Source organism: Enterobacter cloacae complex sp. P6RS (genome assembly GCF_014982245.1).
In the GTDB taxonomy this organism is placed as follows: domain Bacteria; phylum Pseudomonadota; class Gammaproteobacteria; order Enterobacterales; family Enterobacteriaceae; genus Enterobacter; species Enterobacter bugandensis.
Map to the genome: position 1 here is coordinate 1 of NZ_JADCLB010000025.1, position 56,438 is coordinate 56,438.

A 56,438-nucleotide genomic window follows, 5' to 3' on the forward strand; every position below is an offset into this window, starting at 1 on the left:
TACTGGGGATTCCTCAGCCCACCGGGAGAGGGAGAAAACCGGGCGTATCAGGCCGCGCTCTTTTTCTTTTTAAACGGTTTCTTCGCGCCACCACCGGGTGCAACCATGCCTCTGAACCGCTTCACCGGCGTGCTGCGCGCCTGATCGATCAGCTGGTAAAGCGTCCCCACCAGCGGCTGCATAAAGTCCTGATAGCGGCACTGCTTTTCGCTGATTTGCGTCAGCACGGATTCCCAGTGCGCGGTCATGTCCGGCCTTGCGGCCAGCTCCGGCAGGGAGTGTATGAGCGCCCGGCCCGGTTCCGTTGAGTGGATGTAGCGCCCCTTTTTCTCAAGAAAACCTCGCTTAAAGAGCAGCTCAATGATCCCCGCGCGGGTTGCTTCCGTTCCCAGTCCATCAGTGGCGCGCAGGATCTTCTTCAGATCTTTATCCTGCACAAAGCGGGCGATCCCGGTCATGGCCGACAACAGCGTTGCATCGGTGAAGTGGCGCGGCGGCTGGGTCTGACGTTCAACCACTTCGCCCTTCTCGCACAGCAGTTCGTCGTCTTTAGCGACCACCGGCAGCGGCGTGCCGTCGTTCTCCTCATCGCGCTCTTTGTTGCCGAGGAGCGTGCGCCAGCCTGCTTCTGCGAGGAAACGGGCTTTCGCAATGAATTTCCCTTTCGCGATTTCCAGTTCGATCACGCATTTACGGAAGACCGCGTCCGGGCAGAACTGCATCAGGTACTGACGGGCGATCAGGTTATAGACCTTCGCTTCGTTATCGGTCAGGTTGACGCTGCTGGCGCGCGCCGTCGGGATAATCGCGTGGTGGGCATCGACCTTTTTGTCGTCCCAGCAGCGGTTATGGGTGTCCGGATTGACGACGGACTGCGGGAGCAGATCCGGCGCGTGGACGCCGATGGCATTCATCACCGAGTGGCGTCCGGCAAAGTGCTCTTCCGGCAGATAGCGGCTGTCCGAACGTGGATAGGTGATCAGCTTGTGGGTTTCGTAGAGTTTCTGGCAGATATCCAGCACGTTCTGCGCGCTGAGGCCAAAGCGCTTCGCGGCCTCAATCTGCAGAGCAGAAAGGGAGAACGGCAGCGGCGCGGGTTCTGATTCCCGTTTATCGTTATAGCTGGTAACGATGGCCGGCTGGCCGGTAATACGGTTAACCACATGCTCCGCCAGCGGACGATGCAGCAAACGCCCCTCTTCATCCTGGTACGACTCGCAAGCGTCGCTCGGTTGCCAGACGGCGGTAAAGCGCTCGTCTTTAGGCGTGACGATATGCGCCTTCACTTCAAAGAAATCTTTGGCGACAAAGTTCTCGATCTCTTCGTCGCGACGCACCACCAGCCCCAGCACCGGCGTCTGCACGCGGCCCACGGAGAGTACGCCCTGATAGCCCGCGTTACGCCCGAGGATGGTGTAGGCGCGGGTCATGTTGATGCCGTACAGCCAGTCGGCGCGGGCGCGCGCTAAAGCAGAGACGCACAGCGGAATAAACTCGCTATTGGAACGCAGGCGCGAGATCGCCCGCTCAACGGCCTGCGGGTTGAGGTCGTTGATCAGGCAGCGCTGCACCTGCTGACGCTTTTCCGGCGCCAGCTCAAGATAGTCCAGCACTTCGTCCACCAGCAGCTGCCCTTCTCTGTCCGGGTCACCTGCGTGGACCACTTCCGTCGCCTCATGCAGGAAGCGCTTAATAACGTTGAGCTGTTTGGTGACGGACGGACGAGGCTGAAGACGCCACTTTTCCGGCACGATGGGCAGATCGTTGAGGTTCCAGCGGGCGTAGCGGCTGTCGTAGACGTCCGGCTGCGCCTGTTCAAGCAGGTGGCCGATACACCAGGTGACCACCTGCCCGTTACCGCATTCGATAAAGCCGTCGCCTTTGCGATGCGGTTTAGGCAGCACGTCGGCGATGGCACGGGCCAGGCTCGGCTTTTCGGCAATAAACAACCGCATCGAATTAACGGATCTCAATCATCGGTCGGCCGCCGCGGGCGGTCACCAGTTCGCCGATCGCCGTCAGGGTGATGCCAAACTCGGCGGCGGTTGCCTGAACTTCGGCTTCGGATTCCGGCGTCACCGCCAGCAGCAGGCCGCCGGAGGTTTGCGGATCGCACAGCAGGTTGCGCCACGCCTCAGGCATTTCGCCCATCAGGTGACCGTAGCTGGCGAAGTTGCGCTGGGTACCGCCCGGAACCGCGCCCTGGGCAATGTACTCTTCCACGCCAGGCAGCTTCGGCACGTCCTGATACCAGACCTGCGCCTGCACGCCCGCCCCCTGACAGACTTCAGAGAGGTGCCCCAGCAGGCCAAAACCGGTGACGTCGGTCATCGCGTTTACGCCGTCGATATTGGCGAACGCCGCGCCGGCGAGGTTCATCTGGCACATGACTTCCGTCGCCAGACCTTTGTGCTCCGGTTTGAGCAGGGATTTTTTCTCAGCGGTGGTGAGCACACCAATGCCCAGCGGCTTGGTGAGGAACAGCTTGCAGCCCGCCTGCGCGGTGCTGTTGCGCTTCACGCGCTCGGTCGGCACCACGCCGGTAACGGCCAGGCCGAAGATCGGCTCTGGCGCATCAATCGAGTGGCCGCCGGCCAGCGCAATCCCCGCCTGCTGGCAGGCGAAACGCCCGCCATCAATCACCTCGCGGGCGATTTCCGGTGGAATGGTGTTGATCGGCCAGCCCAGAATGGCGATGGCCATGATCGGCTTACCGCCCATGGCGAAGATATCGCTGATGGCGTTGGTGGCCGCGATGCGCCCGAAGTCGAACGGGTTATCAACAATCGGCATAAAGAAGTCAGTGGTGCTGATAATGCTGGTGCCGTTACCTAAGTCATAAACCGCCGCATCGTCACGCGTTTCGTTGCCGACAAGCAGGTTCGGGTCGACAAACTTCGCCTGTTCACTGTGCAGAATGGTCTCCAGCACTTTCGGGGAAATTTTACAACCGCAACCGGCTCCGTGGCTGTACTGCGTTAAACGAATGGTTTGCTCGCTCATGGACGTCTCCTGTCATCTCAATCGCGCTATGGTAGCGCTCATTCCATAAAGAGGTAAGTATGACTGTCTGAATTCTGCGGCGGATGCTCAGAATCCAGACAGTTTAGCGCGTGTAATTAAAAACGGCTGACGAAAGGCGTGGTGTCCGGCACGCTAATGGTGCTGGAGGCTTTAAGCTGCGGGGTGCCGAGGTAAAGGAAACCGACAATTTTGTCGTGCTCACCGCAGGAGAATCCTGCCCGCACTGCGGCGCTCTCGGTCAGCGGCCCGGTGCGCCAGATACCGTTAAAACCCTGCGCAACGGCGGCCATCTGCATCGCCATCACCGCACAGCCGGCAGACATTTCCTGCTCCCAGACCGGCACCTTATGGTCGGCCTGGCATTTCGCCACGACAGCGATAATCATCGGGGCGCGGAACGGCGCGTTACGCGCCTTGTCGATACCTTTCTCATCCTGCCCGGCGGCCACTGCCCCCTGCTCCAGCAGTTGACTGAAGCGATCGCGGCCTTCGCCTTCAATCACAAAGAAGTGCCACGGCTGCAGTGTGCCATGATCCGGCGCACGCATACCGGCACGCAGAATGTTTTCCAGCTGCTCGCCCGCTGGGGCAGGTTCGGCCAGACGTGACGCGCTACGACGGTTAACAAGCAGTTCGAGTGCATCCATTGGTTAACTCCTTTCTTGAAATTTACTCACAAAATTAACACGACGGCAGATTTTGTTACAGCCTGGCAGGCGATTCCTGCTGACAAGTGGCGGTTGGGTCATTACGATAACCCAACATTACCGTCCAGTGGCGACGGAAACAGTCATTTTCTGGTTAGGGAGAATACATGCGAACCCTTTGGCGAATCTTTGCCGGTTTCTTTAAATGGACGTGGCGACTGCTCAACTTCGTCCGCAACCTGGTGATGAACATCTTCTTCATCCTGCTGGTTCTGGTTTGCGCGGGCATCTGGATGCATATCAGCAACGCGAATCAGGCGCAGCATTCGACTCGTGGGGCCCTGTTACTCGATATCACCGGCGTGATCGTTGATAAACCGTCCACCAGCAATCGTCTGGGGGTGATCGGCCGCCAGCTGTTTGGCGCGACGTCAGACCGCCTGCAGGAGAACTCCCTGTTCGATATCGTCGATACTATCCGTCAGGCCAAAGACGACCGAAACATCACCGGGATCGTGCTGGATCTGAAAGATTTTGCCGGCGGCGACCAGCCTTCTATGCAGTACATCGGTAAAGCGCTGCGCGAGTTCCGCGACAGCGGCAAGCCGGTGATTGCCGTGGGCGACAGCTACAGCCAGGGGCAATATTATCTGGCAAGCTTCGCCAATAAGATCTGGCTTTCGCCGCAGGGAACGGTCGATCTGCACGGTTTTGCCACCAACGGCCTGTACTACAAATCACTGCTCGATAAGCTGAAGGTCACCACCCACGTCTTCCGCGTCGGCACCTATAAATCTGCCGTGGAGCCGTTTATCCGCGACGATATGTCCCCTGCCGCCCGTGAAGCGGACAGCCGCTGGATTGGCGAGCTGTGGCAGAACTATCTGGGTACCGTTGCCGCTAACCGTCAAATTACCGCTGAGCAGGTGTTCCCTGGCGCTCGCGGCGTGCTGGATGGACTGCGCAAGGTCGACGGTGATACCGCGAAATATGCGCTCGACAACAAGCTGGTTGACGCGCTGGGCACCAGTGCAGATATCGAAAAAGCCCTGACCAAACAGTTTGGCTGGAGCAAAGAGGACAAAAACTACAGCGCCATCAGCATGTATGACTATGCTGCGAAAAAGCCGGACGACAGCGGCGACAGCGTAGCCGTGGTGTTTGCTAACGGCGCTATCATGGACGGTCAGGAAACCCCGGGGAACGTCGGCGGTGATACTACCGCGTCGCAAATTCGCGATGCACGCCTTGACCCGAAAGTGAAAGCGATTGTCCTGCGGGTGAACAGCCCTGGCGGCAGCGTTAGCGCTTCCGAAGTGATCCGCGCCGAGCTGGCCGCAGCGCGTGCCGCCGGCAAGCCGATCGTCGTATCCATGGGCGGCATGGCCGCGTCTGGTGGGTACTGGATCTCCACGCCTGCCAACTATATTGTGGCGAACCCAAGCACGCTGACCGGCTCGATTGGCATCTTCGGGGTGATTAACACCGTGGAAAACAGCCTGGATTATCTGGGCGTGCATACCGATGGTGTTTCCACGTCGCCGCTGGCGGATGTGTCGATGACCAAATCTCTGCCGCCGGAAGTTTCAGAGATGATGCAGCTGAGCATTGAGAACGGCTATAAACGCTTTATCACGCTGGTTGCCGACTCGCGTAAGAAGACGCCGGAACAGATCGACCAGATTGCTCAGGGCCACGTCTGGACCGGACAGGATGCGAAGAGTAACGGTCTGGTCGACAGCCTGGGCGACTTCGACGACGCGGTGAAGAAAGCCGCCGAACTGGCGAAGCTCAAGCAGTGGCACGTTGAGTATTATCAGGACGAACCGTCGTTCTTCGATATGGTGATGGACAGCATGTCCGTCTCCGTACGGGCCATGCTGCCGGAGGCGCTGCAGGCGTACCTGCCGGCCCCGGTGACCACGGCTGCGAAAGCGATGAAGGCGGAAAGCGATAAGCTTGCGGCCTTTAACGATCCACAAAGTCGTTACGCGTTTTGCCTGACCTGCGCGAACGTCCGTTAAAAACCGTCCCCTCTTCCCGTGAAGAGGGGATTTTTTTCTTTTGAAGAACAAGAACTCACTACCATGCAGAAGAAATCGATTTATGTAGCCTACACTGGCGGTACCATCGGTATGCAGCGCTCTGAAAATGGCTATATCCCCGTCTCCGGCCATCTGCAGCGTCAGCTTGCGCTGATGCCTGAATTCCACCGCCCGGAAATGCCTGACTTCACCATCCACGAATACGAGCCGCTGATGGACTCCTCCGACATGACGCCGGAAGACTGGCAGCACATCGCGGATGACATTAAAGCCCATTACGACCAGTACGACGGCTTCGTGATCCTGCACGGCACCGACACCATGGCGTTCACCGCTTCGGCGCTCTCCTTCATGCTGGAGAACCTGAGCAAGCCGGTGATCGTCACCGGGTCGCAAATACCGCTGGCGGAGCTGCGCTCGGACGGGCAGATCAACCTGCTGAACTCCCTGTACGTGGCGGCGAATTACCCGATCAACGAAGTGTCGCTGTTCTTTAACAATCGCCTGTATCGCGGCAACCGCACCACCAAAGCCCATGCCGACGGTTTTGACGCCTTTGCCTCCCCTAACCTGCAGCCGCTGCTGGAAGCGGGTATTCATATCCGTCGGCTGGGAACGCCTCCGGCACCGAACACCGCCGGCGAGCTGATTGTGCATCCGATTACTCCACAACCGATTGGCGTGGTCACCATCTATCCGGGCATCTCCGCGGACGTGGTGCGCAACTTCCTGCGCCAGCCGGTGAAAGCGCTGATCCTCCGTTCCTATGGCGTCGGCAACGCTCCGCAGAACGGCGAATTTCTGAAGGAGCTTCAGGAAGCCAGCGAGCGCGGAATTGTGGTGGTAAACCTGACTCAGTGTATGTCCGGTAAAGTGAATATGGGCGGCTATGCCACCGGCAACGCGCTGGCGCACGCGGGGGTGATCAGCGGCTTCGATATGACCGTTGAGGCGACGCTGACTAAACTTCATTATTTACTGAGTCAGGATCTGGACATTCAGTCCATTCGCCGCGCAATGATGCAAAACCTTCGCGGCGAGCTGACCCCGGACGAATAAGGAGCTCTCATGAAGCAACGCGCCCTGCTACTGGTCGATTTGCAAAATGATTTCTGCGCGGGCGGCGCGCTGGCCGTCGCCGAAGGTGACAGTACCGTTGACGTGTCAAATACCCTGATTGACTGGTGCAAAGCCCGCGGTGAAGCGGTTGTCGCCAGCCAGGACTGGCACCCGGCGAACCACGGCAGCTTTGCCAGCCAGCACAACGTTGAGCCTTTCACCCAGGGTGAACTCGACGGTCTGGCGCAAACCTTCTGGCCGGATCACTGCGTGCAGCAGACCGAAGGAGCGGAGCTGCACCCGCTTCTGAATCAGAAGGCCATCGACGCGGTGTTCCATAAAGGTGAAAACCCGGCTATCGACAGCTACAGCGCGTTTTTCGATAACGGGCATCGCCAGAAGACGGCGCTGGACGCGTGGTTACGTCACCATGAAATCACGGAGCTGATCGTGCTGGGTCTGGCGACGGATTACTGCGTGAAGTTTACCGTGCTGGACGCGCTCCAGCTGGGTTATACCGTTAGCGTCATCACCGACGGCTGTCGCGGGGTGAACATCCAACCACAGGACAGCACCCAGGCGTTTATGGATATGGCCGCCGAAGGTGCAACGCTGTATACGCTGGCAGACTGGCAGGAAACGCAGGCGTAGCCTTTTAAGCCGGGTGGCGCTGACGCTTACCCGGCAAACCCCCTCCCCAATCCCCATAAAGTGAACTCCCTCGCATCCTCAGCGAAGCGGCAATGCTATTCTCTTCAGGCTGTTTTTTCGCCACGCCTTTTCTGTGGCGTGGTTATTTTTATTAAGTCAAAGAGGAACTTGTATGAAACGTTTGCCCCTGCTGGCAGCATTACCCTTGCTTTGCGCGTCGCTTGCTTCCGCCGCACCTCTGATGTCCGTGGGCTACTTTAACGGGGGTGGTGACGTCACCGCCGGACCGGGTGGCGATATCAATAAACTGGACGTTCGCCAGATCACCCACCTGAACTACTCGTTTGGTCTGGTCTATAACGACGAAAAAGACGAGACCAACCCCGCGCTGAAAGATCCGGCGAAGCTGCATCAAATCTGGCTGTCGCCAAAAGTGGCGTCCGATCTGGCCTTAATCCCCACTCTGCGTAAGCAAAACCCAAACCTGAAAGTCCTGCTCTCCGTTGGCGGCTGGGGGGCACGCGGTTTCTCTGGCGCAGCGGCAACCCAGGAGAGTCGCGCGGTGTTTATCCGCTCCGCGAAGGAAATTGTTGAGAAATACGGTCTGGACGGGATCGATCTCGACTGGGAATATCCGGTCAACGGCGCGTGGGGGCTGGTTGCAAGCCAGCCCGCCGACAGGGATAACTTCACCGCCCTGCTGAAAGAGATGCGCGACGCGTTCGGGCAGAAAAAGCTGGTGACCATTGCGGTGGGCGCGAATGCGGAAAGTCCGAAAAGCTGGGTGGATGTCAAAGCCATCGCCCCGCTCCTCGACTACATCAACCTGATGACCTACGACATGGCGTACGGGACACAGTACTTCAACGCGAACCTGTATGACTCCAGCGCCTGGCCAACGGTGGCTGCCGCCGACAAATACAGCGTCGATTTTGTGGTGAACAACTATCTGGCCGCCGGACTTAAGCCGAAGCAGATGAACCTCGGGATCGGTTTTTACGGCCGCGTACCGAAACGTGCGGTTGAACCGGGCATTGACTGGAGCAAGCCGGACGCGCAAAAAAATCCGGTCACACAGCCCTACTTTGGACCGCAAGAGGTCGCCCTGTTTAAGTCGCTCGGCTATGACCTGACTAAAGATACCTACGTGAAGTACAACGATATCGTGAAGAAGCTGCTGAACGATCCGCAGAAGCATTTTACCGAGCACTGGGACGACCAGGCGAAGGTACCGTGGCTCTCGATAAAGGGTGCCGATGGCAACGCGCTGTTTGCGATTTCGTATGAGAATCCGCGTTCTGTCGCGATCAAGGCGGACTACATCAAAGAGAAAGGCCTCGCCGGGGCGATGTTCTGGGAGTACGGAGCGGACGACAACAATCAGTTAGCGAAACAGCTGGCGGAGTCGCTCGGGATCCCGCATAAGTAGTAAGGCACCAGGCCCTCTCCCACAGAGAGAGGGCCTGGTGAGGGCATCAACCCGCACCGTTATTGCATTTTGATCGTCGCAATCGGCTTCGGCGTGATGCCAAAATCTTCCTTCAGCTCGCGCTTGCTCTTCATCACCATCTGACCGTTAGTGTCGATAGTCATGTGTTGCGCATCGGTGTTATTGCGCGCCTGCCACAGCATCACCAGCTGCAAACTGTTCTCTTTTTGCTCAGGCGTGAGCGCTACACCGTCCGGCCATTTTCCCAGCTCAACGGCGGTCACCAGACGCTGATAAACTTCCGGGGTCATCCCGTTAATCATGTCCTCAATATTCACGATCTCTCCCTTTCAAAGGAATAATTTGCTGAATCGTTTTTTCAACCCTTAATCTGGTCGCCGTTTTCATCATCGGTGAAGCTCATTGAGGCTGAATTCACGCAGAAACGCTCACCCGTTGGCTGAGGACCGTCCGGGAAGACGTGCCCCAGGTGCGCGTCGCAGTTACCGCAGCGAATTTCCGTGCGCACCATACCGTGCGACGAGTCGGTCAGATACCGGATTGCGTCATCGCTCACCGGCTCGTAAAAGCTCGGCCAGCCGCAGCCGGAGTCGTATTTCGTTTGTGAATTGAACAGCGGGGCATCGCAGACCAGACAGTGATAGACACCGTCTCGCTTGTTGTGCAGTAATCGCCCGGTAAATGGCGGCTCCGTGCCGTGATTCTGGGTCACGTAAAACTGCATTTCGGTAAGGTTTTTTTTCAGATCGTCAGGTTTATGTTGGTTCGACATATGCTTACATCTCGCTGTAGAAACAGACATCTTTTAACCCGGATTCTAACAAAACATTAACACCCTTGCGTGCACTTTTGTTCTAAACTTATGTGTCGCGAAAAGGCGGTCAGGCAATTGTGATCACGTTCACATTTTTATCCTGCGAGGACTTTAAAATTCCGGGCGCAGCCCCCATGTGGTTGCAAGCTCAAAGGGAAAGTGAGGCGAGTCAGTCGCACAAACGTTAGTCACAGGATTGATTTGTCGCAATGATTGACACGATTCCGCTTGACGCTGCGTAAGGTTTTTGTAATTTTACAGGCAACCTTTTATTCACTAACAAATAGCTGGTGGAATATATGACTATCAAAGTAGGTATCAACGGTTTTGGCCGTATCGGCCGTATTGTTTTCCGTGCTGCTCAGAAACGTTCTGACATCGAAATCGTTGGTATCAACGATCTCCTGGACGCTGAATACATGGCGTACATGCTGAAGTACGACTCAACTCACGGTCGTTTCGACGGCACCGTTGAAGTGAAAGACGGCCACCTGGTTGTTAACGGCAAAACCATCCGCGTTACTGCTGAGAAAGACCCAGCTAACCTGAAATGGAACGAAATCGGTGTTGACGTTGTTGCTGAAGCAACCGGTATCTTCCTGACCGACGAAACTGCACGTAAACACATCACTGCGGGTGCGAAGAAAGTTGTTCTGACTGGTCCTTCCAAAGACAACACCCCAATGTTCGTTCGCGGTGCAAACTTCGAAACTTACGCTGGCCAGGACATCGTTTCTAACGCATCTTGCACCACCAACTGCCTGGCACCGCTGGCTAAAGTAATCAACGACAACTTCGGCATCATCGAAGGTCTGATGACTACCGTTCACGCGACCACCGCTACTCAAAAAACCGTTGACGGCCCGTCTCACAAAGACTGGCGCGGCGGCCGTGGCGCGGCTCAGAACATCATCCCATCCTCTACCGGTGCTGCTAAAGCTGTAGGTAAAGTACTGCCAGAACTGAATGGCAAACTGACTGGTATGGCGTTCCGCGTTCCAACTCCTAACGTATCCGTTGTTGACCTGACCGTTCGTCTGGAAAAGGCTGCTTCTTATGAAGAAATTAAGAAAGCAATCAAAGCTGCTTCCGAAGGCCCAATGAAAGGCGTTCTGGGTTACACCGAAGACGACGTTGTATCTACCGATTTCAACGGCGAAGTGTGCACTTCCGTGTTCGATGCTAAAGCAGGTATCGCACTGAACGACAACTTCGTGAAACTGGTTTCCTGGTACGACAACGAAACCGGCTACTCTAACAAAGTACTGGACCTGATCGCTCACATCTCCAAATAAGTTGAGATGAGTGTTTGATCCAAAAAGGCGACTTCGGTCGCCTTTTTTATTGTTTTTTAGACAGAGGATTGCTTAATGATAAATAAAATTTTTGCACTTCCGGTAGTCGAACAACTTACCCCTGTGCTCTCCCGCCGTCAGATTGACGGTGCCGACGTTATCGTCGTTGACCACCCGCGCGTTAAAGCCTCCGTGGCGCTGAACGGCGCACACCTGCTCTCCTGGAAACCGGAAGGCGAAGCGGAAGCGCTGTGGCTGAGTGACGCCACCTCGTTCAAAAAAGGGGATGCGATTCGCGGCGGCGTACCGATCTGCTGGCCGTGGTTTGGCCCGTCCGCACAGCCGGGTTTGCCTTCTCACGGTTTCGCCCGTAACCAGCAGTGGACGCTGAAAGCGCATAACGAAGACGACAACGGCGCAGTGCTGACCTTTGAGCTGCAGGCTAATGATGAAACCCGCGCCCTGTGGCCGCATGATTTCACCCTGTATGCCCGATTCAAACTGGGTCAAAGCTGCGAGATTGAGCTGGAAGCCCACGGCGAGTTCGAGACCACCTCTGCCCTGCATACCTACTTCAACGTGGGTGACATCAATGCAGTGAAGGTGAGCGGCCTGGGCGATACCTTTATCGACAAAGTTGATAACGCGAAGGAAGGTAAGCTGAGCGACGGCGTTCAGGCGTTCCCTGACCGTACTGACCGCGTCTATCTGCATCCGGAAGCGTGCAGCTTGGTCCACGACGGTGCTCTGAACCGCGGCATTGAGGTGGTTCATCACCATCATAGCAACGTGGTGGGCTGGAACCCAGGGCCTGCACTCTCCATCAGCATGGCCGACATCCCTGATGACGGTTACAAAACGTTCGTCTGCGTGGAAACAGCCTGCGTGACGACCCCGCAAAAAGCGAGCGAGGAAAAGCCGTCTCGTTTAGGGCAGACAATTCGCATCGTTAAGCGATAAGGTCGCTGCACCACACCAAAGCAAACGGGGCGCAAGCGCCCCGTTTTGATGCAATGATTGCACCGCAATAATGCACAATCAGAACTTGTAGGTCACACCCACCGAGAAGATGCCAGCCCAGGACTTATCAACCATCGGGCTATCCTTCACTTCGTCGCTCAGACGCTCGTAACGGCCGGTACCGTAGACGCTCCAGTCGCCGAGGAAGTTATAGCTCGCGGTCAGCTCCAGGTAAGGATCCCAGCCATCATCGGCGCTGTAGCTTTTCAGCCCACTGCGGCGGGACTCGTTTTTAGAGACGCCGTAGTAATAGTCGTTGTAGTTTTCACTGTTGTACTGCACGCCGATACCCGGCGTCAGGGTGAGCCCACCGTTGGTATAGCGATACAACCACGCCAGATCCCAGATAAAGCCGTTGCTGTTATCCAGCGTATCACCCGCTAGTGCCGTACGCAGGAAGCCATACTGGGTGTTATGCACATAAGAGAGGCCGGCCATCATTGAGCTTTTACGCTTGTCGAGCTGGCGAAGCGCGTGGCTGTCGCTGTCGCCTGGCTTGAAGTGCGTTGGATCGTAGTAGGCCATGATAGAAAGCTTATCGGCCGTATCGTTCCACAGATAGTAGCCGCCGCCGAGACCGCGGAACCAGAAGTTATCGCCTTCATAGGTGATAACGGGTACAGGATAAACATCGCGGTCATACTGTTTGTATGGGCTGTTAATGACGCCAACGCCCGCACCCACCGTCCACTGACTTTCCGCCTGAGCGGTGCTAACTGCGGTCACGGCAAGGATGCCCAATGCCAGAAGTTTGAGTTTGGTCACAATCCATTCTTTCCTGTAGTCAAATAATCAGCGGGTGAAGTGTAACCGCCATTCCCGTACATCCCAAAATTTTTTGCCTGCTAATCAGTCTGATTAACCCATTATTTTTAACTTTTCAGATGACAACCCGCTTTCATTTATATGAACGATGCATGAAAAACGTGCTTAAGCCTTATAACCAGGGTGGAAATTTTTGGATGAGTTATTGATATGTCATTGAAATTAGTTTTTCTCAGCATGCAAGTTTGGCAAATGCCATCTACGCTTAAATTTAAGAAGAGTTTTCCTGAACACCTGCGGTTCTTAGCGTCTGACCTGGCACACAGGTTGCTGCTCTGGCAGTGGGGTGCGAGAGATTCTCTTCCGGGAGCCTCCACTACTCATACGAACGGCTCTTATCCTGTGCTAAAAAACGAAAGGACGGCATGCCATGAATATATTCGATCACTATCGCCAGCGCTACGAAGCTGCCAAGGACGAAGAGTTCACACTGCAGGAGTTTCTTACCATTTGTCGGCAAGATCGCAGTGCCTATGCCAATGCGGCAGAACGGCTATTGATGGCTATCGGTGAGCCAAACATGGTTGATACTGCCCTGGAGCCACGGCTTTCCCGTCTATTTTCGAATCGGGTGGTCGCCCGATATCCGGCGTTCGAAGAGTTCTATGGTATGGAAGATGCCATTGAACAGATTGTCTCCTATCTGAAGCATGCCGCCCAGGGTCTGGAAGAGAAGAAACAGATCCTCTATTTACTCGGCCCCGTCGGCGGCGGTAAATCCTCGCTGGCTGAACGCCTGAAGTCGCTGATGCAGCGCGTACCGATTTACGTGCTGAGCGCCAACGGCGAACGCAGCCCGGTGAACGACCATCCGCTGTGCCTGTTTAACCCGCAGGAAGATGCGCAAATTCTGGATAAAGAGTTTGGCATCCCGCGTCGCTACCTCGGCACCATTATGTCGCCGTGGGCGGCAAAACGCCTGCACGAATTTGGCGGTGATATCACCAAATTCCGCGTCGTGAAAGTGTGGCCATCCATCCTGGAGCAGATCGCTATCGCCAAAACGGAACCGGGTGATGAGAACAACCAGGATATCTCGGCGCTGGTGGGTAAAGTCGATATCCGTAAGCTGGAAAACTTCGCACAAAACGACCCGGATGCCTATGGCTATTCTGGTGCGCTGTGCCGCGCCAACCAGGGGATTATGGAATTCGTCGAGATGTTTAAAGCACCGATCAAAGTGCTGCATCCTCTGCTGACGGCGACCCAGGAAGGGAACTACAACGGGACGGAAGGTATCTCCGCCCTGCCGTTTAACGGGATTATTCTCGCCCACTCGAACGAATCGGAATGGGTAACCTTCCGTAATAACAAAAACAATGAGGCCTTCCTTGACCGCGTGTACATCGTCAAGGTGCCTTATTGCCTGCGGATCTCCGAAGAGATCAAAATTTACGAAAAACTGCTTAACCACAGTGAGCTGGTGCATGCGCCATGCGCTCCTGGCACGCTGGAAACGCTCTCGCGCTTCTCCATCCTGTCGCGCCTGAAAGAGCCGGAAAACTCCAGCATCTATTCGAAAATGCGCGTCTACGACGGTGAAAGCCTGAAAGATACCGACCCGAAAGCGAAATCGTACCAGGAATACCGCGATTACGCCGGGGTTGATGAAGGGATGAACGGCCTCTCCACGCGTTTCGCGTTTAAGATCCTCTCCCGGGTCTTTAACTTCGACCACGCGGAAGTGGCGGCCAACCCGGTTCATCTGTTCTACGTCCTGGAGCAGCAAATCGAGCGCGAGCAGTTCCCGCAGGAGCAGGCTGAACGCTACCTTGAGTTCCTGAAAGGCTATCTGATCCCGAAATACGCCGAGTTCATTGGCAAAGAGATCCAGACGGCCTATCTGGAATCCTATTCAGAATACGGGCAGAACATTTTCGACCGCTACGTCACCTATGCTGACTTCTGGATCCAGGATCAGGAGTACCGCGACCCGGATACCGGCCAGCTGTTTGATCGTGAATCCCTGAACGCGGAGCTGGAAAAAATCGAGAAGCCTGCCGGGATCAGCAACCCGAAAGACTTCCGTAATGAGATTGTGAACTTCGTCCTGCGCGCCAGAGCGCATAATAACGGGCGCAATCCGAACTGGACCAGCTACGAGAAGCTGCGCACGGTTATTGAGAAGAAAATGTTCTCCAATACCGAAGAGCTGCTGCCGGTGATCTCGTTTAACACCAAAACCTCAACCGACGAGCAGAAGAAACACGACGATTTTGTCGACCGTATGATGGAAAAAGGCTACACCCGCAAACAGGTTCGCCTGCTCTGCGAATGGTATCTGCGCGTGCGTAAATCGTCCTAAAACAAGTGCCCGGTAGCGCCTGCGCCTGCCGGGCCAACAAAAACGCAAGTTGGCAAATGCAGTACGGGGGGTATATGACCTGGTTTATTGACCGGCGTCTTAACGGCAAAAACAAGAGCACTGTGAACCGCCAGCGCTTCTTGCGCCGTTATAAAGCGCAAATTAAACAGTCGATCTCCGAGGCCATCAACAAACGCTCGGTGACCGACGTCGACAGCGGCGAGTCTGTCTCCATCCCTACCGATGACATCAGCGAACCGATGTTTCATCAGGGGCGCGGCGGCCTGCGCCATCGCGTTCATCCAGGTAACGACCACTTCGTTCAGAACGACAGAATTGAGCGCCCTCAGGGCGGCGGCGGTGGTTCAGGAAGCGGTCAGGGGCAGGCCAGCCAGGACGGTGAAGGCCAGGATGAGTTCGTTTTCCAGATTTCGAAAGATGAATATCTCGACCTGCTGTTTGAGGACCTTGCGCTGCCGAATCTGAAAAAGAATCAGCATCGTCAGCTTAACGAGTATAAAACCCATCGCGCGGGCTATACCGCTAACGGCGTGCCCGCCAATATCAGCGTTGTGCGTTCGTTGCAGAATTCTCTGGCGCGCCGCACGGCCATGACGGCAGGCAAACGTCGCGAACTGCGCGAGCTGGAGAGCAGCCTGAAGGTCGTGGAAAACACGGAGCCGGCGCAGCTGCTGGAAGAGGAGCGCCTGCGTAAAGAGATTGCCGAGCTAAGAGCGAAGATCGACCGCGTGCCGTTTATCGATACCTTCGACCTGCGCTACAAGAACTACGAAAAACGTCCTGAACCCTCCAGCCAGGCGGTCATGTTCTGTCTGATGGACGTCTCCGGCTCGATGGACCAGGCCACCAAGGATATGGCGAAGCGTTTCTACATCCTGCTCTACCTGTTCCTGAGCAGAACCTATAAGAACGTGGAAGTGGTCTATATCCGCCATCACACCCAGGCCAAAGAGGTGGATGAACATGAGTTCTTCTACTCCCAGGAGACCGGGGGGACCATCGTATCAAGCGCCCTGAAGCTGATGGATGAAGTAGTGAAAGAGCGTTACGACCCGGCGCAGTGGAACATTTATGCGGCGCAGGCGTCGGATGGCGACAACTGGGCCGACGACTCACCGCTATGTCACGAGATCCTGGCGAAGAAAATTCTGCCGGTGGTGCGTTACTACAGCTATATCGAAATCACCCGTCGTGCCCACCAAACCCTGTGGCGGGAATATGAACATCTGCAGTCCATGTTCGATAACTTTGCCATGCAGCATATCCGCGATCAGGATGATATTTATCCTGTGTTCAGGGAGCTGTTCCACAAGCAATCTGCTACCAGCAACGCATAACCCAACAGCCAGCGAATCCGCTGGCTGTTTTCTTTCGACCCCGTTTATCCCGTGCTAATGTAGCAAGCTGCATACTGGATTATCACCGGGAAAATTGTGATGACTGACGACGTTATGGGGACAAGTACCCACCATCAGCTGATTACCTTACTCACCGAGCAGGGCGCGCGTTTTCGCGTCATGGAGCACGAGGCGGTGGGGAAATGCGAAGCGGTGAGTGAAATTCGCGGGACCGATCTGCGCCAGGGGGCAAAAGCCCTGGTCTGCAAAGTGAAGGGCAACGGCGTAAAAAAACATGTACTGGCGATTCTGGCCGCCGACCTGCAGGCCGATCTGAGCCAGCTTGCCAGCCATTTTGGCGGGCTTAAAGCCTCCCTCGCCAGCCCGGCCGAGGTCGATACCCTTACCGCCTGCGTTTTTGGCGCGATCCCGCCCTTTAGCTTCCATCCTGATTTGGCGCTGGTGGCCGACCCGCTGCTGTTCGAGCGTTTCGACGAAATTGCCTTTAACGCCGGTTTACTGGAGAAATCCGTGATCATGGACACCCAGGATTACCTGCGCATCGCCCGTCCTGAGCTTGTAAACTTCCATAAGGCGTCGTCGTGACGGCGCTAGCCTCTTCTTTCCAGAAACAGCACGGAGGCGACGAGAATCACGGCAATAGCGAAAAACGATGAGGAGATAATGAGCGTTTCAACAAACATGTGATCGTTCATGATGGCGATCCCTTTGCGATACCTGCCTTCGTTTTAATCCGCGTAAATGACAGGGTAATGACAGCGATAAAATCTTTTAAACGCTGTCTTCCGCCGCGTTTGCGCGTACAGTAAGCAGGATAATTATTCTGGCAAGGATCCCCCATGTTTGACCCTACTCTGCTCATTCTTCTGGCGCTCGCCGCGCTCGGCTTTATCAGCCATAACACCACCGTCGCCATCTCGATTCTGGTGCTGATTATTGTGCGCGTGACCCCGTTAAATACCTTTTTCCCGTGGATAGAAAAACAAGGCCTCACCATCGGGATCATCATTTTAACCATCGGGGTGATGGCTCCCATCGCCAGCGGCACCCTTCCCGCCTCAACGCTGCTGCACTCGTTTGTGAACTGGAAATCGCTGGTGGCGATCGCGGTAGGGATTTTTGTGTCGTGGCTGGGCGGACGCGGCGTGACGCTGATGAGCAGCCAGCCCTCGCTGGTGGCGGGCCTGCTGGTGGGCACGGTACTCGGCGTGGCGCTCTTCCGCGGCGTACCGGTAGGCCCGCTGATTGCGGCAGGGCTGGTGTCCCTGTTTATCGGGAAGTCATAGTCAGGCTGGCCATGTAACGCGCCGGCGTCTGGCCCAGCCCCTTTTTGAACATGGTGATAAACGCGGTGGTAGAGTCATAGCCCAGAGACTGTGCCACCTGCTGCACCGATTTCCCGCTAATCAAATGCTGTAACGCCACGATCAGCTGAAGCTGGTGACGCCAGCGGCGAAAGCTTAAACCGGTCTCTTTGACCACCAGCCGCGCCAGGTTGCGTTCACTCATCGCGAAATGGCTCGCCCACTGCGACAGCGTCTGCCAGGCGGCGGGCTCTTCCGCCATCTTCTCGCTCATCAACCGGATTTTAGGATGGGGAGAGACGGGCAGCTGCAGATGCTCCTGGCGCTGGAGCGGCAGCTCGTCAAACAGGACGTCCACCAGACGCGATGTGGCCGCAAGATGCAGCTGTTCACGTGATTTCTCCGCCAGGGATAAAATCAGCTCCCGCACCAGAGGAGAGATTTTCAGGGTGCAGCAGCGGTCGGGCAGGCTGGCGGCACCAGGCTCAATAAACAAAAAGCAGAGCTGCGCCCCCGGCGTGGCCCTGTTGCTGTGCGGCATTTGGCCTGGGATCCAGACGGCATACTGGGGCGGTACCATCAGCATCGCATTTTCCACTTCGCAGGTGATCGCGCCGCCAAGGGCCAGAATCAGCTGCCCCTTACGGTGTTGATGCTGCGGAATATATTGTTCTTCCGTCACCACGCGGATGCGAAACGCGACGGCCGCATCGTGCTGGCTATCAGGATCGTAGCCGTCCAGTCCCAGACCAATCATCAGGTTGTCCGATATTAGCGATAAACTGTCATTTTAGCCTGATTTCAACCGCTGAGAAAATCGGTATTGTGTGCGCTCGCTTGAACGTATGAGAACACAATGACTACTGCTCTTCGCACCTCAGGAAAACAGGGCGCGCTGTTGATTGCAGGCATCCTGATGATTGCCACCACGCTTCGCGTCACCTTTACCGGCGCAGCGCCGCTGCTCGATACCATTCGCCTTGATTATGGCTTAAGCACGGCGCAAACCGGTCTGCTGACCACCCTGCCCCTGCTGGCCTTTGCTCTTGTCTCCCCGCTCGCGGCGGGCGTTGCCCGGCGTATCGGCATGGAGCGCAGCCTGTTTATCGCCCTGATGCTGATTTGCATCGGGATTGCGGTTCGCTCCCTGCCCTCCGCTACCCTGCTTTTCATCGGAACGGCGGTGATTGGTTGCGGGATCGCGCTGGGGAATGTGCTGTTGCCCGGCTTAATTAAGCGTGATTTCCCGGGCCAGGTTGCCCGACTCACGGGCGCCTATTTCCTGACGATGGGTGTCTCTGCCGCGTTAGGCTCGGCGCTGATCGTACCTCTGGCTCAGGGTGATGCGGGCTGGCATGGCGCGCTGCTGATGCTGATGGCGTTTCCGCTGATCGCGCTGTTGCTCTGGCTGCCGCAGTGGCGTCAAAAACATGTCGCAACGGTAACGGGCGCAGGCGCGCTGCATAACCGCGCGATCTGGCGCTCGGCACTCGCCTGGCAGGTGACGCTCTTTCTGGGGATTAACTCGTTGATTTATTACGTCATCATCGGCTGGCTGCCGGCCATATTACTCAGCCATGGCTTTAGCGAAGCGCAGGCCGGCTCGGTGCACGGTCTTTTACAGCTTGCCACGGCCGTGCCGGGGCTTGCCGTTCCGCTCGTCCTCCAGCGTCTGAAGGATCAGCGAACCATCGCCGGAGCGGTTGGGCTGATGTGCGCGGTTAGCGCGGCAGGTTTGTGGTTTATGCCTGAGATGGCGGTGATGTGGACGCTGGTGTTTGGCTTTGGTACCGGGGCAACGATGATCCTCGGCCTGACGTTCATCGGCCTGCGCGCCAGCTCCGCACACCAGGCGGCAGCGTTGTCCGGTATGGCACAGTCTATTGGTTATCTGCTCGCCGCCTGCGGTCCGCCGCTGATGGGTAAAATTCACGATTCGGCTGGAGACTGGCGGATCCCGCTTCTCGCCTGCGCGCTGGCCGCTGTCGTCATGGCCATCTGCGGCGTACTTGCCGGGCGCGACCGGGAAATCGCGCCCCGATAAACACGGTGGCAGACCATCGGGTCTGCCTTTTTTACCCGCGCGCGGCGCGCAGCATTGCCTGCACCAGCACCACCGGACGCCCTTCCAGCGCAGCACGCTCGTGCTGGAATAAGGTGATCACAAAGAACGGATGGGTCACCAGCTCCGCAGCGCGGATTTCCCCCTGCTCGTCCCAGCCCGTCACGCGCATATCACCGCTCTCTAGTTCCTGAGCAAACGCCGCCGATACGCCATAGTTACAGTGATAACCCTCTACGATTTCCGGCTTTCCGTAGGCCTTCGCGATCAGCGTATTATTGCGCAGCTCAATGGCATCGGTTTTCTCCACCAGCGAGCAGGTCAGCGGCGCAATCACCATCGTGCCTTCGGTATCCGTCTCAGCATGTGCCGCGTCGCTCCAGCCCAGCACGTTACGGGCATACTCAATTAACGCATGCTGGAACCCACCGCAGGTGCCCAGGAACGGAATGCTGTTTTCACGCGCGTAGCGTGCGGCAATAAAGGCCGCCTCGGTATTTTTATAGGGGCTTGCGGGAACCAGCCAGATGGCATCGTAGCCCACCAGATCCTCAGAACTGGTTAATTCCGTGGTGGCAAGCCAGTCGTAATCGGCGGTGAGGTCAAGGACCGCGGCGGCGTCGTCAATGGCCAGCGGGATCGCCTTGTGTGCAATAACATCAGGATTGTAATCGCCAACCAGCGCAATGCGCAGCGTCGTTTTAACCGGGAGGTGTTCCATGAAAGGTTCCTTATGCCAGAGTATTATCAGATAACATAAGGAACCTCAGACTACCGATCTTCTGCAATTATCACAATACCTTAAATTGGGAGGGTGGAATCATGATTCAGTGCAAACGCGTCTATGAACAGGCGAGCCCGGGCGATGGCTATCGGGTTCTGGTGGACAGGCTCTGGCCCCGCGGGGTGAAAAAAACGGACCTCGCGTATGACGAATGGTGTAAAACGCTCACACCGTCCAGCGCGTTACGCAAGGACTTTCATAGCGAAGCGATTGATTTCGCGGCCTTCACTAAAGCCTACAAGGAAGAGCTGGCGCAGCATAAGGACGAAGGAGAGCGTCTGGCGGCGCTGGCGAAAAAGCAGACCGTAACCCTGCTCTACGGCGCGAAGGACACGAAGCAGAATCACGCTCTGGTCTTAGCCGACTGGCTGCGCCATCTGTGATCAGCCGACCGTCAGCTCATCCTTAATTTGCGGAGCTTCGTCCGGGGTGAGCGGCATCAGGTGTTCGGCGCGAACAAACGCAAAGCCGTGCTGATTGTCAAAGGCGTAGACGTCTCCCGTCACCAGCCAGAGCGCGCGGTCCGCGCTTGCGGGTAACTGCGTCATCACGCCGTTGACCGGGTTAACGAAACGCTGGCCGGGCTGGCAGAGACCAAAAAGCTCCACGGATTTACCAATATTGCGACGGCCTGACGCCGTGCGGGCACCGACGATCATCGCCACGCTGCCCGGTTTAAGCTGAAACATACTTCTCTCGCGGTAACGGTAGCCAGAAATTGGCTAAGAATAATCCTAAAGAGAAGTGTATCGCAGCTACTGTCCCTCTGTCACCTGGCAGGTTGCGGATGATCGCGACGATAGAGCGTCCATTCGTCGATCACTTCGCCACCGGGCAGCTTGCACTCGGTGCGGACCCCCTGCGGGCTTTGAATTGGGACCTGTACCCCGCCCTTTTCCAGGCAGTAAACGGAAGCCGGGTTCGCCATGCCCACGGCGTGTGGCGGTTTCGGGGCGTCGGGTAGGGTTGTTTTTGCGGTGCAGGCAACCAGGGGAAGCGCCAGCGCCAGTAGCAGAAATCTCATCTTGTTGATCCTTTTGACATCATCATTGGCTAAGGGTAACGGCTTGTCGCCGCTTTCTCCATGATTTCTCCATTCTAACTGCACTTTTCAACGCTACAGTCAGGCATGTTCTCACTTTGACCAGAGAACATCATTCCGTAATCAAGATGTCTTTGCCCCGTTCTCAACAACGGGGCTTTTTTTCCCGCCTGCTGCCCGCCTCTGCATATATTAAATTTTCTATATTCATGTTTTACTATGCCGGAAGCCTAAAAATTCAGCATAACATGCAGATGCAGACGTCTTCTGCCTGGGAGTCATTCTACGTCATGTCGGATCTTATCCTCGCTCGCGTTTCAGAAACCCTTGCCACCGAGCAATCCCTTGAAAGCCTCGTTCGTCAGCTGCTGGAGATGCTGGAAATCGTCACCGACATGGAGTCGACTTACCTGACGAAGGTGGATATAACAGCCCGGCTGCAGCATATCCTCTATGCCCGAAACAGCAAGCAGATGACTATCCCGGAAGGGTTAAGCGTGCCATGGGATGAAACGCTGTGTAAGCGCGCGCTGGATAGCGACACATTATTCAGTAACGATGTTCCCGAGCGCTGGCCGGAGTGTGAAGCGGCGAAAGCACTCGGCATTACCACTTACATGAGCATCCCCGTTCATCTTGCCGATGGCTCGCTTTACGGTACGCTCTGCGCCACCAGCACGGCAAAAAAACCGCTCAGCGAACGCGGTGAACAGATATTAAAACTTTTCGCCGGGTTGATCGGTCAGTACATTCAAAAAGAGTCTCTGGTCACCCAGCTTCGTGAAGCCAACGCGGCACTTATCGCCCACTCCTACACAGATGCCCTTACAGGGTTACCCAACCGTCGCGCCATTTTTGAGGATCTGACCACCCTGTTTTCGCTGGCGCGGCATCTGAAACGTAACGCCATCATTGCCTTTATCGATCTGGATGATTTTAAACTGATTAACGATCGATACGGGCATGAAGCAGGCGACCAGTTCCTGATTGAAGTGGGCAAGCGTTTGACCGCAGAAAAACAGCAGGACGATATCATCGGCCGGCTGGGCGGCGATGAGTTTCTGGTGGCCACTCTGAGCAACGTCGAGAATGAGGAGCAAATCCACCTTCTCAGAACGCGCCTCAGCGCCCGAATTGCGGGGGAATACTGGCTGGGTAGCATCAGCATCATTTATCCTGGCGCCAGCCTCGGCGTTATCGAAGTGGATCCCGGCGTAACCGATCCGGACAGTGCGTTACGTGCCGCGGATATCGCGATGTATCAGGATAAGAAAGGAAAAAGCAAAACAGGCTTTCTCGCGATGGATTAACCCCGTACACTCTACGGCGTTATAAAAACCGAAACAGGTGATGATATGAGAATAGGGATCCTCTTCCCGGTCGTTATTTTTATAACGGCGGTGGTATTTCTGGCGTGGTTTTTTGTCGGTGGTTACGCTGCTCCGGGGGCATAAATGAGAAAAACCACCCTCATTATGTTGATCGTTGCCGTCGTGGCGTTTGCCGGCACGCAGTTTGGCTGGTGGTAAACCCGTTACGTAAAAAGGCCGCCATATGGCAGCCTTTTTAACGCTTCAGTATTAGCTTTTGATCTTTCTGTAGATAAACAGCACAACCAGCGCGCCGATCACCGCGACCGCGAAACTGCCGAAGTTAAAGCCATCGACTTTACCAAAACCGAACAGCGTACTGATCCAACCGCCGACTACCGCGCCGACAATACCCAGTATTATGGTGACGATAAACCCACCGCCATCTTTGCCCGGCATGATCCACTTCGCCAGAATACCCGCAATAAGCCCAAAGATAATCCAGGATAAAATTCCCATAACTTTCCTCTCTGTATGGTTTTTGTCATTAAATCAACGACACAAAAAGAATAGCACAGGATCTGAGAAAGGAAATTTGTGATAAGCCTCACAGAGAGAGTCTGCGCATTTCTTCATCAACATGCCCTTCCACAAGAACTGTGGGGTTGCATCTTTTGTTGAGAAAGATTATCTTTCTCAACACTGAATAGTTGAGATAAACACTCAGGTATTCAGTACGACATTGCTCACATTGCTTCCAGTATTTCTTGCCCACTCATGAGTGGGCTTTTTTTTGATCAAGCCCCAACGAAAGCGTGCCGGTTGCGCCCGCCGCGTTTTGCCTGATAGAGCGCCTGGTCGGCAGCATTAATAATATTCTGCTGGCTACCCGCGATGTTGACAGCACGCGCACTGGAGACCCCTACGCTTACCGTAACCCGCCCGAAGGGGCTAAACGCGTGTTCAATTTGCTGAGAGAAAACATAGCGAATAATCGTCTGCGCAAGGCGGAGCGCCTCCTGGATATCCGTTTCAGGCAAAATCAGCGCAAACTCCTCCCCGCCATAGCGCGCCACAATCTGGTTGTCGCGGGTGAGACTTTCCCTGAGGCAGTTTCCCAGCAACGCCAGGCATCTGTCCCCTTCCGGATGACCGTAGTTATCGTTGTACTTTTTGAAGTAGTCCACATCCACAAGGAGCAGCGAAACCGGCGCGTCCTTTGCCGCACACGCCGCAATTTCCGAGAGGATTTTTTCATCAAAGATGCGCCTGTTATAAAGCCCTGTCAGCGCATCCTCCGAGGCAATAATCTTTAGCGCTTTATTATCCCGTGCTTTTCTGGATAAGTCGGAATAGAGGAAACAGGACGCCACGATGAGCGTCGCGGTAAACACCAAAATAAGTGCGGCAAGCTGAATCGCCTGCTTGCGCCACGGTGAAAGGGCTTCATCAATGCTTACCGCTACCGTCGTAACCAGTCCGTAGCGCCTGTTTTTCTCATAGGCATAAATGCGTTCGATTTTATCAAACCTGGAGACAGAGCTGGCTATCCCTGTATTTTGTACCTTGAGGTATTTTCTGAAGAGAGGTGAGTCAGAAAAAATCGTACCGATATAGTTATTTTTAAAGGGATAACGAATCAGTAAAACGCCTGCTTGCGTCGTTAAACCAATAACGCCCGCGTGACCAATATTAATCTGTCCATAAAGTGTCAGAAAATTTTCGATACCCAGCGTCACCACCACAACACCGTTAAATGCACCGGTGTGGGTTTCAAGGCGTCGGCTAAGAGTAATAACCCATTTACCATTGGTTCTGCTTATCACCGGCTCACCAATATAAATCTGCTGACTTTTATTTTCCTTGTGATAGACAAAAAATGCCCTGTCCGCGCCATTATGGGGGCCCGCAAAATTTTTGTGCAATGCAGTGAAGATATCCCCATGCGCATCATAGACAACCACATTATTAATCTGAGTAAGAAGATTATCCTGATTGCTTATCATTCGCTGAATATTGATCGCCTGTTGCGGGGTCATACCATAAATTTCGATTGTGTCGGAAACGGTGGTAATCAACATTTCACTTTGGCGAATGATCCCTTCCGTGTAGACGTTAAGGGTATGGCTCAGGTTGGCAACGCTGGTATTGATTTGCTGGATTGACTGCTGTCGGGACGTGGCAATCTGGACGGCAAGCGACAATGAAACAATCAATGAGACAATGATGACGGTAATGGTTGTTGTGTAAAAAGTATTTTTCACATGCACGAGCTTTTCCACCTTATCACGCCTGGCATCCCTGGCTGACAACTCTTGTCACTGTAACAAAGCTCAGGTTAAGAGGAAAACAAATTGCACTTAAGCATAACGGCTGCCGTTATTATCAGGCTTGTAGCTTGCACTGCCTGTGATAAGATTTGAGAGATTAGGGAGCGGACAGGGTATCTGGAAAATGAAAAAGATCATTGCCGTTACTATCGTTTCAGCGTTTCTGGTCTTCCTGTCTCTTTTTGCGGTTAATGGAGTTATCGGGAGCCAGCAGAAAAGCAAACAGCTTGAGATTTCCCGAACCCTTTTACAGCATTCAGAAAGTCTGACCCAGAGCATGGCGCAGACGCTCAAAAACCTGACCACACAGGGATGCGACAGAGACAGCCTCGATCGCTACCGGCAGGTCAAGCTCGAAAGCCGCTATGTCGCTGACGTCGGTTTTATTGAAAAGGGAAAAATAGTCTGTACCGCTTTTTGGGGTAAACTCGTTAATCCTGTCCCGCTTCCTGAAGAGCTCCATGAAACGCCCAGAGGATTTCTCCTCGCGCAATTTTCGAGAAAAGATTTTTTTACCGGCAATGCGGCCATCTATAATAATCACATTATCTTCACCTCCCGCTATGCTTACGATAAATTCACCCCGGTTACGGAGAGCTATTCTCTGAGCACCACCACCAGGGACTTAAGCAGAACGTTTTTTTCGGCTACGCCTGAATTAAACCAACAGAGCGAACTGAATTCCTCCTTGTTTACCCTGACCCTCACCCGGTGCAGCACCACGTGGGATTTGTGCGTCATTGTGAAGCATCACAACGCGGGACTGGCCTCGTTATCTCCCGTTGTATTTATCGTTCTCGCGGTCATTTTATGTTTTATCTGGATTGCGATAACGCTCTTTTTCTTTCGACTCAACGAGGACCGGTTCTCCCTGGAGCGGACGCTGGTCAAAGCTGTTATCACTAATACTATCGGCGTTCATTACCAGCCCATTGTTCGGATTGAGGATAAAAAAATTGTAGGCGTGGAGGTCTTGTCGAGATGGCGTGACGCAAGATACGGTGACGTCTCCCCGGAACTGTTTATTCCATTAATCAAAAAAATTGGCCTGTATAAAAATTACTATATAAATATTCTCCAAAAATCCCTTTCGGATATCGCGCCACTTATTATTAAATATCATCTGGTTGTTTCGCTCAATGTTGGCCGAACGGAAATTGAAGACGGACAGTTTATCAGCATTTTGCGCCGTAGCTGTTTAGCTAATAATATTCCGCTCTCTCTGATCAAAATCGAGCTTTCTGAAAAAGCCATTTCAACGGGGAATATTCTGGAAGATTTCTGCAAGGATTTAAAAAACCTTGGCGTGAGAATATCCATTGATGACTTCGGGGTGCAAAACTCAAACCTGGCAAGGCTTTCGCTGCTTGAATATGATGAGATCAAAATCGACAAGTCGCTGGTCGATGGCATCAGTGAACATTACAAGCAGAACATTTTTGTCATCTTTAGCGACGCCCTCGCAAAACTGAATAAAACGCTTGTTTTCGAAGGCGTAGAGAGCGAAATACAGTATCGCTTTATTGCTGAAAGATACCCCGAGGCGCTGATTCAGGGATGGTATTTCTCAAAATCCGTCACCCGAAGCGAGCTTGCGAAGCGACTCGCTGGGATCGCGCGGTAGGTTACTCGTTTCCCCACTGATTGAGAAAGTTCGCAATATCATCAATACGTTCGGCACGAACCCCGGCTTCACGCGCCATCTCCTGCTGAGCTTCCTCATCGATCTCCTCATTATTCGACAAACGCGTGAGAAGCAGCTGGAAATAATGCGCCAGCGAGTCCTGCTCTGACTCACTCACGGGCTTTGTGGCTTCCGTCGCGTACTCTTCGACGATGTCATAATACTTCAGTGGGATTTCGTTATTCATAACAGCGTTAATCTCTGAGGGTGAAGCCACAAGTATATCCGACGACGTACGGTTAACCAACGCGTTGCGTCAGATAAGCAGGGCAAGCAGGGCTGCAAGAGCAGGTATGGCCTGAACGTACAGTATCTTTCGGCTGGCGGTCGCTGCGCCAAAGAGTCCGGCAATCAACACGCAGGTCAGGAAGAAGATGGCCACAGATATACCCTTCTCACCAAGCCAGAGGCTCCAGAGCAGACCCGCAGCCAGAAAACCATTATACAGCCCCTGATTCGCGGCCAGCACGCGGGTGTCGCGCGCAAAATCGGGACGCAGATTAAAGGCCTTGTGCCCTGTTCTGGTGTTCCACAGGAACATTTCCAGCACAAGAATGTAGATATGGATGAATGCAACGACAGCGATAAGAACAGTAGCGAGCATCGTGTTATTTCCCGCAGGCAGAAGCAAAAAAAACGGGAACCCTCAGGCCCCCGCTCTTGTTTAACCCAGAATCTGGATTACATGTTCGCGATAATCGCGTCGCCAAACTCTGAGCATTTCAGCAGCTTAGCGCCTTCCATCAGACGTTCGAAATCGTAAGTTACGGTTTTCGCGTTGATCGCGCCTTCCATACCTTTGACGATCAGGTCTGCGGCTTCGAACCATTCCATATGGCGCAGCATCATCTCTGCGGAGAGGATGATAGAGCCTGGGTTCACTTTGTCCTGGCCTGCGTATTTTGGTGCAGTACCGTGGGTTGCTTCGAACAGGGCGCACTCGTCGCCGATGTTCGCGCCAGGGGCGATACCGATACCGCCAACCTGTGCCGCCAGGGCGTCAGAAATGTAGTCACCGTTCAGGTTCATACAGGCGATCACGTCGTATTCAGCAGGACGCAGCAGGATCTGCTGCAGGAACGCATCGGCGATCACATCTTTAATGATGATCTCTTTGCCGGTGTTCGGGTTCTTGATCTTCTGCCACGGGCCGCCGTCGATCGGCTCACCGCCGAACTCTTCGGTCGCCAGCTGATAGCCCCAGTCTTTGAACGCGCCTTCGGTGAACTTCATGATGTTGCCCTTGTGAACCAGGGTCACAGAATCACGGTCGTTGGTGATCGCGTATTCAATGGCCGCACGCACCAGGCGCTTGGTCCCTTCTTCAGAGCACGGCTTAATGCCGATACCGCAGTGCTCAGGGAAGCGAATTTTCTTCACGCCCATCTCTTCGCGCAGGAATTTAATTACTTTTTCTGCATCAGCAGAGTCCGCTTTCCACTCGATACCCGCGTAGATGTCTTCTGAGTTTTCGCGGAAGATAACCATGTCGGTCAGTTCAGGGTGCTTAACCGGGCTTGGGGTGCCCTGATAGTAACGAACCGGACGCAGACACACGTACAGGTCCAGCTCCTGACGCAGCGCCACGTTCAGGGAACGGATGCCGCCGCCGACCGGAGTGGTCAGTGGGCCTTTAATAGCAACGCGGTAGTCGCGGATCAGGTCCAGCGTTTCCGCTGGCAGCCAGACGTCCTGGCCATAAACTTGCGTCGATTTCTCACCGGTGTAAATTTCCATCCAGGAAATTTTACGCTCGCCTTTGTAGGCTTTCTCAACAGCGGCATCAACCACTTTCAGCATTGCCGGGGTAACGTCTACACCGATACCGTCGCCTTCGATGAACGGAATAATCGGATTGTGAGGAACGTTAATCTTGCCGTTTTGCAGGGTGATCTTTTTACCTTCCGCCGGAACAACTACTTTGCTTTCCATTAACCTCTCCTTCGAGCGCTTCTGGTTGTTACTGATCTTATGTTAATAAATTGTAATGAGCCCTTCGATAGTACCTGATTGTCCTGCGCCATGAAAGGTCTTCGTTATTAGGCTATAATGCGGCAATTGATAACGCCTGAAAATACCATGAAGAAAACTTCTTTTACAAAACACCGGGTTGAGCGATTCAGCTCGCGACAAGCCGCCAGACGACCGCAAGAAACCCAGCCAAAGCGGGTTATTCTGTTCAATAAACCCTACGATGTTTTGCCGCAGTTTACCGATGAGGCCGGACGCAGCACGCTGAAGGATTACATCCCCGTTCAGGGCGTCTACGCCGCTGGTCGCCTGGACCGGGACAGCGAAGGACTTTTGGTCCTAACCAACGACGGCGCCCTACAGGCAAAGCTTACGCAGCCGGGCAAACGCACCGGCAAAATTTACTTTGTGCAGGTTGAAGGCGAGCCGGACGAAGAGACGCTGGCGAAACTGCGCAGCGGGGTGACGCTGAACGACGGTCCCACCCTGCCCGCCGGTATTGAACGCGTGAATGAGCCGGAGTGGCTGTGGCCGCGTAACCCGCCCATTCGCGAGCGCAAATCCATCCCGACAAGCTGGCTCAAAATCACCCTGTATGAAGGCCGCAACCGCCAGGTGAGGCGAATGACCGCGCACGTCGGCTTCCCTACCCTACGTCTGATTCGCTACGCCATGGGCAGCTACACGCTGGATACGCTGGCAAACGGCGAATGGCGCGACGCTGCCCCTTAAGGAGAAATGATGTTTAAACCTCATGTTACGGTCGCCTGCGTGGTGCACGCGCAGGGAAAATTCCTCGTTGTGGAAGAGAGCATCAACGGCAGGGCGCTGTGGAATCAGCCTGCCGGGCATCTTGAAGCCAATGAAACGTTGCTGCAGGCCGCGAAGCGCGAGCTCTGGGAAGAGACCGGCATTCGCGCTGAGCCCCAGCACTTCATTCGCATGCACCAGTGGATTGCGCCCGACAGCACCCCATTCCTGCGCTTTTTATTCGCCGTTGAGCTTAGCGAAACGTGCGCCACAGAACCGCATGATGACGATATCGATCGCTGCCTGTGGGTCACCGCCGAGGAGATCCTGAACGCGCCAAACCTGCGCTCGCCGCTGGTTGCGGAAAGCATCCGCTGCTGGCAGTCAGGCGCACGCCTGCCGCTGGGGGTCATCGGAGAATTTAACTGGCCGTTTACAGAGGGTGTCAACGGTGGGGGGGCGTGATAGAATACGCCGCCTTGAAGTTCAATGTCGTGAGTATTCCATGTCAGATAACAGCCAGAAAAAAGTGATCGTCGGCATGTCCGGCGGTGTCGATTCCTCCGTTTCCGCCTACCTGTTGCAGCAACAGGGCTATAAGGTGGAGGGCCTGTTCATGAAGAACTGGGAGGAAGACGATGGCGAGGAATACTGCACTGCCGCAGCGGATCTCGCCGACGCGCAGGCCGTATGCGACAAGCTCGGCATTGAACTGCACACCGTTAACTTTGCCGCAGAGTACTGGGACAACGTCTTTGAACTGTTCCTGGAAGAGTACAAAGCGGGCCGTACCCCGAACCCGGATATTCTGTGCAACAAAGAGATCAAATTTAAAGCCTTCCTGGAATTCGCCGCGGAAGATCTGGGCGCTGACTACATTGCGACCGGTCACTACGTGCGTCGTGCGGACGTGAATGGCAAAAGCCAGTTGCTGCGCGGCCTCGACGGCAATAAAGACCAGAGCTACTTCCTTTATACGCTGAGCCACGAACAGATTGCGCAAAGCCTGTTCCCGGTCGGCGAACTGGAAAAGCCGGAAGTGCGTAAAATTGCCGAAGAGCTGGACCTGATTACCGCGAAGAAAAAAGACTCCACCGGTATCTGCTTTATCGGCGAGCGCAAATTCCGTGATTTCCTGGGCCGCTACCTGCCTGCACAGCCAGGTAAAATTGTCACCGTTGATGGCGACGAGATTGGTCAGCATCAGGGGCTGATGTACCACACCTTAGGCCAGCGTAAAGGCCTGGGTATTGGTGGGACGAAAGAAGGCAGCGAAGATCCGTGGTACGTGGTCGACAAAGACGTCGAAAACAATATTCTGGTGGTGGCTCAGGGTCACGACCACCCGCGTCTGATGTCCGTTGGCCTTATCGCACAGCAGTTGCACTGGGTCGATCGCGAGCCCCTGAAAGGCACGCTGCGCTGCACGGTGAAAACGCGTTACCGCCAGACCGATATTCCTTGCACCATCACCGCGCTTGATGACGACCGTATTGACGTCCGTTTCGACGAGCCGGTCGCCGCCGTTACCCCGGGCCAGTCTGCTGTCTTCTACAGCGGCGAAATCTGCCTGGGCGGCGGGATCATTGAACAGCGCCTGCCGCTGCCCGCTGTTTAACCGATTGCACACATAAAGGAGACCGTGTGGCGAAGAATTATTATGACATCACCCTTGCGCTGGCAGGAATTTGCCAGTCTGCTCGTCTGGTGCAACAGCTGGCGCATCAGGGTCACTGTGACGCTGATGCCCTGCACGTTTCGCTCAACAGCGTTATCGACCTCAACCCCGGTTCAACCCTGGGCGTGTTCGGCGGCAGCGAAACCAATCTTCGTCTCGGTCTTGAAACCCTGCTTGGCGTGCTTAACGCCAGTAGCCGTCAGGGGTTAAACGCTGAACTGACCCGCTACACCTTAAGCCTGATGGTGCTTGAGCGTAAGCTGAGCGCGGCGAAAGGCGCGCTCAATACCCTGGGCGATCGCATCGCCGGGCTACAGCGTCAGCTCGACCATTTTGACCTGCAGTCTGAAACGCTGCTGAGCGCCATGGCGGGCATTTACGTTGACGTCATCAGCCCGCTGGGCCCGCGCATTCAGGTCACCGGCTCCCCTGCCGTACTGCAAAGCCCGCAGGTGCAGGCGAAGGTCCGCGCTTCCCTGCTGGCTGGGATCCGCGCTGCCGTGCTGTGGCATCAGGTTGGCGGTGGCCGCCTGCAGTTAATGCTTTCTCGTAATCGCCTGACTACTCAGGCAAAACAAATTCTTGCTCATTGTTAACCTCCCGGAGTTGCGAATTATGGAATTATCCTCACTGACCGCCGTATCCCCTGTCGATGGACGCTACGGCGATAAAGTCAGCGCGCTGCGCGGGATCTTCAGCGAATATGGTTTGCTGAAGTTCCGTGTTCAGGTTGAAGTACGCTGGCTGCAGAAGCTGGCCGCCCAGGCAGCAATCAAGGAAGTTCCTGCTTTTGACGAAAAGGCAAACGATTACCTTGATAAAATCGTTGCTGAGTTTAGCGAAGAAGATGCCGCGCGCATTAAGACCATTGAACGCACCACCAACCACGACGTGAAAGCGGTTGAGTACTTCCTGAAAGAGAAAGTGGAAAGCGTCCCGGCCCTGCATGCGGTATCCGAGTTCATTCACTTCGCCTGTACGTCCGAAGATATCAACAACCTGTCTCACGCGCTGATGCTCTCCACCGCGCGTAGAGAAGTGGTGCTGCCTTACTGGCGTAAAATCATCGACGCGGTGAAAGCGCTGTCCGTGGAATACCGCGACATTCCGCTGCTTTCCCGTACTCACGGCCAGCCAGCCACCCCATCCACGATGGGTAAAGAGATGGCGAACGTGGCGTACCGTATGGAGCGCCAGTATCGTCAGCTGGAGCAGGTTGAAATTCTGGGTAAAATCAACGGCGCGGTCGGTAACTACAATGCCCACATTGCCGCGTACCCGGAAGTGGACTGGCATCAGTTCAGCGAAGAGTTCGTGACCTCTCTGGGGATCCAGTGGAACCCGTACACCACCCAGATTGAGCCGCACGACTACATTGCAGAGCTGTTTGACTGCATCGCGCGCTTCAACACCATCCTGATCGACTTCGATCGCGACGTGTGGGGCTACATCGCGCTGAACCACTTCAAGCAGAAGACCATCGCCGGAGAAATTGGCTCCTCCACCATGCCGCACAAAGTGAACCCAATCGACTTCGAAAACTCCGAAGGCAACCTGGGCCTGGCGAATGCCGTGCTGCAGCATATGGCGAGCAAGCTGCCGGTTTCCCGCTGGCAGCGCGACCTGACCGACTCCACCGTGCTGCGTAACCTGGGCGTGGGAATTGGCTACGCGCTGATCGCGTATCAGTCCACCCTGAAGGGCGTGAGCAAGCTCGAAGTGAACCGTGACCGTCTTCTGGACGAGCTGGATCACAACTGGGAAGTATTGGCAGAGCCGATTCAGACCGTGATGCGCCGCTACGGTATCGAAAAACCGTACGAGAAGCTGAAAGAGCTGACACGCGGTAAACGCGTCGATGCCGAAGGCATGAAACAGTTTATCGACGGTCTGGCACTGCCGGAAGAAGAGAAAACCCGCCTGAAGGCCATGACTCCGGCCAATTACATTGGCCGCGCCATCACCATGGTTGATGAGCTGAAGTAACGTTCCTTCCCCCCCCTTTCCGCCCGGAAAGGGGGTTGCTTTTCCCCGGTTTACTGAATGTTTATCCCCACAGCAACATAATCAGCGTTAAACTATTCATACTATTTATTCTGGGAGAAAAGATGATGCGCGTACTGGTTGTTGAGGATAACGCATTGCTACGCCACCACCTGAAGGTTCAGCTTCAGGAGATGGGACATCAGGTGGATGATGCTGAAGATGCAAAAGAAGCCGATTATTATCTCAATGAACACCTGCCGGACATCGCCATTGTCGATTTAGGCCTGCCTGATGAAGACGGCCTGTCGTTAATTCGTCGCTGGCGCAGCCATGACGTTTCCCTGCCGGTTCTGGTTCTCACCGCCCGCGAAGGCTGGCAGGACAAAGTTGAAGTGCTCAGCGCCGGTGCGGATGATTACGTCACCAAACCGTTTCACATTGAAGAAGTGGCGGCGCGCATGCAGGCGCTGTTACGCCGCAACAGCGGGCTGGCTTCACAGGTTATCTCCATTCCGCCTTTCCAGGTGGATCTCTCCCGTCGCGAGCTGTCGATTAACGATGAAGTGATCAAGCTCACCGCGTTCGAATACACCATTATGGAAACGCTGATCCGTAACAGCGGAAAAGTAGTGAGCAAAGACTCCTTGATGCTCCAACTCTACCCTGACGCTGAGCTGCGCGAGAGTCACACCATAGACGTGCTGATGGGCCGTTTGCGTAAGAAAATTCAGGCGCAGTATCCGCAGGACGTGATTACGACCGTCCGCGGCCAGGGCTACCTGTTCGAATTACGCTAAATGAGACGGATTTTGCGCCACATTCTGCCCCTCTCGCTGCGGGTTCGTTTTTTACTGGCAACGGCCGCGGTGGTGCTAGTGCTATCGCTCTCCTACGGTCTGGTCGCCCTGGTGGGCTACAGCGTCAGCTTCGATAAAACGACCTTTCGACTGTTACGCGGCGAAAGTAATCTGTTTTATACCCTGGCCACATGGGAAGACAACCACATCACCGTTGAAATGCCAGAGAACCTGGATCAACAGAGTCCTACTTTAGCCCTGATTTACAATGAAAAGGGAAAGTTGCTTTGGGCGCAACGCGATATTCCGTGGCTGGCGAAAAGCATTCGTCCGGAGTGGCTCAAAACCAACGGGTTTCATGAGATAGAAGCCGATCTCAATACCACCAGCACGCTGATTCGCGAAGATCGCTCGATGCAGCAAAAGCTCAATGAAATCCGGGCTGACGATGCCGAGACGGAAATGACGCACTCGGTGGCGATCAATATCTACCCGGCGACCATGAACATGCCGCAGTTAACCATTGTGGTGATCGACACCATTCCGGTTGAGCTAAAACGTTCCTATAAGGTCTGGGGCTGGTTCGTTTATGTTCTGGCCGCAAACCTGCTGCTGGTGATCCCGCTGCTTTGGGTGGCGGCGTGGTGGAGCTTGCGCCCTATTGAGTCCCTGGCGCGAGAGGTGCGCGAGCTTGAGGAACATCATCGTGAAAAGCTCAATCCGGAAACCACCCGTGAGCTGACCAGTCTGGTGCGTAACCTCAATCGCCTGCTGAAAAGCGAGCGTGAACGCTATGATAAGTACCGTACGACCCTGACCGACCTCACCCACAGCCTGAAAACGCCGCTGGCCGTAATGCAAAGCACCCTGCGTTCCATGCGCAGCTCAAGGCTGAGCGTCGACGATGCCGAGCCGGTGATGCTGGAACAAATCAGCCGAATCTCGCAGCAAATTGGCTACTATCTGCACCGCGCCAGCATGCGTTCCGGCAGCGCGCTCCTGAGCCGCGAACTGCACCCGGTGGCCCCGCTGCTGGATAATCTCACGTCCGCACTTAACAAGGTGTATCAACGTAAAGGGGTCAACATCAGCCTCGATATTTCGCCTGAAATTAGCTTTGTTGGCGAAAAAAATGACTTTATGGAAGTGATGGGGAACCTGCTGGATAACGCCTGTAAATACTGCCTGGAGTTTGTTGAAGTATCGGCGCGCCAGACGGATAACGAGTTACACATTATCGTTGAGGATGATGGCCCCGGGATCCCGCTTAATAAACGTGATGTGGTGTTCGATCGCGGTCAGCGAGCGGATACGCTGCGCCCCGGTCAGGGCGTGGGTTTAGCCGTCGCCCGCGAGATTGTCGACCAGTATGACGGAAAAATCGAAACCAGCGAAAGCTTGCTCGGCGGGGCCAGAATGGAAGTGATTTTTGGTCGTCAGCAGCCCACATCGGATGATAGTTAACCCGTTATGTGAAAAATGCGAGGATCTCGCAGCCGGGGGGCTGAGCTTCCGTTATAATCCGAGTCAGTAAGAGCCTGCGGATAAAAAAATATGGATTATCACTTAACACTTAACTGGCCCGAGTTTATTGAACGTTACTGGCAAAAGCGCCCGGTGGTTCTGAAACGCGGGTTCAGCAACTTTGTCGACCCTATCTCACCTGACGAGCTGGCCGGTCTGGCCATGGAAAACGAAGTCGACAGCCGTCTGGTCAGCCACCAGGACGGGAAATGGCAGGTCAGCCACGGTCCTTTCGAAAGCTACGATCATCTCGGCGAAAGCAACTGGTCGCTGCTGGTGCAGGCGGTTAACCACTGGCACGAGCCGACTGCCGCGCTAATGCGCCCGTTCCGCGCCCTGCCAGACTGGCGAATGGACGATCTGATGATCTCCTTCTCCGTACCTGGCGGCGGCGTGGGTCCGCATCTGGACCAGTACGACGTGTTTATCATTCAGGGCACGGGCCGCCGCCGCTGGCGCGTGGGCGAAAAAGTGCCGATGAAGCAGCACTGCCCGCACCCGGATCTGCTTCAGGTGGATCCGTTCGAAGGCATTATCGACGAAGAGCTGGAGCCAGGCGATATTCTCTACATTCCGCCAGGATTCCCTCACGAAGGTTACTCCCTGGAGAACTCACTGAACTACTCTGTCGGGTTCCGCGCGCCGAGCGGCCGCGAAATGATCAGCGGCTTTGCCGACTATGTCCTGCAGCGCGAGCTGGGAAGCTATCGCTACAGCGATCCGGATGTGCCTGCGCGCGAGCATCCGGCAGACATCGTGCCAGAAGAGCTGGATAAGCTGCGCGGCATGATGCTGGATCTGATCAACGAGCCGGAACATTTCAGGCAGTGGTTTGGCGAATTTATTAGCCAGTCACGTCACGAGCTGGACGTTGCACCGCCGGAGCCGCCGTATCAGGCAGATGAGATCTATGATGCGCTGCAGCAGGGTGACAAGCTGGTTCGTCTGGGCGGATTACGCGTGCTGCGCATTGGTGAAGAGGTCTTCGTCAACGGTGAGAAGCTCGACTCCCCGCACCGTCCGGCGCTGGAAGCCATTGCCAGCCATATGGTACTGACTGCAGAAACCTTTGGCGACGCGCTGGAAGACCCATCCTTCCTCGCGATGCTGGCCGCGCTGGTCAACAGCGGGTACTGGTTCTTTGAGGACTGAGTTGTGACAATGCCCGGTGGCGCTGCGCCACCGGGCATTTTTTTAGCGTTTAGCGGTTAACTCGGCTATGCGCACAATCACCTTCACCGCCTTTTCCATCCCTTCCAGCGTCACAAACTCATGCTTACCGTGGTAGTTATAGCCCCCGGTAAACAGGTTCGGGCACGGTAGCCCCATAAACGATAGCTGCGAACCGTCAGTTCCGCCGCGAATCGGTTTTAAGACCGGTTCAATATCGCAGTCTCGCATCGCCTGCTGGGCGATATCCAGAATGTGCGGATGGGCCATCACCTTGTCGCGCATATTGTAATAGCTGTCTTCAATGATCAGCTCAATATAGCAGTCAGGATGCAATCCCTTCCCAACCTTCTTGGCGATCTCCATCATTTTGCGCTTGCGCGCCTCAAAAGCTTTACGGTCAAAATCGCGGATGATGTAGTGCATCTGCGCGCTGTCCACGGTGCCTTTGATGCTGGTGAGGTGATAAAAGCCCTCGTACCCCTCTGTCTGTTCAGGGCTCTCTTCCGCCGGGACTTCCGCATGAATACGCGACGCCAGCGACAGCGCGTTCACCATCACCCCTTTGGCAGACCCTGGGTGAACGTTGTTTCCGACAATTTTTATGGTCACCGACGCCGCGTTGAAGTTTTCATACTCCAGCTCGCCCACGCCACCGCCGTCGACGGTATACGCCCACTGCGCGTTAAAAGCGTCCACATCGAAGTGCTTCGCGCCCTTACCCACCTCTTCATCTGGGGTAAAAGCAACGCGGATGTCCCCGTGCGGGATGTTTTTACCTTTCAGCACCGCCAGCGCCGTCATGATTTCCGCGATGCCCGCCTTGTCATCCGCCCCCAGCAGCGTTTTACCGTCGGTGGTGATCAGCGTCTGGCCGAGCAGCTGGTGCAGCACCGGGAACATCACCGGAGAGAGCACTTCGTCGCCAATCCCCAGCGCGATATCACCGCCGCGGTAGTTTTCCACGATCTGCGGGTTCACGTGTTTGCCGCTAAAATCAGGTGAGGTATCGACATGAGAAATAAAGCCAATCGCCGGAATATCACCCGGCACATTCGCCGGCAGCGTTCCCATCACAGTGCCTTTTTCGCTTAACGTGACGTTGACCAGCCCCATGGCCTCAAGCTGCTCTTTAAGCAGGTTTAACAACTTCCACTGGCCTTCGGTGCTTGGCACCTGGCGGACACCCGGCTTAGATTGGGTATCCAGCGAAACATACTGTAAAAAACGCTCAAGTAATTTATCCATGCAGTCACCCTCACTTTTTGTGACAACATTATCAGTAAGCATCAAAACGCAAATATTGCGTCAGGTCACTTTTATCCCGCAAACGAGAACTTTTTACGTTTATATCTTTATGCGTTAATAAATGTAGCTTATGAATCAGTGACAAGGATTGGCGATTACGGGGGATTGCCGTAGAATGTCCGCCCTCATTACGAGTCACCAAGGTGGTTACACACAAACCCCGCTTCAGTCTGCTGCCTGAGGCGTCTATATGGGACAGCGCAAAAATTGAATACACAATCCCGTTCTCGTTCACCGCTGGTGCAACTGGAACGAATTCGTAAAAGCTTTGATGGCAAAGACGTCATTTCCGACCTCAACCTGACCATCAATGATGGTGAGTTTCTTACGCTGCTTGGCCCTTCCGGCTGCGGCAAAACCACCGTACTGCGCCTTATCGCCGGGCTGGAAAGCGTTGATAATGGCCGCATCCATCTTGAGAACCAGGACATAACCCAGGTTCCTGCCGAAGATCGCCACGTCAATACCGTTTTTCAGAGCTACGCCCTGTTCCCGCACATGACCGTGTTTGAGAACGTGGCGTTTGGCCTGCGGATGCAAAAAACCCCGGCTAATGAGATCGAACCGCGCGTCACCGAAGCCCTGCGCATGGTTCAGCTGGAGACGTTTGCCCAGCGAATGCCTCACCAGCTCTCCGGCGGTCAGCAGCAGCGCGTGGCCATTGCCCGCGCGGTCGTCAATAAACCGCGCCTGCTTCTGCTGGATGAATCCCTCTCCGCGCTGGATTACAAGCTGCGCAAGCAGATGCAGAACGAGTTGAAAGCGCTACAGCGCAAGCTCGGTATCACCTTTGTCTTCGTCACCCACGATCAGGAAGAGGCGCTGACCATGTCAGACCGTATCGTGGTAATGCGTGACGGTAAGATTGAACAGGACGGTACGCCGCGTGAAATATACGAAGAGCCGAAAAACCTGTTTGTCGCCAGCTTTATTGGCGAGATCAATATCTTCAACGCCACCGTACTTGAGCGCCTGGATGCACAGCGCGTTCGCGCGAACGTCGAGGGACGCGACTGCATTATCACCGTGAACTTTGCCGTCGAGAAAGGACAAAAACTCAACGTCCTGCTGCGCCCGGAAGATCTCCGCGTTGATGAGATCCACGACACGGCCGACGTCGAAGGTCTGATCGGTTACGTTCGCGAACGTAACTATAAAGGGATGACCCTCGAGTCCGTTGTGGAACTGGAGAACGGCAAAATGGTGATGGTCAGCGAATTCTTTAACGAAGACGATCCTGACTTTGACCACTCTCTTGACCAGAAAATGGTTATCAACTGGGTAGAAAGCTGGGAGGTTGTGCTGGCTGATGAAGAACACAAGTAAGTTCCAGAAGGTGGTCATTGCCACTATCGTCGGTTGGCTTGTGTTATTTGTCTTTTTACCCAACCTGATGATCATCGCCACCAGCTTCCTGACCCGCGACGATGCAAACTTCGTTTCGCTGGTCTTTACGCTGGACAACTACGCGCGCCTGCTCGATCCGCTCTATTTCGACGTGCTGTTGCACTCGCTCAATATGGCGCTGATTGCCACCGTGGCCTGCCTGCTGCTGGGGTACCCTTTCGCATGGTTCCTGGCGGGACTGCCGCAAAAGGTGCGCCCGCTGCTGCTGTTTCTACTGATTGTGCCGTTCTGGACCAACTCGCTGATTCGCATCTACGGGCTGAAAATCTTCCTCAGCACCAAAGGCTACCTCAACGCGTTTCTGCTGTGGCTGGGCGTGATTGATACGCCAGTGCGCATCATGTTTACCCCAGGTGCGGTAATCATTGGCCTGGTCTATATCCTGCTGCCGTTTATGGTGATGCCGCTCTACTCCAGCATTGAGAAGCTCGATAAACCGCTGCTGGAAGCGGCAAAAGATCTGGGGGCCAGCAAGCTGCAGACCTTTATCCGCATTATCATTCCGCTGACCATGCCCGGTATTATTGCGGGCTGTCTGCTGGTGATGCTCCCGGCGATGGGCCTGTTCTACGTGTCTGACCTGATGGGCGGGGCGAAAAACCTGCTGATTGGGAACGTGATCAAGAGTCAGTTCCTGAACATCCGCGATTGGCCGTTCGGCTCCGCGACCAGCATTACGCTCACGGTGGTGATGGGGCTGATGCTGCTGGTCTACTGGCGCGCTTCTCGCCTGCTCAACAAGAAGGTGGAACTCGAATGATCGGTCGACTGCTTCGCGGCGGTTTTATGACCGCCATTTACGCTTACCTTTATATCCCGATTATCATTTTGATCGTGAACTCGTTTAACAGCTCGCGGTTCGGGATCAACTGGCAGGGGTTTACCACCAACTGGTACAGCCTGCTGATGAACAATGACAGCCTGCTGCAGGCCGCACAGCACTCGCTGACGATGGCGATCGTTTCCGCCACCTTCGCCACGCTGATTGGCTCGCTGACCGCCGTGGCGCTGTATCGCTACCGTTTTCGCGGCAAGCCGTTCGTCAGCGGCATGCTGTTTGTAGTGATGATGTCGCCGGACATCGTGATGGCGATTTCGCTGCTGGTGCTGTTTATGCTGCTGGGCGTACAGCTTGGTTTCTGGTCACTGCTGTTTTCCCATATCACCTTCTGCCTGCCGTTTGTTGTGGTCACCGTCTACGCGCGTCTGAAAGGGTTCGACGTGCGCATGCTGGAAGCGGCGAAAGATCTGGGTGCCAGCGAGACGATCATCCTGCGCAAAATCATCCTGCCGCTGGCGATGCCTGCCGTCGCCGCCGGATGGCTGCTCAGCTTTACCCTGTCGATGGATGACGTCGTGGTTTCCTCCTTCGTGACCGGGCCGAGCTACGAAATTCTGCCGTTGAAGATCTATTCGATGGTAAAAGTTGGCGTCTCACCGGAGGTGAACGCGCTGGCGACCATACTGCTGCTGTTTTCGCTGGTTCTGGTGATCGCCAGCCAGGTTCTTGCTCGTGATAAAACAAAATCTCAGGGGACAATGAAATGAAAAAAATGCTCGCCGCTGCGGCGCTGGTGCTTGGCATGGGTGCCGCGCACGCTGATGACAGCAAAACGCTCTACTTCTACAACTGGACGGAATACGTGCCGCCGGGCCTGCTGGAGCAGTTCACAAAGGAGACGGGCATCAAGGTGATCTACTCGACCTACGAGTCAAATGAAACCATGTACGCCAAGCTCAAAACCTACAAGGACGGCGCCTACGATCTGGTCGTTCCTTCCACCTACTTTGTCGACAAAATGCGCAAAGAGGGCATGATCCAGAAGATCGACAAAACGAAGCTAACTAATTTTTCAAACCTCGATCCTGAGATGCTCAACAAGCCGTTCGACCCGAATAACGACTACTCCATTCCGTACATCTGGGGCGCGACGGCGATTGGCGTGAACAGCGAGGCCATCGATCCGAAAACGGTCACCGGCTGGGCGGATCTGTGGAAACCGGAATACAAAGGCAGCCTGCTGTTAACCGACGACGCGCGTGAAGTGTTCCAGATCGCGCTGCGTAAGCTTGGCTATTCCGGTAACACCACCGATCCGAAAGAGATCGACGCGGCTTACAACGAGCTGAAAAAGCTGATGCCTAACGTGGCGGCATTCAACTCTGATAACCCGGCAAACCCGTATATGGAAGGCGAAGTAAACCTGGGGATGGTGTGGAACGGCTCTGCGTATGTTGCCCGCCAGGCCGGGACGCCGCTGGAGGTGGTCTGGCCGAAGGAAGGCGGGATCTTCTGGATGGATAGCCTCGCGATCCCGGCCAACGCGAAGAACGTGGACGGTGCGCTGAAGCTGATTAATTTCCTGCTGCGTCCGGACGTGGCGAAACAGGTAGCCGAGACGATTGGCTACCCGACGCCAAACCTGGCCGCCCGCAAGCTGCTGAAGCCTGACGTGGCTAACGATAAGTCACTCTATCCGGATGCCGAAACCATCAGCAAAGGAGAATGGCAGAACGATGTAGGCGACGCGAGCCGCCTTTACGAAGAGTATTATCAGAAGTTAAAAGCAGGTCGTTAATCCAATACATAACGGGCGACGCAACGTCGCCCGTTACTCTTACAGCCCCTTCAGAAGCTTATCTACAAACGCTGGCACCACCTCGCTCGCCAGGCCATATTGCTTCTCTTCAAACTCGCTGCCCACCTGGCTCGGCTCCAGATTGAGCTCCACCGTATGCGCCCCGTGCAGTCGCGCTTCGTGAACAAACCCCGCCGCCGGGTAAACGTGCCCTGATGTGCCAATAGCGATAAACACGTCAGCCATCGCCAGCGCGCTGTAGATCTCATCCATCCCCAGCGGCATTTCGCCAAACCAGACCACGTGCGGACGCAGGCGCGACGGGAACTGGCAGCAGTGGCACTTGTCCTCTGGCAGCACGTCCTCTTTCCAGTCCAGCACCTGGCCGCTCCAGGCGCAGCGAATCTTGAGCAGCTCACCGTGCATGTGGATGATGTTCTTGTTACCGGCCCGCTCGTGCAGGTTGTCGATATTCTGCGTCACCAGCAGAAAGCGGTCCCCGAGCGCCTCTTCCAGCTTCGCCAGCGCCAGATGCGCCGCGTTCGGCGCAATCTCAGGCTGCTGAAGCTGCCGACGGCGAGCGTTGTAAAACGCCTGCACGAGATCCGGATCGCGGGCAAAGCCTTCCGGCGTCGCCACGTCCTCGACGCGGTGCTCTTCCCACAGCCCGTCTGCCGCACGGAAGGTTTGAATTCCTGACTCGGCGGAGATCCCCGCCCCGGTCAGTACCACCACTCTGGGTTTATCCATCGCTTCTGGCATGATTCTGTCTCTGAAAAAGATCCGCTGGCGCAAGCGCTCTCGTAAGCGGCGTTTGTTTTTGCGAAAACGGCTGAGTCGACCCTGGCGACGCGACAGCATAAAGACCTCGTAAACTAATCGGTGAGATGAAGGAATGCGGCTCCGCGCATGCCTCCCGCGTCCCCGTGTCGCGCGCGTTCAATGCGCGGCACGCGGGCGACCGGCAATAAATGTCGGGGCAGACGCCCGGACAACCGTTCCGTAATCGCAGTAAAGTTTGACAGCCCTCCCCCGATCACCAGCAGATCCGGGTCGACGATGGTGAGAATATTTCCCAGACACACCGCCAGCAGATCCAGATAGCGCTCGACGTGCTCATGCGCCTGCGCATCCCCCTGCTCCCACAGGGTAATGATTTGAGGGGCCTCAAGTTTCTGATGATAGAAGTGTTCGTAAAGCCATGCAAACCCGCGTCCTGAGAGATAGTTCTCGATACAGCCGTGCTGGCCGCAGCCGCAGCGGGTCAGCGGGAAGTCACGCCCCACCACCTCCAGCGCATCCACCGGGAGACGGATATGACCAAACTCCCCGGTGATGTAGCTGCGCCCGGTAATCGGCTTGCCGTTGATGACAATCCCCCCGCCTACGCCGGTACCGAGGATCAGCCCCATCACCAGCGGATAGCGACGGAATTCATCGTCCCAGGCTTCAGAGAGGGCAAAGCAGTTGGCATCGTTATCTAAACGCACGTCGCGTTCAAGGAGGGCCGAGAGGTCGGCGCGGAGCGGTTTACCGCTGGCGGCAGGCACGTTGGCGGCATACAGCGTGCCATCATCGGTTTCCGGCATCCCCGGAATACCGATGCCGACGCTGCCTTTCACGCCAAAGCGTTCATCCGCCTGCGCCACCAGCGCAGTAATGGCGGTTAAAAATTCATCGTAGCTTTCGCGCGGCGTGGGAACGCGGGTTTCCCACTGCAGTTTGAGGTCTTTATCAAACACGCCGAGCGCAATCTTGGTGCCGCCAATATCAAATCCATAATACATAACGCATTCCTCTTTCTGACATAGCGGCCTCAGGACCGCTACACCATGACGTAATTACTGGCCACTTAATACCCTCGCCGGATCAATTCGGCTTGCGCGACGCGCCGGATACCAGCTTGCCAGCAGACTCAGTAAAAGTGCTGTAACCAGCACATAAAAAACGTCCAGCCAGTGCAGTTCAGACGGCAGGAAGTCAATAAAATAGATGTCACCGGACAGGAACTGGTGACCAATAAGCTTTTCAATGCCGTTGATAATCGGCGTCAGCTGCAGAGAAACCACCACGCCAATTACCACGCCGCAAAGGCTGCCGAACAGCCCTGCCAGCAAACCGTACCAGACAAAGATGGCGCGAATAAGACCGTCTTTTGCCCCAAGGGTACGCAACACGGCGATGTCGCCGCTCTTGTCCTTAACCGCCATTACCAGCGTCGAGACGATATTAAAGCACGCCACGCCTATCACCAGCACCATAGCCAGATACATGATCGCACGGATCATCTGGATATCACGGTACATATACCCGTAAGTGCCGATCCAGCTTTTGATGTAGACATAGTTATTGGTGACGCTGCCGGCATCACGCACCAGTTTGTTGGCGTTAAAGACGTCGTTCACCTTAATGGCAATGCCCGTCACGCTGTCGCCCATGTCGAGATACTGGCGTGCATCCTCCATCGGCACCATCGCAAAGCTGTGGTCAAGCTGACCGCTCAGCTGAAGAATACCGGTAACGTGCAGGCGCACGCGTTTTGGCTGCTGCAGTTTGTGATCGGCACTGGCGTTCGGGATCATGATTGACACCCAGTCGCCCTGCTTCACCTTCAGGGCATCGGCAACGCCTTTACCCATAATGATCTGCTGCTCGCCGGCCTTAAAGTTCGGCCACGCGCCGTTCTGAACATATTTCGGCAGCGCGCTGAGCCGCTCCTCCTGGGCCGGGTTGACCCCTTTCACCTGGATGGCGCGCAGATTTACCCCGCTCTCCACCAGTCCGGTAAAATTAATGTATGGCGCGGCCGCGGCAATGCCCGGCACTTTTTCCACTTTGGCGAGCGCATCGCTCCAGTTGGCCCACGGCTGGTTAACCGGCTCAATCTCCCCGTGCGGCACCACCGCCAGAATGCGGTTATTCAGCTCGCGCTCGAAGCCGTTCATGGCGCTTAAGCCGACAATCAGGACCGCCACGCCCAGCGCAATTCCGATGGTGGATATCACGGAGATCAGCGACACCATACCGCCGCGACGGCGGCCGCGGCTAAAGCGTAACCCGATGAGTAACGATAACGGTGACGCCATTACTCTGCCCCCATCAGGGTCAGTTCCGCATTCAGATGGCCGTCGCGCATCTCAAGCTGGCGACCCATGCGTTTTGCCAGCTGCAGATCGTGGGTCACCACCAGAAACGCGGTTCCCTGCGAGGCGTTTAGCTCGCCGAGAAGCTGGAAGATACTGTCCGCATTGCGCGCGTCGAGGTTACCGGTAGGCTCATCCGCCAGCACCAGACGCGGGTTGTTGACCAGCGCACGGGCAATTGCCACGCGCTGGCGCTCGCCGCCGGACAGCTCCGACGGACGGTGGTTTCCGCGATGGCCCAGCCCTACCGCTTTCAGCATGTCGCTGGCGCGGGCGTTAATCTCTGCCGGTTTCTTTTTGCCAATCAGCAGCGGCATCGCCACGTTTTCCAGCGCCGTGAAATCCGGCAGCAGGTGGTGGAATTGGTAGATAAAGCCCAGCTCGCGGTTACGTAGCTCGGCCTTCGCCGCAGAGGACATTTTGCTCATCGGCTGACCGGAGAAGATCACGTCGCCGTTGGTTGGCGTGTCCAGCCCGCCCAGCAGGTGCAGCAGCGTACTTTTGCCCGAGCCGGAGCTGCCGACAATCGCCATCATCTCGCCCTCGCCCACGCTGAAGCTCACATTGTGCAGCACGTCAGTCTGCACAGTGCCTTCCTGATAGCGTTTGGACAGGTTGTCGCATTGCAACAGGATCTTATTCATAACGTAAAGCCTCAGCGGGTTGAGTGGCGGCAGCGCGCCAGGAAGGATAAAGCGTAGAAAGCAGCGCAATGGCCATCGCGGCCAGCGCAATTCCGACCACCTGCAGCGGCTCGATAGCCACCGGCAGCGCCGCGCCGTCAAGCAGCGCGCCGATGATCGGCATTAAGTTATTAAGCTGGCTGGCAAGCAGTGCGCCGAGCACGGCGCCCAGCAGCGCGCCGATAATGCCTGCACTGGCCCCCTGCACCATAAAGACCGCCATGATCTGGCGCGGCGTCAGACCCTGGGTTTGCAGGATGGCGACTTCGCCCTGCTTCTCCATCACCATCAGGCCCAGCGAGGTGATGATGTTAAATGCAGCCACGGCGACGATCAGGCTCAGCAGCAGCCCCATCATGTTTTTTTCCATACGCACGGCCTGGAACAGCTCGCCTTTACGCTCGCGCCAGTCCTGCCATTTGGTGCCGTCCGGCAGTTTTTGCTGGCTGAGGGTATCGACCTTCAGGGGCTGATCGAGCCACAGGCGCCAGCCGGTGATATTTCCCGCCGGGTAGCGCATCAGGCGTGACGCATCCTGAATATTCACCAGCATCTGATAGCCGTCAACTTCGCTGTTGGCGGCAAAAGTACCAATCACGTTAAACAGGCGCTGGCTCGGCAGGCGACCCATTGGCGTAAACTGGCTGGCGGACGGCACCATCACGCGCAGCTGATCGCCACGGTTGACGCCAAGCTGCCCGGCAAGCTGCTCACCCAGAATCACGTTGTATTTTCCGGCTTCCAGATCGGTTTGCTTCACGTTAACCAGGAACGGCGTCAGCGGGTCTTTTTGCGCTGGGTCAATCCCCAGCATCACGCCGACCGCCACGCTGCGGGCGCTTTGCAGCACCACATCGCCAGTGGTTAAGGGCGCAACGCGCGTGACGCCCTGTAACTTCGCCGCGCTTTCCGGCAGCTGTTGCGGGTTAACGGAACCGTTATTCGATGAGAGAACGGCCTGCGGCATCAGCCCCAGGATGTTGTTTTGCAGCTCGCGCTCGAAGCCATTCATGACGGAAAGCACCGTCACCAGAGCCATCACGCCGAGCGTAATGCCAATAGTCGAAAGCCAGGAGACAAAGCGACCGAAGCGGTCCGCGGCGCGCCCACGCATGTAACGTAAGCCTATGAAGAGTGCGACAGGTTGATACATGAAGTCCGTCTGTTTGCTGATAGCAGACCCACGAGTATATAAGCGAATCCGTTAAGGGTAAATGACTGAAACCGTAAGCTTTGGTAATCATTTTTCCGAAAAACTCAGATAAATCAGGGTGGTACTTTCCATTTCCCCTCTGCACAGTCTCCACCTTTTCCGAAAAACGTCCCGATACAGACAGTTACCCGTTACATCTCTCTGTCGTTTTAGAACAATTGCCCCTACGTTTATGGCAAAACTGGTATGGGTTACCAATGAAACAAAAAGCATTATGGATTAATCAGATAAAAGGGCTGTGCATCTGTCTGGTGGTGATTTACCACTCGGTCATCACCTTTTATCCTCATCTCAGCGGGCTACAGCATCCGCTCTCCGGTCTCCTCGCCAAATGCTGGGTCTATTTTAACCTCTATCTCGCCCCGTTCCGGATGCCGGTTTTCTTCTTTATCTCCGGCTATCTGATCCGTCGTTATATTGATGAGGTAGACTGGCGCACCAGCCTCGACAAGCGGATCTGGAGCATTGTCTGGGTTCTGGCGCTGTGGGGGATCCTGCAATGGCAGGCGCTGACCCACCTGAACGCCTGGCTGGCGCCCGATCGCGAGCTTGCCACCTCGTCGAACGCGGCCTACGCCGATTCCCTGGCAGGATTTGTGCGGGGCATGCTCACCGCCAGCACCAGCCTGTGGTATCTGTATGCTCTGGTGGTCTACTTCACGCTGTGTAAACTGCTGAGCCGCTGGAAGCTGCCGATACTCGGACTGCTGGCGCTGGCGAGCATCGCGATCAACTTCCTGCCGCTGCCGTGGTGGGGAATGAACAGCGTGGTACGCAACATGATCTACTACAGCCTGGGGGCGTGGTATGGCGCCGAGCTGATGGCGTGGATGAAAAGCTTCAACCTGCGCCGCACCTGGCTGGCTACTGGCGCTTTCGCGGCCGTCTCCGTGGTGCTGTGGTTTGCTAACGTTCCTCTCCTGCTTTCTCTGCTGTCGATCGTGTTGATCATGAAGCTGTTCTACAGCCTTGAGCAGCGTTATGCCGTACATCCCAACAACCTCCTGAACGTGATTGGCTCAAACACCATTGCGATCTATACCACCCACCGCATCTTAATTGAGGCCTTCAGCCTGATCCTGATCGGCGAGATGAATGCCGCTTACTGGCCGGTCTGGGCAGAGCTGTGCTTAATTCTGATCTACCCGTTTGCCAGCCTGCTGATCTGTACCCTTGCCGGGCTTGGGGTGCGTAAAATTTCCACCTCGCTGTTCGGGGACCTTTTCTTCTCTCCTCCGTCTACGCGGAGCCTGTCACCTGCCACCCGTTAATGCCCTCTCCGCCCCCGTTTTGGGGGCGTTTAGCCCTGCCGTGCGGTTACAATTTGCTTATGTAAAACGATCGAGGATAATAAAGACATTGCGTATCAGTGATATGCCCCAATACTGTTGGTATATCCATAAGAGACTCTGACATAGCCATGCCTGAACACTATCGTTATTCCTTGCCCGTCAAAGCGGGCGACCAGCGCCAGCTGGGTGAACTCACGGGCGCGGCGTGCGCCACGCTGGTGGCAGAAATCGCTGAGCGGCACCCTGGCCCGGTGGTGCTGGTTGCCCCGGATATGCAAAACGCCCTGCGCCTGCACGACGAAATTCGCCAGTTCACCGATAGCCTGGTGTTCAGCCTGGCCGACTGGGAAACGCTGCCGTATGACAGTTTCTCCCCGCATCAGGAGATCATCTCCTCGCGCCTGTCGACGCTCTATCAACTCCCGACCATGCAGCGCGGCGTGCTGATTGTGCCGGTGAATACCCTGATGCAGCGCGTCTGTCCGCACAGCTATCTGCACGGCCACGCGCTGGTGATGAAAAAAGGCCAGCGCCTGTCTCGCGACACCCTGCGAGACCAGCTTGACGGTGCCGGATATCGCCATGTCGATCAGGTCATGGAGCACGGGGAATATGCCACCCGCGGCGCGCTGCTCGACCTTTACCCGATGGGCAGCGACCAGCCGTATCGTCTGGATTTCTTTGATGATGAAATCGACAGCCTGCGCGTGTTCGATGCCGACACCCAGCGCACGCTGGAAGAGGTGGAATCCATCAATTTACTGCCTGCCCACGAGTTCCCGACGGACAAAACCGCCATCGAGCTGTTCCGCAGCCAGTGGCGCGACAGGTTTGACGTAAAGCGTGATGCAGAACATATCTATCAGCAGGTCAGCAAAGGTACGCTCCCGGCCGGAATCGAATACTGGCAGCCGCTGTTCTTCAGCGAGCCGCTGCCCGCCCTGTTCAGCTACTTCCCGGCGAATACGCTGATTGTGAACACCGGGGATATCGACGCCAGCGCCAGCCGCTTTGAAAGCGAAACCCGCGCGCGCTTCGAAAACCGGGGCGTTGACCCGATGCGTCCGCTCCTGCCGCCGGAAGCGCTGTGGCTGCGCACCGACGAACTCAACGCCGAGCTGAAGCGCTGGCCGCGCATGCAGCTGAAAACCGATTCGCTTGCTGATAAGGCCGCCAACACCAACCTCGCCTTTCGGACGCTGCCGGATCTGGCCGTACAGGCACAGCAGAAATCCCCGCTGGATAATCTGCGCAAGTTCCTGGAGTCCTTTACCGGCCCGGTGGTGTTCTCCGTTGAGAGCGAAGGCCGCCGCGAAGCTTTGGGTGAGCTGCTGGGACGCATTAAGGTGGCGCCGAAGCGCATTCTTCGCCTGAGCGAAGCAACCGGAAACGGTCGTTATCTGATGATCGGCGCCGCCGAGCACGGGTTCATCGACACGCTCAACAACCTGGCGCTGATTTGCGAAAGCGACCTGCTGGGCGAGCGCGTCGCGCGCCGCCGCCAGGACAGCCGTCGGACCATCAACCCGGACACGCTGATCCGCAACCTGGCCGAGCTGCATCCGGGCCAGCCGATTGTGCACCTGGAGCATGGCGTTGGCCGCTATCAGGGGATGACCACGCTGGAAGCGGGCGGTATCAAAGGTGAATACCTGATGCTGACCTACGCCAACGACGCCAAACTTTATGTACCGGTCTCGTCGCTGCACCTGATCAGCCGCTATGCGGGCGGCGCGGAGGAAAATGCGCCACTGCACAAGCTGGGCGGCGATGCCTGGGCGCGCGCGCGCCAGAAGGCCGCGGAAAAAGTGCGCGACGTGGCCGCCGAGCTGCTGGATATCTACGCCCAGCGCGCGGCCAAAGAGGGCTTCGCCTTTAAGCATGACAAGGAACAGTATCAGCTGTTCTGCGACAGCTTCCCGTTTGAAACCACGCCGGATCAGGCCCAGGCGATCAATGCCGTGCTGAGCGACATGTGCCAGCCGCTGGCAATGGACCGTTTAGTCTGCGGCGACGTCGGCTTCGGTAAAACCGAAGTGGCGATGCGCGCCGCCTTCCTTGCGGTTGAAAACAACAAGCAGGTAGCGGTGCTGGTGCCAACCACCCTGCTCGCTCAGCAGCACTTCGACAACTTCCGTGACCGCTTCGCCAACTGGCCGGTACGCATCGAGATGCTGTCGCGTTTTCGCAGCACCAAAGAGCAGACGCAGATCCTGGAGCAGGCAAGCGAAGGCAAGATCGATATTCTGATCGGCACCCATAAGCTGCTGCAAAGCGACGTGAAGTGGAAAGATTTGGGGCTGCTGATCGTCGACGAAGAGCACCGCTTCGGGGTGCGCCATAAAGAGCGCATCAAAGCGATGCGCGCGGACGTCGACATCCTGACCCTGACCGCGACACCGATCCCGCGAACCCTGAACATGGCGATGAGCGGCATGCGCGATCTGTCGATTATCGCCACGCCGCCGGCGCGTCGTCTGGCGGTAAAAACCTTTGTCCGCGAGTACGACAATCTGGTGGTGCGTGAGGCCATTCTGCGTGAGGTGCTGCGCGGGGGTCAGGTCTATTACCTGTATAACGATGTCGAAAATATCCAGAAAGCCGCCGACAGGCTGGCGGAACTGGTACCGGAAGCGCGTGTTGCCATCGGTCACGGACAGATGCGCGAACGCGAGCTGGAGCGGGTGATGAACGACTTCCACCACCAGCGCTTTAACGTGCTGGTGTGTACCACCATCATCGAAACCGGGATCGACATTCCAACGGCGAACACGATTATCATCGAACGCGCGGATCACTTCGGCCTGGCCCAGCTTCACCAGCTGCGCGGCCGCGTCGGGCGTTCGCACCATCAGGCCTACGCCTGGCTGCTGACGCCGCATCCGAAAGCGATGACCACCGACGCGCAAAAGCGCCTGGAAGCCATCGCCTCGCTGGAAGACCTCGGCGCAGGCTTCGCGCTGGCCACGCACGACCTGGAGATCCGCGGCGCGGGTGAACTGCTGGGTGAGGACCAGAGCGGCTCCATGGAGACCATCGGCTTCTCGCTCTATATGGAGCTGCTGGAAAACGCGGTGGACGCCCTGAAGGCCGGGCGCGAGCCGTCTCTGGAAGATTTGACCAGCCAGCAAACCGAGGTCGAGCTGCGAATGCCTTCCCTGCTGCCGGATGATTTCATTCCGGACGTGAATACCCGACTGTCGTTCTACAAGCGCATCGCCAGCGCGAAGACGGAAAACGAGCTGGAAGAAATTAAGGTTGAGCTGATCGACCGCTTCGGCCTGCTGCCAGATGCTGCGCGTAACCTGCTGGATATCGCGCGCCTGCGCCAGCAGGCGCAGAAGCTGGGCATTCGCAAGCTTGAGGGCAACGAAAAAGGCGGCGTTATTGAATTTGCCGAGAAGAACCACGTCAACCCGATGTGGCTGATCGGCCTGCTGCAAAAACAGCCGCAGCACTTCCGTCTTGATGGCCCGACGCGACTGAAATTTACCCAGGAGCTGACGGAGCGCAAAACGCGCATGGACTGGGTGCGTAACTTTATGCGTCAGCTGGAAGAGAACGCTGTCGCGTAACTCGCCCTTCCCCCCGTTAGCGCAGTGCTGGCGGGGGGACAATTTACAAACTCTTTGCACTTCACCCGATCTTCCCGACACACCCATTCGCCATAATTATCTTTAACCCCTTATAAAACAATAACCTTATCATTTATACGGATTATGGTGATGATGACCTCTTCGCGTTTTACCCGCTGGATAACCCTGTTTGCGCTGGCAGCCACCGTCGCGGTTGCGCTTCCTGCGCGGGCAAACACCTGGCCCCTTCCCCCGCCCGGCAGCAAGGTGGTGGGCGAAAACCGTTTTCATGTGGTTGAAAACAATGGTGGCTCACTGGAAGCGATAGCCAAAAAATATAACGTCGGTTTTCTGGCCCTGCTGCAGGCGAACCCCGGCGTCGATCCGTACGTCCCGCGCGCGGGCAGCGTACTGACCATTCCGTTACAGACTATCCTGCCGGACGCTCCGCGGGAGGGGATCGTGATCAACCTGGCGGAGTTGCGTTTGTACTATTACCCGCCGGGTAAAAATGAGGTTACCGTCTACCCTATCGGTATTGGTCAACTGGGCGGCGATACGCTGACGCCGACGATGGTCACCACCGTCTCGGATAAACGCGCCAACCCAACCTGGACGCCGACGGCCAACATTCGCGCCCGCTATAAGGCCCAGGGCATCGATCTTCCTGCCGTGGTTCCGGCAGGCCCGGATAACCCGATGGGTCATCACGCGATCCGCCTTGCCGCATATGGCGGTGTGTACCTGCTGCACGGTACGAACGCGGATTTTGGCATCGGCATGCGCGTCAGCTCCGGCTGCATTCGTCTGCGCGATGACGATATCAAAACGCTGTTTAACGTCGTTACGCCGGGAACGAAGGTGAATATTATCAATACGCCGATTAAGGTCTCTGAAGAGCCAGGCGGCGTGCGGCTGGTTGAGATTCACCAGCCGCTATCAAAAAATATCGGCGACGATCCCCAGACATTACCCATTAACCTGAATGCCGTGATGGTGAGCTTCAAAACGAATGCGAATACCGATAGCCTGGTGATGGAGCGCGCGATGGAAGCGCGGTCAGGCATGCCGACCGATGTCACCCGGCATCACGATGTCGTCCAGCAGTCCATGTAAGACGGAAAGTAAAACGCCCTGCACGTCTGCTTTACTTAAGGCTCGCGTGACTTAAACCTGAACGGATATTTAGATGACACATAAAGCACTGAACGATCGTATCGTCGGTGCTTTTTTTCTGGCAGGAAATCCCGGATACATAATCAACATCATTAAAAACACCTTATAGTCTGTGAAAATTCTCAGCGGCACACAAATATAGCATTCCTGTCGGGAAGGGATACGTATCGGCATATATAAGTGGTAGATTCCTGGAGAGTCCTTCAATGATTTTAATTTATTATATGCACCCCAGTGCTTTTTGTTCCTGTAATCAAAAGACAAATCAATATCCACCACCATTAACGCAAGCATTACACCGAGGGCCAAATCATCATAATAAAATACAGATTTATGAGGTAAAATAAGATCGATTAGTTCATTCATCATTACAGCCCCATGTGCTGGTAAGCTTTATCACTCTGTAGCCAGGTAATAAATACGCCTGCAGCCGTAAACAATCCAGTACATATTACAAACAGAATAACCAGGAACCCGCCAGAAATATCTTCACCCTCGTTAACGCTGAAACCAAACATAGTTAATATAACAGCGAAAAATAACATCATTCCGGATAGTCCGGCGGAAGACCACGGTGGAGTGTACATTTTTTCCGCCGGATAATCGGGCTGATGGGTTAATCTGGATGATACCGCCGTAATAGAAAACTTTTTCTGTTCGGATGCCGCCACAAACTGGTCACCCTGTGCATACGTTACTGCATCTGATGCCAGCGCCAGTGCCAGCCACGGATACCCTGCAGAATGCTCACCGAGCGACATTTCAAGCTCCAGCCGATCCGGTACGACTTTTTTTTCGTCCAGCACTTCCAGCAGCGGATACTTTTCTGTGCGCGTTAAACCGGTATACCAGATCTGTTTGGGTTTACTGACAGCCTCCGCACGCAGATAAACAGGTACTGCATTTTCTACGTCAATAACCCCCGTCATCGGTTGATAAAGATAAACAGGTTTTTCTCCTTCCGTTTTAACGTAGTAATTCGTCAGGAGAAGCGCGGTAGCATTCTCCATCCACTTGCATTCCCCTTCTTCAGTATGCAAATCTACACAGATAAGCAGGCGTTCAACGACGTAGCCGTTCGTCTGTTTTATCCACTCTGTGACTAACGTATAGTCCGGGCATTCATGCAAAAATGTGATTTTTTTGGTTGAAATCCCGGAACGTTCAAGCACACGCCGGAGTTCATCGCTACAGGATTCATCCCCACCTCGCACCCATACAAGCGCTTCAATCTGCCTGTACCGGGAGAGTTTTTCCATCATCGGCTCCAGGAGGTGGATAATTGCCTGCCCGGCTCGCGTGAAATCGAATGATTTATCCAGGTCAATTTTCAACGGCATTTTGGCGGCCAGCGGAAACTCCCCCTCCAGTTTCAACATGTTCAGTGCCAGTTCCTTTGTTGCCTTTGGCGGGGTCAGTATCGACCAGCCAGCCAGGATGATGTTACGCCTGGCATAGCTGACAACCTTGTATTCCTGCCGTGCCGCAATCAATAACCGCGTTTCTATGTAGTGTCTGTGCGCGTTATACGCAATACAGAACGCCTGTACTAAAAAGGTTACTACAGCGACAGGTATTACCACGGCATCAACAAGAAAACCTGAATCAACATGTTTATTACCCGGCCAGGTGACAGCCCGGATACCAGTACAAACAATCACCACGAGCACATAGACGACACACACACCAATAGTGGGAAAGTCATGTTTAAATTCGTTCTGCTTAGGGTAAAGCCACCAGTTCATCACACGGCCCCCGCAGTGGGCAGTGTGGTGCGAATAACACAGCCGCACGCCGCTTTACAGCCATCCACGACCACGCCCCGGCCGTTCATCGTCCATGTCGGATGGCTCTCTTTAATGGGGAACGTCCCCTTGTGTTCGGGACACATCACCTCATCCCCTTTCAGCGCGACAGGCATGCCCATAAACTGCGCGCCTGACGCCTTAATTACCTTCCCGCCGCTCACCAGCGGGTCATTCAGTCGAATTACGCCGTTCATCAGTATCCTTTCCTTCCTGCGTCCATATCGCAGCGCATATGGTCCCAGCCGGTATAATCTTTCACTTCCGGTACTTTATCGGGTAAGCCCTGATAGTTAGTCTTAAACTGGGCTGTATCCTCTTTCAGACCTTGTTTAGTTATGTAGTCCAGCCCCCATGCAGGGCCAGCATTGCTTGGCTCCAGCTTACCGTTTACCTTACCTCCCATACCGTCATCCACGGTATATTCAATCCCAGGACCACCGGGCTGAATGCGCGGGTCATCAAACGGTTTGGACGACATATACAGTCGATGTTTGGTCTGCAAAAAACCCTGATCGTTGACCACTGTGAAGGAAAGAGCATCTTCCTGCTGTGGGGCATTCATTCCATTAAGATCATTTTCACCAGGGGAAAACTGTGCAATTTGCCAGGTCTGCCCATAATCTTTCGAAACCCTAAATCCACCAACACCCCAACCAGTTATTGCAATATATTTCTCAGATGGATGGACATATTTTTGGGTAAATATCCGGTAAAACTGGCTGACAGGCTCCGTGTGGATACCCCGCAGTGTATCCGTATACCAGAGCTCGCCCTCACAGTCCCAGCCCTTCAGCTCCAGATAACGGTGATCGTCAAACCGATAAACCACCTGCGTCGGCGGCTCTGAAGCCTTGCAACCGGCCACCAGCAGCAGCGCGGTCAGCACTGAAAAAAGTCCTTTCATGGCTATCTCCCTGCATCCATATTGCATTGCATATGGTCCCAGCCGGTATAATCTTTCACTTCCGGTACTTTATCGGGTAAGCCCTGATAGTTAGCCTTAAACTGGGCTATATCCTCTTTCAGACCTTGTTTAGTTATGTAGTCCAGCCCCCAGGCTGGACCAGGTGAACGGGGTTCCAGAACTTGCACAGTCCCGTCCTGTAGCTTGTAAGTAATGCCGGGTCCACCCGTAGCGAGACGAGGATCATCAAACGGCTTGGACGACATATATAGTCGGTGTTTGGTCTGCAAAAAACCCTGATCGTTGACGACAGTGAAGGAAATAATGTCGTCGTAAGGAGGCGAAGAATCACCGTTAGGCTCGTTTTCTCTGGGAGCAAACGCCGAAGGATACCAGGTTTGCCCATAATCTTTCGAAACCATAGCCCCTGGAGAATCCCATGTA

At 55.3% G+C, this 56,438-nt stretch carries 57 protein-coding genes (1 of these 57 running past the window's edge); 30 read left to right on the forward strand and 27 right to left on the reverse strand.

Translation table 11 applies throughout. The features are described 5' to 3' along the window. Positions 1-47 precede the first annotated feature (47 nt). The 3 genes from INF73_RS18250 to INF73_RS18260 form a co-directional block, all read right to left on the reverse strand. Positions 48-1,955, reverse strand: coding sequence for a DNA topoisomerase III (locus tag INF73_RS18250; protein ID WP_045261603.1), 1,908 nt, complete (start codon positions 1,953-1,955; stop codon positions 48-50). Positions 1,956-1,959: 4 nt separating this feature from the next. Next, positions 1,960-3,003 (reverse strand): selenide, water dikinase SelD, encoded by a 1,044-nt coding sequence (gene selD / locus INF73_RS18255; RefSeq protein ID WP_193540694.1) that lies wholly within the window; start codon positions 3,001-3,003, stop codon positions 1,960-1,962. A 116-nt stretch (positions 3,004-3,119) separates the two neighbouring features. Further along, entirely contained in the window at positions 3,120-3,671 is a 552-nt protein-coding gene (locus INF73_RS18260; protein WP_045261605.1) for an NAD(P)H nitroreductase, read from the reverse strand. 167 nt (positions 3,672-3,838) lie between these two features. On the opposite strand from INF73_RS18260, the gene sppA reads away from it, so the two are divergent. The 4 genes from sppA to INF73_RS18280 all read left to right on the forward strand — a co-directional run bounded on the left by sppA (position 3,839) and on the right by INF73_RS18280 (position 8,855). Continuing rightward, positions 3,839-5,695, forward strand: a complete 1,857-nt coding sequence (gene sppA, locus INF73_RS18265) for a signal peptide peptidase SppA (protein WP_028012775.1) — start codon at positions 3,839-3,841, stop codon at positions 5,693-5,695. Positions 5,696-5,758: 63 nt separating this feature from the next. Beyond that, on the forward strand, positions 5,759-6,775 hold the full coding sequence (ansA, locus tag INF73_RS18270) for an asparaginase (protein ID WP_028012774.1): 1,017 nt from the start codon (positions 5,759-5,761) through the stop codon (positions 6,773-6,775). Positions 6,776-6,784: 9 nt separating this feature from the next. After that, complete coding sequence (gene pncA / locus INF73_RS18275; RefSeq protein ID WP_193540687.1) at positions 6,785-7,426, forward strand: bifunctional nicotinamidase/pyrazinamidase; 642 nt, start codon at positions 6,785-6,787, stop codon at positions 7,424-7,426. A gap of 172 nt (positions 7,427-7,598) precedes the next feature. Further along, positions 7,599-8,855, forward strand: a complete 1,257-nt coding sequence (locus INF73_RS18280; RefSeq protein WP_193540685.1) for a glycoside hydrolase family 18 protein — start codon at positions 7,599-7,601, stop codon at positions 8,853-8,855. A 59-nt stretch (positions 8,856-8,914) separates the two neighbouring features. Here the strand turns inward: INF73_RS18280 and INF73_RS18285 are convergent, their stop codons facing one another. After that, positions 8,915-9,193, reverse strand: a complete 279-nt coding sequence (locus INF73_RS18285; protein ID WP_028012771.1) for a YeaC family protein — start codon at positions 9,191-9,193, stop codon at positions 8,915-8,917. A gap of 41 nt (positions 9,194-9,234) precedes the next feature. Further along, on the reverse strand, positions 9,235-9,648 hold the full coding sequence (gene msrB / locus INF73_RS18290) for a peptide-methionine (R)-S-oxide reductase MsrB (protein WP_193540683.1): 414 nt from the start codon (positions 9,646-9,648) through the stop codon (positions 9,235-9,237). Between the two features lie 341 nt (positions 9,649-9,989). Between msrB and gapA the strand changes: the two genes are divergently transcribed. Together gapA and INF73_RS18300 are read left to right on the forward strand one after the other, a co-directional pair. After that, on the forward strand, positions 9,990-10,985 hold the full coding sequence (gapA, locus tag INF73_RS18295; RefSeq protein WP_006809136.1) for a glyceraldehyde-3-phosphate dehydrogenase: 996 nt from the start codon (positions 9,990-9,992) through the stop codon (positions 10,983-10,985). Positions 10,986-11,060: 75 nt separating this feature from the next. Then, entirely contained in the window at positions 11,061-11,945 is an 885-nt protein-coding gene (locus INF73_RS18300; RefSeq protein WP_193540681.1) for a D-hexose-6-phosphate mutarotase, read from the forward strand. A 78-nt stretch (positions 11,946-12,023) separates the two neighbouring features. On the opposite strand, the gene INF73_RS18305 is transcribed toward INF73_RS18300, so the two are convergent. Then, a complete protein-coding gene (locus INF73_RS18305) occupies positions 12,024-12,770 on the reverse strand; it encodes a MipA/OmpV family protein (protein WP_059356897.1) in 747 nt (248 codons plus the stop codon). Between the two features lie 430 nt (positions 12,771-13,200). On the opposite strand from INF73_RS18305, the gene yeaG reads away from it, so the two are divergent. From yeaG to INF73_RS18320, 3 genes are all read left to right on the forward strand, one after another. Then, positions 13,201-15,135: a protein kinase YeaG gene (yeaG, locus tag INF73_RS18310; protein WP_014883443.1), complete on the forward strand. Its 1,935-nt coding sequence runs from the start codon at positions 13,201-13,203 to the stop codon at positions 15,133-15,135. A 74-nt stretch (positions 15,136-15,209) separates the two neighbouring features. Then, positions 15,210-16,493 (forward strand): YeaH/YhbH family protein, encoded by a 1,284-nt coding sequence (locus INF73_RS18315; protein ID WP_028012767.1) that lies wholly within the window; start codon positions 15,210-15,212, stop codon positions 16,491-16,493. 99 nt (positions 16,494-16,592) lie between these two features. Continuing rightward, positions 16,593-17,099, forward strand: coding sequence for a YbaK/prolyl-tRNA synthetase associated domain-containing protein (locus tag INF73_RS18320; protein WP_028012766.1), 507 nt, complete (start codon positions 16,593-16,595; stop codon positions 17,097-17,099). Positions 17,100-17,104: 5 nt separating this feature from the next. Here INF73_RS18320 and yoaI read toward each other — a convergent pair whose 3' ends face one another. Then, entirely contained in the window at positions 17,105-17,209 is a 105-nt protein-coding gene (yoaI, locus tag INF73_RS18325; protein WP_088205013.1) for a small membrane protein YoaI, read from the reverse strand. 144 nt (positions 17,210-17,353) lie between these two features. Between yoaI and INF73_RS18330 the strand changes: the two genes are divergently transcribed. Continuing rightward, positions 17,354-17,800 (forward strand): DUF441 domain-containing protein, encoded by a 447-nt coding sequence (locus INF73_RS18330; protein WP_008500737.1) that lies wholly within the window; start codon positions 17,354-17,356, stop codon positions 17,798-17,800. Here the strand turns inward: INF73_RS18330 and INF73_RS18335 are convergent. Then, positions 17,784-18,575 carry a helix-turn-helix domain-containing protein gene (locus INF73_RS18335; RefSeq protein ID WP_028012765.1) on the reverse strand — a complete coding sequence of 264 codons (792 nt, stop codon included), beginning with the start codon at positions 18,573-18,575 and terminating at the stop codon, positions 17,784-17,786. The two genes, INF73_RS18330 and INF73_RS18335, sit on opposite strands and share 17 nt — an antisense overlap. A gap of 99 nt (positions 18,576-18,674) precedes the next feature. Between INF73_RS18335 and INF73_RS18340 the strand changes: the two genes are divergently transcribed. After that, positions 18,675-19,862, forward strand: coding sequence for a CynX/NimT family MFS transporter (locus INF73_RS18340; protein WP_193540679.1), 1,188 nt, complete (start codon positions 18,675-18,677; stop codon positions 19,860-19,862). 31 nt (positions 19,863-19,893) lie between these two features. Here INF73_RS18340 and INF73_RS18345 read toward each other — a convergent pair whose 3' ends face one another. Next, the gene (locus tag INF73_RS18345; protein ID WP_028012763.1) at positions 19,894-20,601 is read right to left on the reverse strand and encodes a CTP synthase; all 708 of its coding nucleotides are present in this window, start codon (positions 20,599-20,601) and stop codon (positions 19,894-19,896) included. Positions 20,602-20,702: 101 nt separating this feature from the next. Here INF73_RS18345 and INF73_RS18350 point away from each other — a divergent pair, with 101 nt between their 5' ends. Continuing rightward, positions 20,703-21,047, forward strand: a complete 345-nt coding sequence (locus INF73_RS18350; RefSeq protein ID WP_041910484.1) for a DUF488 domain-containing protein — start codon at positions 20,703-20,705, stop codon at positions 21,045-21,047. Here the strand turns inward: INF73_RS18350 and INF73_RS18355 are convergent, their stop codons facing one another. Both INF73_RS18355 and INF73_RS18360 read right to left on the reverse strand, forming a co-directional pair. Then, positions 21,048-21,353 carry a hypothetical protein gene (locus INF73_RS18355; protein WP_126326168.1) on the reverse strand — a complete coding sequence of 102 codons (306 nt, stop codon included), beginning with the start codon at positions 21,351-21,353 and terminating at the stop codon, positions 21,048-21,050. It abuts the gene before it with no gap. Positions 21,354-21,433: 80 nt separating this feature from the next. After that, positions 21,434-21,688 (reverse strand): DUF333 domain-containing protein, encoded by a 255-nt coding sequence (locus INF73_RS18360; RefSeq protein WP_028012760.1) that lies wholly within the window; start codon positions 21,686-21,688, stop codon positions 21,434-21,436. Between the two features lie 308 nt (positions 21,689-21,996). Between INF73_RS18360 and INF73_RS18365 the strand changes: the two genes are divergently transcribed. Both INF73_RS18365 and INF73_RS18370 read left to right on the forward strand, forming a co-directional pair. Continuing rightward, positions 21,997-23,016, forward strand: a complete 1,020-nt coding sequence (locus INF73_RS18365) for a sensor domain-containing diguanylate cyclase (protein WP_063437681.1) — start codon at positions 21,997-21,999, stop codon at positions 23,014-23,016. 45 nt (positions 23,017-23,061) lie between these two features. After that, positions 23,062-23,160: a YoaK family small membrane protein gene (locus tag INF73_RS18370; protein ID WP_014883431.1), complete on the forward strand. Its 99-nt coding sequence runs from the start codon at positions 23,062-23,064 to the stop codon at positions 23,158-23,160. A 126-nt stretch (positions 23,161-23,286) separates the two neighbouring features. On the opposite strand, the gene INF73_RS18375 is transcribed toward INF73_RS18370, so the two are convergent. Both INF73_RS18375 and INF73_RS18380 read right to left on the reverse strand, forming a co-directional pair. Beyond that, a complete protein-coding gene (locus tag INF73_RS18375; RefSeq protein WP_028012758.1) occupies positions 23,287-23,535 on the reverse strand; it encodes a GlsB/YeaQ/YmgE family stress response membrane protein in 249 nt (82 codons plus the stop codon). A 278-nt stretch (positions 23,536-23,813) separates the two neighbouring features. Beyond that, complete coding sequence (locus INF73_RS18380; RefSeq protein WP_333034292.1) at positions 23,814-25,298, reverse strand: sensor domain-containing diguanylate cyclase; 1,485 nt, start codon at positions 25,296-25,298, stop codon at positions 23,814-23,816. 172 nt (positions 25,299-25,470) lie between these two features. On the opposite strand from INF73_RS18380, the gene INF73_RS18385 reads away from it, so the two are divergent. Then, entirely contained in the window at positions 25,471-26,970 is a 1,500-nt protein-coding gene (locus INF73_RS18385) for an EAL domain-containing protein (protein ID WP_193540677.1), read from the forward strand. Position 26,971: 1 nt separating this feature from the next. On the opposite strand, the gene INF73_RS18390 is transcribed toward INF73_RS18385, so the two are convergent. From INF73_RS18390 to icd, 3 genes are all read right to left on the reverse strand, one after another. After that, positions 26,972-27,217 (reverse strand): DUF2543 family protein, encoded by a 246-nt coding sequence (locus INF73_RS18390; RefSeq protein WP_028012755.1) that lies wholly within the window; start codon positions 27,215-27,217, stop codon positions 26,972-26,974. A 69-nt stretch (positions 27,218-27,286) separates the two neighbouring features. Beyond that, positions 27,287-27,634, reverse strand: a complete 348-nt coding sequence (locus tag INF73_RS18395) for a DUF1304 domain-containing protein (RefSeq protein ID WP_028012754.1) — start codon at positions 27,632-27,634, stop codon at positions 27,287-27,289. 77 nt (positions 27,635-27,711) lie between these two features. Continuing rightward, positions 27,712-28,962, reverse strand: a complete 1,251-nt coding sequence (gene icd, locus INF73_RS18400) for an NADP-dependent isocitrate dehydrogenase (RefSeq protein ID WP_193359526.1) — start codon at positions 28,960-28,962, stop codon at positions 27,712-27,714. A 117-nt stretch (positions 28,963-29,079) separates the two neighbouring features. On the opposite strand from icd, the gene rluE reads away from it, so the two are divergent. The 8 genes from rluE (at position 29,080) to INF73_RS18440 (ending at position 36,888) form a co-directional block, all read left to right on the forward strand. Continuing rightward, entirely contained in the window at positions 29,080-29,733 is a 654-nt protein-coding gene (rluE, locus tag INF73_RS18405) for a 23S rRNA pseudouridine(2457) synthase RluE (RefSeq protein WP_045261618.1), read from the forward strand. Positions 29,734-29,742: 9 nt separating this feature from the next. After that, entirely contained in the window at positions 29,743-30,216 is a 474-nt protein-coding gene (locus INF73_RS18410; RefSeq protein ID WP_028012752.1) for an NUDIX hydrolase, read from the forward strand. Positions 30,217-30,256: 40 nt separating this feature from the next. Next, positions 30,257-31,369 (forward strand): tRNA 2-thiouridine(34) synthase MnmA, encoded by a 1,113-nt coding sequence (mnmA, locus tag INF73_RS18415; protein ID WP_028012751.1) that lies wholly within the window; start codon positions 30,257-30,259, stop codon positions 31,367-31,369. Positions 31,370-31,395: 26 nt separating this feature from the next. Then, entirely contained in the window at positions 31,396-32,025 is a 630-nt protein-coding gene (gene hflD / locus INF73_RS18420) for a high frequency lysogenization protein HflD (protein ID WP_063437664.1), read from the forward strand. Positions 32,026-32,044: 19 nt separating this feature from the next. Further along, on the forward strand, positions 32,045-33,415 hold the full coding sequence (gene purB / locus INF73_RS18425) for an adenylosuccinate lyase (protein WP_193031009.1): 1,371 nt from the start codon (positions 32,045-32,047) through the stop codon (positions 33,413-33,415). Between the two features lie 125 nt (positions 33,416-33,540). Then, on the forward strand, positions 33,541-34,212 hold the full coding sequence (gene phoP / locus INF73_RS18430; RefSeq protein ID WP_025911763.1) for a two-component system response regulator PhoP: 672 nt from the start codon (positions 33,541-33,543) through the stop codon (positions 34,210-34,212). Continuing rightward, the gene (gene phoQ / locus INF73_RS18435) at positions 34,213-35,676 is read left to right on the forward strand and encodes a two-component system sensor histidine kinase PhoQ (RefSeq protein WP_045630113.1); all 1,464 of its coding nucleotides are present in this window, start codon (positions 34,213-34,215) and stop codon (positions 35,674-35,676) included. Positions 35,677-35,766: 90 nt separating this feature from the next. Then, positions 35,767-36,888 (forward strand): cupin domain-containing protein, encoded by a 1,122-nt coding sequence (locus tag INF73_RS18440; RefSeq protein WP_047364295.1) that lies wholly within the window; start codon positions 35,767-35,769, stop codon positions 36,886-36,888. A gap of 42 nt (positions 36,889-36,930) precedes the next feature. On the opposite strand, the gene pepT is transcribed toward INF73_RS18440, so the two are convergent. Beyond that, positions 36,931-38,154: a peptidase T gene (pepT, locus tag INF73_RS18445; protein ID WP_032644861.1), complete on the reverse strand. Its 1,224-nt coding sequence runs from the start codon at positions 38,152-38,154 to the stop codon at positions 36,931-36,933. Between the two features lie 237 nt (positions 38,155-38,391). Here pepT and potA point away from each other — a divergent pair, with 237 nt between their 5' ends. From potA to potD, 4 genes are read left to right on the forward strand one after another with little or no spacing between them, the layout of a single operon-like run. After that, positions 38,392-39,540, forward strand: coding sequence for a spermidine/putrescine ABC transporter ATP-binding protein PotA (potA, locus tag INF73_RS18450; RefSeq protein ID WP_193540727.1), 1,149 nt, complete (start codon positions 38,392-38,394; stop codon positions 39,538-39,540). Continuing rightward, complete coding sequence (potB, locus tag INF73_RS18455) at positions 39,524-40,381, forward strand: spermidine/putrescine ABC transporter permease PotB (RefSeq protein WP_041910497.1); 858 nt, start codon at positions 39,524-39,526, stop codon at positions 40,379-40,381. Before potA ends, potB begins: the two co-directional genes overlap by 17 nt. Further along, positions 40,378-41,169, forward strand: a complete 792-nt coding sequence (potC, locus tag INF73_RS18460) for a spermidine/putrescine ABC transporter permease PotC (protein WP_028012744.1) — start codon at positions 40,378-40,380, stop codon at positions 41,167-41,169. The genes potB and potC overlap by 4 nt, the downstream gene beginning before the upstream one ends. Then, positions 41,166-42,200: a spermidine/putrescine ABC transporter substrate-binding protein PotD gene (potD, locus tag INF73_RS18465; protein WP_028012743.1), complete on the forward strand. Its 1,035-nt coding sequence runs from the start codon at positions 41,166-41,168 to the stop codon at positions 42,198-42,200. The genes potC and potD overlap by 4 nt, the downstream gene beginning before the upstream one ends. A gap of 39 nt (positions 42,201-42,239) precedes the next feature. Here potD and cobB read toward each other — a convergent pair whose 3' ends face one another. From cobB to lolC, 5 genes are read right to left on the reverse strand one after another with little or no spacing between them, the layout of a single operon-like run. Further along, positions 42,240-43,061, reverse strand: a complete 822-nt coding sequence (gene cobB, locus INF73_RS18470; protein WP_193540675.1) for a Sir2 family NAD+-dependent deacetylase — start codon at positions 43,059-43,061, stop codon at positions 42,240-42,242. A gap of 14 nt (positions 43,062-43,075) precedes the next feature. Then, positions 43,076-43,987, reverse strand: a complete 912-nt coding sequence (nagK, locus tag INF73_RS18475) for an N-acetylglucosamine kinase (RefSeq protein ID WP_193540673.1) — start codon at positions 43,985-43,987, stop codon at positions 43,076-43,078. Between the two features lie 54 nt (positions 43,988-44,041). Then, on the reverse strand, positions 44,042-45,286 hold the full coding sequence (gene lolE, locus INF73_RS18480) for a lipoprotein-releasing ABC transporter permease subunit LolE (protein ID WP_193540671.1): 1,245 nt from the start codon (positions 45,284-45,286) through the stop codon (positions 44,042-44,044). Continuing rightward, positions 45,286-45,987 (reverse strand): lipoprotein-releasing ABC transporter ATP-binding protein LolD, encoded by a 702-nt coding sequence (lolD, locus tag INF73_RS18485; RefSeq protein WP_008500772.1) that lies wholly within the window; start codon positions 45,985-45,987, stop codon positions 45,286-45,288. Before lolD ends, lolE begins: the two co-directional genes overlap by 1 nt. After that, complete coding sequence (lolC, locus tag INF73_RS18490) at positions 45,980-47,179, reverse strand: lipoprotein-releasing ABC transporter permease subunit LolC (RefSeq protein ID WP_028012739.1); 1,200 nt, start codon at positions 47,177-47,179, stop codon at positions 45,980-45,982. Before lolC ends, lolD begins: the two co-directional genes overlap by 8 nt. Before the next feature lie 257 nt (positions 47,180-47,436). Here lolC and INF73_RS18495 point away from each other — a divergent pair, with 257 nt between their 5' ends. The 3 genes from INF73_RS18495 to INF73_RS18505 all read left to right on the forward strand — a co-directional run bounded on the left by INF73_RS18495 (position 47,437) and on the right by INF73_RS18505 (position 53,222). Then, a complete protein-coding gene (locus tag INF73_RS18495) occupies positions 47,437-48,510 on the forward strand; it encodes an acyltransferase family protein (protein ID WP_193540670.1) in 1,074 nt (357 codons plus the stop codon). 149 nt (positions 48,511-48,659) lie between these two features. Then, the gene (gene mfd, locus INF73_RS18500; protein ID WP_193540668.1) at positions 48,660-52,106 is read left to right on the forward strand and encodes a transcription-repair coupling factor; all 3,447 of its coding nucleotides are present in this window, start codon (positions 48,660-48,662) and stop codon (positions 52,104-52,106) included. 150 nt (positions 52,107-52,256) lie between these two features. Next, on the forward strand, positions 52,257-53,222 hold the full coding sequence (locus INF73_RS18505; protein ID WP_193540666.1) for a L,D-transpeptidase family protein: 966 nt from the start codon (positions 52,257-52,259) through the stop codon (positions 53,220-53,222). 69 nt (positions 53,223-53,291) lie between these two features. Here the strand turns inward: INF73_RS18505 and INF73_RS18510 are convergent, their stop codons facing one another. The 5 genes in view from INF73_RS18510 to INF73_RS18530 are tightly spaced (at most 2 nt apart) and all read right to left on the reverse strand, a layout consistent with a single transcriptional unit that may run on beyond the window. Next, positions 53,292-53,651, reverse strand: a complete 360-nt coding sequence (locus INF73_RS18510) for a hypothetical protein (RefSeq protein WP_193540664.1) — start codon at positions 53,649-53,651, stop codon at positions 53,292-53,294. Beyond that, the gene (locus tag INF73_RS18515; RefSeq protein WP_045261629.1) at positions 53,651-55,027 is read right to left on the reverse strand and encodes a hypothetical protein; all 1,377 of its coding nucleotides are present in this window, start codon (positions 55,025-55,027) and stop codon (positions 53,651-53,653) included. The genes INF73_RS18510 and INF73_RS18515 overlap by 1 nt, the downstream gene beginning before the upstream one ends. Continuing rightward, positions 55,027-55,284, reverse strand: a complete 258-nt coding sequence (locus INF73_RS18520) for a PAAR domain-containing protein (protein ID WP_032639699.1) — start codon at positions 55,282-55,284, stop codon at positions 55,027-55,029. The genes INF73_RS18515 and INF73_RS18520 overlap by 1 nt, the downstream gene beginning before the upstream one ends. Continuing rightward, a complete protein-coding gene (locus INF73_RS18525) occupies positions 55,284-55,994 on the reverse strand; it encodes a hypothetical protein (RefSeq protein WP_045261630.1) in 711 nt (236 codons plus the stop codon). The genes INF73_RS18520 and INF73_RS18525 overlap by 1 nt, the downstream gene beginning before the upstream one ends. A gap of 2 nt (positions 55,995-55,996) precedes the next feature. Then, on the reverse strand, positions 55,997-56,438 hold the 3' portion of the coding sequence (locus INF73_RS18530; RefSeq protein ID WP_045261631.1) for a hypothetical protein. Its footprint extends 245 nt past the window's final position; only the last 442 of its 687 coding nucleotides appear in the window; its start codon lies beyond the right edge, outside the window; the stop codon is at positions 55,997-55,999.

Excerpts from the sequence above, each read along its gene's own strand:
- INF73_RS18250 (WP_045261603.1), bottom strand. The coding sequence starts at position 1,955 with ATGCGGTTGTTTATTGCCGAAAAGCCGAGCCTGGCCCGTGCCATCGCC.
- selD (WP_193540694.1), bottom strand. The coding sequence starts at position 3,003 with ATGAGCGAGCAAACCATTCGTTTAACGCAGTACAGCCACGGAGCCGGT.
- INF73_RS18260 (WP_045261605.1), bottom strand. The coding sequence starts at position 3,671 with ATGGATGCACTCGAACTGCTTGTTAACCGTCGTAGCGCGTCACGTCTG.
- sppA (WP_028012775.1), top strand. The coding sequence starts at position 3,839 with ATGCGAACCCTTTGGCGAATCTTTGCCGGTTTCTTTAAATGGACGTGG.
- ansA (WP_028012774.1), top strand. The coding sequence starts at position 5,759 with ATGCAGAAGAAATCGATTTATGTAGCCTACACTGGCGGTACCATCGGT.
- pncA (WP_193540687.1), top strand. The coding sequence starts at position 6,785 with ATGAAGCAACGCGCCCTGCTACTGGTCGATTTGCAAAATGATTTCTGC.
- INF73_RS18280 (WP_193540685.1), top strand. The coding sequence starts at position 7,599 with ATGAAACGTTTGCCCCTGCTGGCAGCATTACCCTTGCTTTGCGCGTCG.
- msrB (WP_193540683.1), bottom strand. The coding sequence starts at position 9,648 with ATGTCGAACCAACATAAACCTGACGATCTGAAAAAAAACCTTACCGAA.
- gapA (WP_006809136.1), top strand. The coding sequence starts at position 9,990 with ATGACTATCAAAGTAGGTATCAACGGTTTTGGCCGTATCGGCCGTATT.
- INF73_RS18300 (WP_193540681.1), top strand. The coding sequence starts at position 11,061 with ATGATAAATAAAATTTTTGCACTTCCGGTAGTCGAACAACTTACCCCT.
- yeaG (WP_014883443.1), top strand. The coding sequence starts at position 13,201 with ATGAATATATTCGATCACTATCGCCAGCGCTACGAAGCTGCCAAGGAC.
- INF73_RS18315 (WP_028012767.1), top strand. The coding sequence starts at position 15,210 with ATGACCTGGTTTATTGACCGGCGTCTTAACGGCAAAAACAAGAGCACT.
- INF73_RS18320 (WP_028012766.1), top strand. The coding sequence starts at position 16,593 with ATGACTGACGACGTTATGGGGACAAGTACCCACCATCAGCTGATTACC.
- yoaI (WP_088205013.1), bottom strand. The coding sequence starts at position 17,209 with ATGAACGATCACATGTTTGTTGAAACGCTCATTATCTCCTCATCGTTT.
- INF73_RS18330 (WP_008500737.1), top strand. The coding sequence starts at position 17,354 with ATGTTTGACCCTACTCTGCTCATTCTTCTGGCGCTCGCCGCGCTCGGC.
- INF73_RS18335 (WP_028012765.1), bottom strand. The coding sequence starts at position 18,575 with ATGATTGGTCTGGGACTGGACGGCTACGATCCTGATAGCCAGCACGAT.
- INF73_RS18340 (WP_193540679.1), top strand. The coding sequence starts at position 18,675 with ATGACTACTGCTCTTCGCACCTCAGGAAAACAGGGCGCGCTGTTGATT.
- INF73_RS18345 (WP_028012763.1), bottom strand. The coding sequence starts at position 20,601 with ATGGAACACCTCCCGGTTAAAACGACGCTGCGCATTGCGCTGGTTGGC.
- INF73_RS18350 (WP_041910484.1), top strand. The coding sequence starts at position 20,703 with ATGATTCAGTGCAAACGCGTCTATGAACAGGCGAGCCCGGGCGATGGC.
- INF73_RS18355 (WP_126326168.1), bottom strand. The coding sequence starts at position 21,353 with ATGTTTCAGCTTAAACCGGGCAGCGTGGCGATGATCGTCGGTGCCCGC.
- INF73_RS18360 (WP_028012760.1), bottom strand. The coding sequence starts at position 21,688 with ATGAGATTTCTGCTACTGGCGCTGGCGCTTCCCCTGGTTGCCTGCACC.
- INF73_RS18365 (WP_063437681.1), top strand. The coding sequence starts at position 21,997 with ATGTCGGATCTTATCCTCGCTCGCGTTTCAGAAACCCTTGCCACCGAG.
- INF73_RS18370 (WP_014883431.1), top strand. The coding sequence starts at position 23,062 with ATGAGAATAGGGATCCTCTTCCCGGTCGTTATTTTTATAACGGCGGTG.
- INF73_RS18375 (WP_028012758.1), bottom strand. The coding sequence starts at position 23,535 with ATGGGAATTTTATCCTGGATTATCTTTGGGCTTATTGCGGGTATTCTG.
- INF73_RS18385 (WP_193540677.1), top strand. The coding sequence starts at position 25,471 with ATGAAAAAGATCATTGCCGTTACTATCGTTTCAGCGTTTCTGGTCTTC.
- INF73_RS18390 (WP_028012755.1), bottom strand. The coding sequence starts at position 27,217 with ATGAATAACGAAATCCCACTGAAGTATTATGACATCGTCGAAGAGTAC.
- INF73_RS18395 (WP_028012754.1), bottom strand. The coding sequence starts at position 27,634 with ATGCTCGCTACTGTTCTTATCGCTGTCGTTGCATTCATCCATATCTAC.
- icd (WP_193359526.1), bottom strand. The coding sequence starts at position 28,962 with ATGGAAAGCAAAGTAGTTGTTCCGGCGGAAGGTAAAAAGATCACCCTG.
- rluE (WP_045261618.1), top strand. The coding sequence starts at position 29,080 with ATGCGGCAATTGATAACGCCTGAAAATACCATGAAGAAAACTTCTTTT.
- INF73_RS18410 (WP_028012752.1), top strand. The coding sequence starts at position 29,743 with ATGTTTAAACCTCATGTTACGGTCGCCTGCGTGGTGCACGCGCAGGGA.
- mnmA (WP_028012751.1), top strand. The coding sequence starts at position 30,257 with ATGTCAGATAACAGCCAGAAAAAAGTGATCGTCGGCATGTCCGGCGGT.
- purB (WP_193031009.1), top strand. The coding sequence starts at position 32,045 with ATGGAATTATCCTCACTGACCGCCGTATCCCCTGTCGATGGACGCTAC.
- phoP (WP_025911763.1), top strand. The coding sequence starts at position 33,541 with ATGCGCGTACTGGTTGTTGAGGATAACGCATTGCTACGCCACCACCTG.
- phoQ (WP_045630113.1), top strand. The coding sequence starts at position 34,213 with ATGAGACGGATTTTGCGCCACATTCTGCCCCTCTCGCTGCGGGTTCGT.
- INF73_RS18440 (WP_047364295.1), top strand. The coding sequence starts at position 35,767 with ATGGATTATCACTTAACACTTAACTGGCCCGAGTTTATTGAACGTTAC.
- pepT (WP_032644861.1), bottom strand. The coding sequence starts at position 38,154 with ATGGATAAATTACTTGAGCGTTTTTTACAGTATGTTTCGCTGGATACC.
- potB (WP_041910497.1), top strand. The coding sequence starts at position 39,524 with ATGAAGAACACAAGTAAGTTCCAGAAGGTGGTCATTGCCACTATCGTC.
- potC (WP_028012744.1), top strand. The coding sequence starts at position 40,378 with ATGATCGGTCGACTGCTTCGCGGCGGTTTTATGACCGCCATTTACGCT.
- potD (WP_028012743.1), top strand. The coding sequence starts at position 41,166 with ATGAAAAAAATGCTCGCCGCTGCGGCGCTGGTGCTTGGCATGGGTGCC.
- cobB (WP_193540675.1), bottom strand. The coding sequence starts at position 43,061 with ATGCTGTCGCGTCGCCAGGGTCGACTCAGCCGTTTTCGCAAAAACAAA.
- nagK (WP_193540673.1), bottom strand. The coding sequence starts at position 43,987 with ATGTATTATGGATTTGATATTGGCGGCACCAAGATTGCGCTCGGCGTG.
- lolE (WP_193540671.1), bottom strand. The coding sequence starts at position 45,286 with ATGGCGTCACCGTTATCGTTACTCATCGGGTTACGCTTTAGCCGCGGC.
- lolD (WP_008500772.1), bottom strand. The coding sequence starts at position 45,987 with ATGAATAAGATCCTGTTGCAATGCGACAACCTGTCCAAACGCTATCAG.
- lolC (WP_028012739.1), bottom strand. The coding sequence starts at position 47,179 with ATGTATCAACCTGTCGCACTCTTCATAGGCTTACGTTACATGCGTGGG.
- INF73_RS18495 (WP_193540670.1), top strand. The coding sequence starts at position 47,437 with ATGAAACAAAAAGCATTATGGATTAATCAGATAAAAGGGCTGTGCATC.
- mfd (WP_193540668.1), top strand. The coding sequence starts at position 48,660 with ATGCCTGAACACTATCGTTATTCCTTGCCCGTCAAAGCGGGCGACCAG.
- INF73_RS18505 (WP_193540666.1), top strand. The coding sequence starts at position 52,257 with ATGATGACCTCTTCGCGTTTTACCCGCTGGATAACCCTGTTTGCGCTG.
- INF73_RS18510 (WP_193540664.1), bottom strand. The coding sequence starts at position 53,651 with ATGATGAATGAACTAATCGATCTTATTTTACCTCATAAATCTGTATTT.
- INF73_RS18515 (WP_045261629.1), bottom strand. The coding sequence starts at position 55,027 with ATGAACTGGTGGCTTTACCCTAAGCAGAACGAATTTAAACATGACTTT.
- INF73_RS18520 (WP_032639699.1), bottom strand. The coding sequence starts at position 55,284 with ATGAACGGCGTAATTCGACTGAATGACCCGCTGGTGAGCGGCGGGAAG.
- INF73_RS18525 (WP_045261630.1), bottom strand. The coding sequence starts at position 55,994 with ATGAAAGGACTTTTTTCAGTGCTGACCGCGCTGCTGCTGGTGGCCGGT.